This is a genomic window from Geodermatophilus marinus (assembly GCF_003428645.1).
GTDB lineage: Bacteria > Actinomycetota > Actinomycetes > Mycobacteriales > Geodermatophilaceae > Geodermatophilus.
The window spans coordinates 113,215-169,017 of sequence record NZ_QVQH01000005.1 but is presented as its reverse complement, the minus strand read 5'-3'; the positions used below and the strand labels follow the sequence as shown (position 1 = coordinate 169,017).

Below are 55,803 nucleotides of genomic sequence, written 5' to 3'. Positions count from 1 at the left end.
TCCCGCGGGGACGTCGGCGACCGGCGGCTGGCGCAGGAGCGCACCGGCGTCCCCGGGCGGGCACGCCGCACCCGGGGCAGCTCCGGCGGCTGCGGCGGCGGTGGCTGCGGTTCCGGTTCCGGCTGCGGGTGCGGGGGGCACTGACCATGACGACGACCGAACCGACCCTGGGGGCCGAGCCGATCGGCACCGCGCCGTTCACCCGCGAGCCGCTGGACGACGCGGCGCTGACCACCCTGGTCACCGCGCTGCGGCGGGTGCTCGCCGACGACCAGGTCCTGCTGGCCAAGACCGACCGCTGGAACCGCGCGCGGGTGCCCGCGCCGTTCCCGGTGCACCGCTGGTCCGAGCGGGTGCCCGACGCGGTCGTGCTGCCCACCTCCACCGAGCAGGTGGCCGAGGTCGTGAAGATCGCCAACGACCTGCGGATCCCCGTCGTCCCGCGGGACGGCGGCACCGGGCTCACCGACGGCGCCGTCCCGCACCGCCGGGGGATCGTCGTCGACGTCAAGAGGATGAACCAGGTCCACGAGCTGGACCTGGTCAACCGGACCGTCACCGTCGGCACCGGCATCAACATGCTCAAGCTCAACGAGCGGCTGGCGCGGCACGGGCTGTTCTACCCCGACGACCCGGCGTCCTACCCGTGCTCGCTGGTCGGCGGCCGGATCGGCACCAGCGGCTGGTCGCTCATCGGCTCCCGCTACGGGCACACCCGCGACCTGGTGCTCAGCTTCGACCACGTGCTGCCGACGGGCGAGGTCCTGCACGTCGGCGACGGCATCGGCGGCAAGATCAGCAAGAGCTCCAGCGGGTACCAGCTCAAGCACCTGTTCATGGGCCACCAGGGCACGCTGGGCATTGCCACGAAGGCGACGCTCAAGCTGTTCCCCAAGCCCGAGGCCGAGCTCTCGCCGTTCTGGGCGTTCGACAGCTACGACGACGCCTACGCCTGCGTGGGCGCGCTCGCGCGGGCCGGCGTGGCCACCTTCGCCGGCGCCGTCCTCTTCGACGAGCACAAGGTCGCCTACCTGCGGCGGGACGACGAGGCCTACATCCCGCAGCCCACCGACGTCCGCGCGCTGGTCTGCGCGGTCATGTACGGCTACGAGGACGAGGTCCGGGCCGGCGGGCGGCGGCTGTTCCGCATCGCCAGGGAGCACCGCGCCCGCTACCTCGGCGACGAGATCAGCGAGGGCGACTGGGCGGCCCGGCACGACCGGTACGCCACCCCGCTGCACGGCCGCACCAAGGACGGCCAGGTCATCCCGATGTCCTGGCACTGCGAGGACGCCGCGGTGAACTACTCCGCCGTCCCCGCCGTCAGCCGCGCCTGGCACGAGATCGTCGCCGACCTGCGCCGGAAGACCGACGTCTTCGACGACTGGGGGATGTTCGCCTACACCTCGGCCGCCACCGGCGTCGACTACCTCACCGAGATCGACGTGGGCATCTGGGAGCAGCGCCTGGACGACGTGGCCTGGGCGGCCTGGGTGCAGGCCAAGCGCGACATCGCCGCGGTCGCGATCGCCCACGGCGGCTCGATGAGCGCCTGCCACGGCTCCTGCCGCGAGGGCGAGGTCGACCTCCTGCCGCAGGAGCTCGGCAAGGGCTTCGACGTGATGCTCGAGGTCAAGCGCGCCCTGGACCCGAACAACGTCATGAACCCGGGCAAGTACCTGCTCGACCGGGCCTACGGGAGGGACACCACCGATGAGAACCGATGAGCAGCCCGGCGGCCCGGCCGCGACGGCGCCCTACCGGTTCGCCGAGCAGCACACGCCGCCGGCGCCGCTGCGGGTCAGCGAGGTGGCGCAGACGACCTTCGAGCACGTCTACGAGGTCGACCCGCGGCTGATGCAGACCCACGTGCTGCAGCAGGTGTTCCCCAACTGGGACACGCTGCGGATCATGCGCAGCCGGCACGACCACCTGGAGTGGATGCACCGGCACTTCGCCGGCCGGGTGGTCACCGGGTCGGCGCTGCTGGCGGAGGTCGAGGCGGAGCTCGAGGCGGGAGCCGCCGAGCCCGGGGCCACGGATCCGCAGGCTGACGGCCCTGCGGCTGGACCGATCGGTGGTCCCGCAGGATCATGACGACCGGATCAGTCGTGGAGTCGGACGAGAGGGATCTCCCGTGAGCGAGAAGCTCGAACTGCGCAACTTCGTCGGTGGCGAGCACGTGGACACCACCGACGGCCGCCGGATGGACCTGGTGGACCCCTCGACCGGTGAGGTCTTCGCATCCGCGCCGGTGTCCTCCCCCGAGGACGTCGACCGCGCGTACCGGGCGGCCGCGGGCGCTTTCGAGACCTGGCGGGACGCCACCCCCTCGGAGCGGTCGCTGGCGCTGTTCCGCCTCGCCGACGCCATCGAGGCGCACGGCGAGGAGCTGGTGGCACTGGAGAGCCGCAACACCGGCAAGCCGCTGGGGCTGACCGCGTCGGAGGAGATCCCGCCGATGGTCGACCAGATCCGGTTCTTCGCCGGTGCGGCCCGCCACCTGGAGGGCAGGGCCGCCGCGGAGTACATGGCCGGGCACACCTCGTTCATCCGCCGCGAGCCGGTCGGCGTCATCGGCCAGGTCACGCCGTGGAACTACCCGATGATGATGGCGGTCTGGAAGTTCGCCCCGGCGATCGCCGCCGGGAACGCCGTCGTCCTCAAGCCCAGCGACACCACCCCGGCGACCACGCTGCGGATGGCCGAGCTGGCCGCGGAGTTCCTGCCCCCGGGCGTGTTCAACGTGATCTGCGGCGACCGGGACACCGGCCGCGCGCTGGTCGAGCACCGCACCCCGCAGATGGTGTCGATCACCGGGTCGGTCCGGGCCGGGATGCAGGTGGCCGAGACCGCGGCCCGCGACGTCAAGCGGGTGCACCTCGAGCTCGGCGGCAAGGCGCCGGTCGTGGTGTTCGACGACGCCGACCTCGAGGCCGCGGCGGAGGCCATCGCGGTGGCCGGCTACTTCAACGCCGGCCAGGACTGCACCGCCGCCACCCGGGTGCTGGCCGGGCCGGGCATCCACGACGACTTCGTCGCCGCGCTCACCGAGCAGGCCCGCGGCACGCGGACCACCTTCGACGGGGGCGCCGGGGACGAGGACGCGCTGGTCCCGCCGGTGAACAACGCCGCCCAGCTGGCGCACGTCACCGGGTTCCTCGACCGGGCGCCGGACCACGCCGAGGTCACCACCGGCGGGCGCCGGCAGGGCGACCGCGGCTTCTTCGTCGAGCCGACCGTCGTCGCCGGCCTGCGCCAGGACGACGAGATGGTGCAGCGGGAGATCTTCGGCCCGGTGATCACCGTGCAGCGGTTCAGCGACGAGGAGCAGGCCCTGGCCTGGGCCAACGGCGTCGAGTACGGCCTGGCCTCCAGCGTCTGGACGAAGGACTTCGGCCGGGCCATGCGGATGAGCCGGGCGCTCGAGTTCGGCTGCGTGTGGATCAACACCCACATCCCGCTGGTCGCCGAGATGCCGCACGGCGGGTTCAAGCACTCCGGCTACGGCAAGGACCTCTCGATGTACGGGTTCGAGGACTACACCCGCGTCAAGCACGTCATGGCCAACATCGAGAGCTGAGCCGCCCCGGCCCTCTCCCGGCCTCCTCCCGGCCTCCTCCCGGCCCCCTCCCGGCCCCCTCCCGGCCCCCTCCCGGCCCCCTCCCGGGGTGATCATGGGCTTCTTGCCGGCCCGCCCGGCGTGCCGGCGCGTGTCGCCGGCAAGAAGCCCATGATCACGGGGGCGGGGGCGGGGGCGGGGGCGGGGGCGCGGAGGAGCGGGCCAGGGACGAGGCGCGCGGCGGCTACAGGTCGATGCCGGTGAGGACGAGCACCCGCTCCTCGGTGAGGTCCTCCATCGCGGCGCGCACACCCTCCCGGCCGGTGCCCGAGTCCTTGACCCCGCCGTAGGGCACCTGGTCGGCGCGGAAGCTGGGCACGTCGCCGATCACCACGCCGCCCACGTCGAGCACCTGCGCGGCCCGGAACGCCACCTGCAGGTCGCGGGTGAAGACGCCGGCCTGCAGCCCGAAGCGGCTGTCGTTGACCCGCGCGAAGGCCTCGTCGAGCGAGTCGACGGCCTCGAGGACGACGACCGGGCCGAACACCTCCTCGCAGGAGACCCGCGCGGTCGAGGGCACCCCGGTGAGCACGGTCGGTGCGTAGGTGGCGCCGTCCCGGGTGCCGCCGGTGAGCACGGTCGCGCCCGCGGCCACCGCCTCGTCCACCCAGCTCTCCACCCGGCGGGCGGCCTGCTCGTCGACCAGCGGGCCGACGTCGGTCGCCGGGTCGGCCGGGTCGCCGGTGCCGAGGACCCGCACCGCGGCGACGACCCGCTCGGTGAGCGCGCCGGCCACGTCGCGGTGGGCGTAGACCCGCTGCACCGAGATGCAGGACTGCCCGCCCTGGTACATCGCGAAGGTGGCGATGCGCGAGGCCGCCCAGCCGAGGGACTTCTCGTCGCCCTGGTCCGGACCGACGACGACGGCCGCGTTGCCGCCGAGCTCGAGGGTGACGTGCTTGCGCGGCGCCGACTCGCGGATCGACCAGCCCACCGGCACCGACCCGGTGAAGGAGACGACCGGCAGCCGCGGGTCGCCGACCAGCCCGGCGGCGACCTCGTTGGTCGTGGGCAGCACCGACCAGGCGCCGGCCGGCAGGTCGGTCCCGGCCAACAGCTCGCCGAGCAGCAGCGCCGACAGCGGGGTCGCCGGTGCCGGCTTGAGCACGATCGGCGCACCAGCCGCGATCGCGGGGGCGACCTTGTGGGCGACCAGGTTGAGCGGGAAGTTGAACGGCGCGATGCCGAGCACCGGGCCGCGGGGCGCGCGGCGGACCAGCGCCAGGCGCCCGGTGGCGGCCGGGTCGGTGTCCAGCCGCTGCAGGGTGCCCGACCAGCGGCGCGCCTCCTCGGCACCCCAGCGGAAGGTCGAGACCGCGCGGGTGACCTCCAGCCGGGCCCACTTCAGCGGCTTGCCCGACTCCGCGGTGATGAGCGCGGCCACCTCCTCGGCCCGCTCGGCCAGCTGCCGGGAGACCGCGTCCAGCGCGGCGGCCCGGGCGGCGGCGGGCAGCGCGGCGCAGGCGGGCCGGGCGGCGGCCGCCGCGGCGACCGCGGCCTCCACGTCCGCGGGCGTGGCCAGGGTGGTCCGGCCGGCGCGGGCGCCGTCCCACGGCGAGCGCACCTCCAGGGGCTCGGTGCCGGTGGCCGGCCGGCCGGCGACCCAGTACGGGGTGGTCATGCGTCCTCCTCGACGGACGGGCGGGGCTCTGCGCGCCGAAGTCTGCGGACGCCGGCCGCCGCGGGCGAGCGCCGGTCCGGACACCGGCGGGCGCACGACGCGCCGTCCCGGCACCCCGCGTCACCGCCGGCCGGGCGGGGTACAGCGCCCCGCATGAGCGGGAAGTCGGCCGAGGAGTACGAGCGGGACTACACCGAGCCGGAGCTGCGCGAGCGGCTCAAGGAGGAGATCAAGGCCGGGGACCGGGGCGGCCGGCCGGGGCAGTGGAGCGCCCGCAAGAGCCAGCTGCTCACCACCGGGTACGAGAAGGCCGGCGGCGGCTACCGGCATGCCGGCGAGCGCACGGAGTCGCAGCGGCACCTCGAGCAGTGGGGCGAGCAGGACTGGCACACCGCCGACGGCGGCGACCGGGCCCGCGCGGGCGACCGCACCCGGCGCTACCTGCCCGACGCGGCGTGGCAGCTGCTCGACGAGGACGAGCGGCGGGCCACCGAGCGCGCCAAGGAGTCCGGTGACGGCCAGCACGTGCCGAACACCGACGCGGCGAAGGAGGCCCGTGCGGCCGCCGAGCTGCTCGACCTCACCGCTCCCGAGGCCCGCGGGCGCATCGCCCGGATGGACGGCGACAGCCAGCTCGACCGTGCGGAGCGGGCCGAGCGCGAGCTCGGCACGGGCCGCAAGACGGTCCTCGAGGCGATCGACCGGCAGCGCCGCCGGGCCTGACCCCGGCACGCGGGGGCGTCGCGCGGACCGGCCCGGCGGAGCAGCATCGGGGGTGTTGTGCCCGCGACCACAGCGACGTACGGTTGTTGCGGAAAGCGGATGCATCGCTCGCATATAGAACACGCACCGGGAGTTCTCCATGGCCGCCAAGCCCTTCGCCTCCTCCGCCGACCTGGGCGTCAAGGAGCAGACCCTCGAGGTGCTCGCCGACGGCGTGTACGCGCTGACCGCCGAGGGCGACCCGAACCTCGGCGCGATCGAGGGCGAGGACTTCCTCGTCTGCTTCGAGGCCCTGGCCACCCCGGTCGCCGCCCGCCGCTGGCTGGCCAGGCTGCGCGAGCACACCGACAAGCCGGTGCGCTACCTGGTGCTGTCGCACTACCACGCCGTCCGCGTGCTGGGCGCCAGCGCCTTCGACGCCGAGGTGGTCGTCAGCTCCGAGCAGACCAAGCACCTGATCGCCGAGCGCGGGAAGGAGGACTGGGAGAGCGAGTACGGCCGGATGCCCCGGCTGTTCGAGGAGCCCGAGTCCATCCCCGGCCTTACCTGGCCGACGATGACCTTCCGCGACCGGCTCACCATCGAGCTCGGCGGGGACCGCGGCGAGCTGGTGCTCGAGCACCTCGGCCGCGGCCACACCGAGGGCGACATCGTCGCCTGGCTGCCGGAGCAGGAGATCGTGTTCGCCGGCGACCTGGTGGAGTCCCAGGCCGCGCTCTACACCGGCGACGCCTTCCACTTCGACTGGGCCGCCGGCACCCTCGACCGGGTCAAGGCCCTCGGGGCCGAGCAGCTGGTCGGCGGCCGCGGGAAGATCGCCCGCGGCCGCGGCGAGGTCGACGCCGCCATCGAGCAGACCCGCGACTTCCTGCTCACCATGCAGCGCACGGTGGGCGACGTGCACCGCGCCGGCGGCACGCTCAAGGAGGCGTTCGAGGCCACCCACGCCGCGCTGGCCCCGCAGTACGGCGCCTGGCCGATCTTCGAGCACTGCCTGCCCTTCGACGTCTCCCGGCTGTGGGACGAGTTCGCCGGCGTCGAGCGGCCCGTCATCTGGACCGCCGAGCGCGACCGTGCCGTCTGGGCCGAGCTGCAGGGCTGAGCCGTGGGCGACCTCCCCGTCCTCGTGCTGGGCTGCGGCCCCGTCGGGCAGACCGCCGCGCTGCTGCTGGCGCGCTGGGGGCTGCCGGTCGTCGTCCTCGACGCCCGCCCCGAGCGCGACCCGGTCGGCAGCAAGGCGATCTGCCAGCAGCGCGACGTCCTCGACGTGTGGGACGCCGTCGGCGTCGGCGCGGAGGTCGCCCGCCGCGGCGTCACGTGGACGACGGCGCGCACCTTCCACCGCGACCGCGAGCTGTTCTCCTTCGCCTTCGCCGACCGCGGCCGCTCCCCCTTCCCGCCGTTCGTCAACATCTCCCAGTGCGAGACCGAGGAGCTGCTCGACGAGCGGATCGCCGCCGAGCCCCGCATCGAGGTGCGCTGGGGCGCGGAGGCGGTCGGCATCGCGCAGGACGGCAGCGGGGTCACCGTGGCGTGCGCGGACGGCACGGAGGTCCGCGGCAGCCACCTCGTCGCCTGCGCCGGCGCCCGGGGGGACGCCGTCCGCCGGGTGCTGGGGCTGGACTTCGACGGGCAGACCTTCGGCGACCAGTTCCTCATCTGCGACATCCGCACCGACCTGCCCGGCTGGGAGACCGAGCGGCGCTTCTACTTCGACCCGGTGTGGAACCCGGGCCGCCAGGTGCTCATCCACCCCTGCCCCGACTCGACCTTCCGGATCGACTGGCAGGTGCCGCCGGAGTTCGACCTGGCCGCCGAAGAGGCCTCCGGGGCGCTGGACCGGCGGATCCGGCAGGTCATCGGCGACCGCGGCTACGAGATCGTGTGGAAGTCGGTCTACCGGTTCCACTCCCGCGTGGTCGACCGGATGCGGGTCGGGCGGGTGCTGGTCGCCGGCGATGCCGCCCACCTGGTCAGCCCCTTCGGGGCGCGCGGGCTGAACTCGGGGGTCCTGGACGCGGAGAACGCCGCCTGGAAGATCGCCTTCGTGCGCCACGGGTGGGCGCCGGAGGAACTGCTGGAGAGCTACCACGCCGAGCGGCACGCCGCGGCCCTGGAGAACCTCGACGTCACCGGGGCGACGATGCGCTTCCTGGTCCCCGGCACGCCCGAGGAGGCCGCGCACCGGCTCGACGTGCTCGAGCGGGCGGCGACGGACCCGGCCGCGCGGGCGCAGGTCGACTCCGGCCGGCTGGCCGAACCGTTCTGGTACGTCGACTCCCCCCTCACCACCCCCGACCCGCAGCGCCCGTTCCCCGGCCGCCCGGCCCGCGGCGAGGTCCCGGTGCCCGCCCCCGGGGTGCTGGTGCCCGACTGCCCGGTGACGGTGCCGGGCCGGCCGGACGTCGTCCGGCTGCGCCGGCTGGCCCGCGAGGGCGTCACCGTCCTGCTCGGGGACGGCGCCTCGGTGCCCGACTCGTCCGGCCTCCCGGCAGGGGCCCACCGCGAGCTCGCGAGTGGTGGGGGGCAGGGAGGCCCTCCCCCCGTGGCCGTGCACCGCATCGGCGACCTCGACCCGAGCGGGCTGCTCGCCGAGGCGCTGGGCGCCCGCCCCGGCGAGCTCTGGGTGCTGCGCCCCGACGCGCACGTCGCCGCCGTCCTCACCGACCCGGCCGCGGTGGCCGGCGCGGTGGCGCGGTCCCTGGCCTGCCCGATCCCCTCCCCCGTCCCGGCCTAGAGAAGAGGACCCCCGTGCCCCCCGCCGGAGAAGGACCCTCCTGCCTCCCCACCACTCGCACGCTCGTGGCGGGACCCTGCAGGAGGGCCGGCGGCGGGACCCCGCACGGGGGCCGAAGGAGGTAATGCCCGATGGCGTTCTACCGGCAGGTGGGCGAGGTCCCGCCGAAGCGGCACACCCAGTTCCGCCGTCCCGACGGCCGGCTCTACCACGAGGAGCTGGTCGGCGAGGAGGGCTTCTCGTCCGACTCGGCGCTGCTCTACCACGCGGGCGTGCCCTCGGCGATCGTCGACGCCCGCCCCTGGGAGCTGCCCGACCAGTCGCTGACCCCGAACGCACCCCTGGTGCCGCGGCACCTGAAGCTGCACGACCTGTTCCCGGGCGAGGAGCACAAGGCCGTCGACCCGGTCACCGGCCGGCGGCTGGTGTTGGGCAACGCCGACGTCCGCATCTCCTACGCGGTCTCGTCGCTGCCCAGCCCGTACTACCGCAACGCCACCGGCGACGAGTGCGTCTACGTCGAGCGCGGGTCGGCCACCGTGGAGACCGTCTTCGGCGCGCTGGAGGTCGGCCGCGGCGACTACGTCATCCTGCCGCGCACCACCACGCACCGCTGGATCCCCACCGGGACCGAGCCGCTGCGCACCTACGCGGTCGAGGCCAACAGCCACATCGCCCCGCCCAAGCGCTACCTGTCGAGGTACGGGCAGTTCCTCGAGCACTCCCCCTACTGCGAGCGGGACCTGCGCGCCCCCGCCGAGCCCCTCGTGCGGGAGGGCAGCGACGTCGAGGTCTACGTCAAGCACCGCGGGCGCGGCCCCGGCGGGCTGGCCGGCACCGTCCACGTGCTGCCCGGGCACCCCTTCGACGTGGTCGGCTGGGACGGGCACCTCTACCCCTACGCCTTCAACATCGCCGACTTCGAGCCGATCACCGGTCGCGTGCACCAGCCGCCGCCGGTGCACCAGGTCTTCGAGGGGCAGAACTTCGTCATCTGCAACTTCGTGCCCCGCAAGGTCGACTACCACCCGCTGGCCGTACCGGTGCCCTACTACCACTCCAACGTCGACTCCGATGAGGTCATGTTCTACGTCGACGGCGACTACGAGGCCCGCAAGGGCTCGGGCATCGGCAAGGGCTCGATCAGCCTGCACCCCGGCGGGCACTCCCACGGCCCGCAGCCGGGCGCGATCGAGAACGCCCTGGGCGTCGAGTACTTCGACGAGACCGCGGTCATGGTCGACACCTTCCGCCCGCTGGACCTCGGCGAGGCCGGCACCGCTGCCGACGACGGGAAGTACGCCTGGACCTGGTCCGGCCGGGGGCCGGGCGCATGAGCGATCCGGGAGCGACCTGGCTGGACCTCCCCGCCGGCACCGGCTACGGCCTCGACAACCTGCCCTACGGGGTCTTCTCCGACGCCTCGGGCCGCCGGCGCACCGGGGTCGCGGTCGGGGACGCCGTCCTCGACCTCGCGGCGGTCACCGGCGACCCGCTGCACGGCACCGGCTCGCTCAACGCCTTCCTGGCCCGCGGGCCGCGGGCCTGGGCCGACCTGCGCGAGCGGATCACCGGGTGGCTCACCGACGGGGCCCTCCGGGCCCGGGTGCAGCCGCACCTGCTCCCCCGCGACCGGGTGCGGATGCACCTGCCGGTCGAGGTCGCCGACTACGTCGACTTCTACTCCTCCCGGCACCACGCGGAGAACCTCGGCCGGATGTTCCGCCCCGACTCCGAGCCGCTGACGCCGAACTGGACGCACCTGCCGATCGGCTACCACGGCCGCGCCGGCACCGTGGCCGTCTCCGGCACCCCCGTCGTCCGCCCGGCCGGGCAGCGCAAGGCCCCGGCCGACGACGCCCCGACGTCCGGGCCCTCGCAGCGCCTGGACATCGAGGCCGAGGTCGGGTTCGTCGTCGGCGCCGGCTCCGAGCTGGGCACCCCGGTGCCGATCGGCGCCTTCGCCGACCACGTCTTCGGCGTCTGCCTGGTCAACGACTGGTCGGCGCGCGACCTGCAGGCCTGGGAGTACGTGCCGCTCGGGCCCTTCCTCGGCAAGTCCTTCCTCACCTCGGTCTCCCCCTGGGTGGTGCCGCTGGCCGCCCTGCAGGCCGCCCGGGTCGCCCCGCCGGCCCGCGACGTGCCGCTGCAGCCCTACCTCGACGACACCGGCGCCGAGCCGTGGGGCCTGGACCTCACCCTGGAGGTGCGGCTCAACGGGGAGGTCGTCTCCCGCCCGCCGTTCGGCGGCATGTACTGGACCCCGGCCCAGCAGCTGGCGCATCTGACCGCCAACGGCGCCTCCCTGCGCACCGGCGACCTCTACGCCTCGGGCACCGTCTCCGGCCCCGACCGCGACCAGCGCGGCTCGCTCATCGAGCTGTCCTGGGGCGGGAAGGAGCCGCTGTCGCTCGCCGAGGGCACCACCCGCACCTTCCTCGCCGACGGCGACGAGGTCACCATCACCGCCACCGCCCCGGGCGCCGGCGGCGGCCGGATCGCCCTCGGCGAGGTCACCGGGCGGGTCGAACCCGCCCGGTGAGCGGCGGCCGGGGGCGGGCCCGCGACCGGGAGCGCCTCCCGCGCCGGTCATCCGGCCGGGGTGATCCCCGGTGGGACCGGGGTGGGCCACCCTGCGTCCGGCACCACCGGCGAGGGGAGCGGGCACCGTGACCGACAGGCCGACCCGCCATCCGGCCGGATCACCCGGGGCCGACTTCGTCGGGCCGCTGGTGGAGCGGATCAGCGAGGCGTACGGCGTCCCCCGGCCGGAGGTCGAGGCCCGGGCCGCACTGGTGGTCGCGCGCTTCGCCGGGGCCCGGGTGCAGACCTTCGTCCCCGTCCTGGTGGAGAAGGAGCTGCGGGCGGCCTACCGGCAGCGTGCCCGGGAGGCGGCGGCACCCGCGGACGCCGGGACCGTCCCGCGCCCCCGCGCGGAACCCGCACGACTCGTCGCGAGCCGGTGAGCTGCGCCGGCGGAGGTGGCCGGCGGGCAGGTCAGGACACGATGCGACCAGGAGGACGCGATGCTCAGGAGAATGCACGACATGCCACCGGGCACCCTCGGCTTCACCGCCGGCGGGGAGGTCGACGACGACGACTTCGACGAGGTGGTCGCCCCGGTCCTGCGTCGCGAGGTGGCCGAGGGCCGCAAGATCCGGCTGCTGTACGTCCTGGGCCCCGAGGTCCGGGAGCACGAGGGTGACGCGACCGGTGCCGAGCTCGGCTTCGCCGCGCGGCACCCGACCGCGTGGGAGCGCGTCGCGGTGGTCAGCGACGAGGAGTGGCTCCGCCCGGCGATGCGGGTCCTCTCCGTGCTGCTGCCCGGCCGGATGCGCGCCTTCCCCGTCCGTGAGCTGGACCGGGCCAAGGCGTGGGTCGCCGCCGACGAGGAGACGGCGGGCGAGCAGGCGACGGCCGGCGCGGCGCCGGCGGGCTGACCGCACGGCAGCGGTGCCCACGTCCCGGGGACCCGGGGCGTGGGCACCGCTCGCGTCCTCGGGGACGCGGGGATCCCGAGCGGGAGCCTCAGGCGAAGACCTCGCGGAGCTTGTCCTCCTGCTCGCGGCTCAGGTTGCTCTCCATGAGCAGCATCTGCTGCCCCGCGAAGGCGTCCTGGACCCGGTCGACCACCGCGCCGGAGGTGAGCACGAACAGGGCGGAGGTGCCCGGCTTGATCTCCGCGCGGACCCGCTTGATGAAGTCGTCGTCGATGCCCACGTCGGTGAGGCTGCCGGCGAGAGCTCCCGACGCCGCGCCGACGGCCATGCCGAGCAGCGGGACGAAGAAGATGAGCCCGAAGAGCATCCCCCAGAAGGCCCCGCCCAGGGCGCCGGCGGCGGCCACGCTGTTGAGCTGGCGGGTCCTCGGCTTCTTCGCGCCCTCGGGGTAACTGACGACCGCGGCGTCGTGGACGGTGATCAGCCCCTGCTTCTGCAGGTCCTTGAGCGTCCCCTCGGCCAGGTCGGCGCCGTCGGGGGACGGGAACTTCCACACGGTCATGGTGGCCATCGGTTCTCCTCGGGTTGTCGGTGCTCGGGTTGTCGGTGCTCGGGTCGTCGGGTCAGGAGGACAGGATCCGGCGCTTCTGCTCGGCGAACTCCTCGTCGGTCAGGACGCCGGCCTCGTGCAGCTGCCCCAGTTCGCGCAGCTGGGCGAGTCTCGTGTCGGTGTCGGTCCCCGCCGCAGGGGGCGGGGGCGCCGGCTGCTGGTAGGCCGGCTGCTGGTAGGCCGGCTGCTGGTAGGCCGGCTGCTGGTAGGCCGGCTGCTGGTAGGCCGGTTGCGGGGCGGCCTGTTGCTGGGCGGCGTCCCGGCCGGCCCAGCGGCCGGCCTGGCGCCGGGACACCCGGTTGGAGACGGCGGTCGCGGTGCCCGCGACCACGGCGGTGCGTGCGACCCCCCGGAGCAGACCTGGCATGGGACCTCCTCGTCGATCGGTGGGTTGGGTCGATCGGTGGGTTGGGCGGTGGACGACCGGGCTCAGCCGGCCGGTTCGGTCTCCTCCAGCGCCGCGAGCAGCGACTGGACCGGGATCCGCCCGCTGGCGACCAGCTGCGCGCCGGCGCGCCGGCAGGCCGTGGCGAAGGGGGCGGCCCAGGTGTTCTCGTAGAGCAGCACGCCGGCCGCGCGGCCCGGCTCCATGGCCGCGGCCGCCTCGTGGAGGTCGTCGGGGCCGAGCAGGCCCGACCGGACCCCCTCGAGCAGGCCGGCGTCGAGCGCCGCCATGCCGGCCACGTCGACGACGCTGGCCGTGCTGACCGTCCCGTCCTCGTCCTTGCGGACGAAGGCGAGGTCCAGGACGCGGATGATCCCGCGGTCCGCGAGGTCGACCAGGAGCGGGAAGATCTCCCCGCGCAGCCCCTCGACGGGGAACTCCACGACCAGGTAGTCGACCGGTCCCATCTCGTCGAGGACGGCGGCGGCGTCGAGGTCAGCGGTCATCGGTGCTCTCCCTGCGGGTCCGTGGCCGTCCGCGAGCCCGGCGGCCTCCTGCTCGGCCCAGCGTCGGCGGGGCGTCCGGCTCCCGCGTCATCCCCGGCGGACGAGTGCGCCGCCGGGCTCCCGGGTGCCGCCCGCTCCCCCGGCCGTGGGCTCGGGACCTCCGCCGGCCCCGAGGCGGTCACGCCGGCGTCCCGGGGCAGCAGCAGCGCGGCCCCGAGCCCGAGCAGCCCGACCGCGGCCAGCACCACCATCGCCAGCGCGTACGACCGCCCGGGCGTGGCCGCGATCCCGGCCACGAGCACGGTGCCGGCCAGCGCCGTGCCGATGGACGAGCCGAGGTTGGACACGCTGCGCGACAGGCCGGAGATCTCGCCCTGCTTGTCCTCGGGGAAGCTCGACTGCACGACGTTGACCGAGGGGGTCAGCATCCCGCCGAGGCCGAAGCCGATGAGGAACAGCCCGGGGGCGAAGGCCCAGACGCTCGGCGTCCACGCCACCAGGCTCAGCAGCACCCCGACGCCGGCCAGGGTGACCGCGAAGCCGGCCACGATCAGCGTCCGCTGCGCCCGCCGCTTCGCGAACCGCTCGGCCGCCAGCGACGACAGCAGCAGGCCGACGGTGGCCGCGGTGAAGATGAGGCCGGTCTCGATCGCGTTGTACCCGCGGACGATCTGGAGGTAGGCGGCCACCACGAAGGACGTGCCCAGCAGCACCTGCCACTGCACGTTCTGGGTGACCATGCCGAGGTTGGCGGTGCGGTTGCGGAACAGCGACGTCGACAGCAGCGGCTCCCGGCCGGCCCGCTCGTCGGCCCGGATGGAGGCGAAGAACCCGACGAGGAACAGCGCCCCGGCGCCGAGCAGGGTGACCATGAGCCAGACGTTGTCGTCCGCGGCCATGATCCCCCCGACGAGCAGGACCAGGCCGACCGCGGAGAGCACCGATCCCCGGACGTCGAAGTGCCGGCTCGGGTCGGCGGGCAGCGGGTCCTCGATCCGCCGGCCCAGCCACACGATGCCGCCGATGACCAGCGCCTGGAAGACGAAGGAGGCCCGCCAGCTGATGGTCTGGGTGATCAGCCCGCCGATCAGCGGCCCGGTCGCGGCGCCCACCCCGCCGGCCGCGCTGATCGCCCCGAACGCCTTGGCGCGGGAGGCGACGTCGGTGAACAGCAGGGTCGTGAGGATGTAGACCGGCGGGATGAGCAGCGCGGTGCCGATCCCCTCCAGGATCGAGTTGCCGAGGATCAGCACGCCCAGGCCCGGAGCCGCCGCGCTGAGCAGCGCGCCGACCGCGTAGACGACGAGGCCGACGTTGAAGCAGCGCTTGCGGCCGTAGCGGTCGGTGAGCTTCCCGCCCGGGATCATCAGCGCGGCCATGACCAGCAGGAACAGCGTGATCGCCACCTGCACGCCCTGGACGGTGGTGTCCAGGTCGGCGCTGATGTCGTTGATCATCACGTTCATGTTCGAGCCGGCGAAGCTGCAGATGAACTGCGCGAGCGCCAGGGGCAGCAACGCCCCCCGGGCGGCGGTCGCCGTCCGGCTCGGTGTCCCGGGTCGGGTCATGGCGCGCTCTCCTCAGCGCCCGGCGGGCGCCGCGCGCGGCAGCAGGGCGGCGGCGACGAGCAGGAGGCCGCCGAAGACGAGCACCTGCGCGCCGAACAGCACGGAGAGCACGAGCACCGTGGCCTCCGGCCAGGCCAGCGCGAGGACGCCGACCACGGCGTTGAGGAGGCCCGCGGCCGCCAGCCACCCCCAGCCGGCGACCTCGTGGCGGGCGGCGACGGCGAGCGCGAACCGCGCGACGCCGTGCACGAGCAGCGAGATGCCGGTGATGACCGCGAGCGACCAGAGCGTGATACCGGGCCACACCGCGGCGATCACCCCGCCGACGACCAGGACCAGGCCGAGCAGGACGCCCCACCGGCTCCGCCCGCCGGCGAGGGCGGCCGAGACCTCGAGGAGGCCGCCGAGCACCAGGGCGAGACCCACGAGCAGCGCGAGGGTCCGGGCTGCGGCGGTCGGGTTGAACAGCAGGACGACGCCGACGACGACGGCCGCGGCACCGCACACCACCAGTGCGGTCCGGCCGGCCCGGGTGGTGCGCTCGGGTGGGGACCCGCCGGTGCGGTCGGAGACGGGCGCGGACATGGCGACCTCCGGTGCGCGGGGCAGCAGTGCGGACCCGACGGTCGCGCCACGACCCGGTGCCCGCCTCATCCGGGGCGGAGGATCCCCGGGCGCGCGGGCCGGGCCATCGTCGTCCCCATGACCCGATGGCCCCGGTCCGTCCCCGTCCTGCTGCTCGCCGGCGCCCTGCTCCCCGGCGCCCTGGTCGCCGGCTGCGGCTCCTCGGAGGGCGACGACACCGCCGCGACGGAGGGCTCGGCCACCGCGACGGAGGGGTCGAGCACCGCGGCGGGCGGCGAGGCGGGCGGCGAGGCGGCCGTGTGCGGCTCGGTCGACGAGCTGCAGAGCTCGGTGGCCGCCCTGCGGGACGTCGACCTGCGGGCCGACGGCCTCGACGCGGTGCAGGACCAGCTCGACCGGATCCAGGCCGACGTCCAGGCCGTCGTCGCGGACGGGCGCGACGAGCACGACGACCAGACCGACCGGGTCGAGACCGACGTCGACGCGCTGCGGACGGCCGTCGACGACGCGCGGTCCGACCCCTCGGCCGCGGCGCTGGGCGACGTCGGGACGGCCGTGCGCACCCTCGCGGACGACGTGCGCGCCCTCGCCGACAGCGTGGGGTCGACGTGCTGACCACCGGCGCGGGCGACCCCGCGACCCGACGTGCGCGCGGCAGGGCGGTCCGGCGCAGCGTGCCGCTGGAGGCCCACGCCGAGGTCCTGCGCAAGGGCCCCGACCCGCTGGCGCTGCTCGAGGAGCAGGGGCGGGCGCGGGTGCCCGAGCTGGTGCCGATCCGCTACGGCCGGATGGTGGCCTCGCCGTTCGCGTTCTTCCGCGGATCGGCCCGGGTGATGGCGGCCGACCTCGCCGCCGGGCCGGACACGGGCCTGACCGCCCAGATCTGCGGGGACGCCCACCTGGCCAACTTCGGGCTGTTCGCCTCGCCGGAACGGCGGCTGGTGTTCGATGCCAACGACTTCGACGAGACCCTGCCGGGGCCGTTCGAGTACGACGTCAAGCGCCTGGCGGCCAGCCTGGATCTCGCCGGCCGGGAGAACGGCTTCTCCCGCAAGCAGCGGGAGGCCGTCGTGGCCGCGGCGGCAACCCGGTACCGCACGGCGATGGCCCGCTTCGCCGGGATGCGCGACCTCGACGTCTGGTACAGCCACGTCGACACCGAGTTCCTCCGCGAGCAGGTGGCGCCCCGGCTGGACGCCAAGCGCCGCCGGCGGCTCGAGCGGGGGCTGGAGCGGGCCCGCAGCCGCGACCACCTGCGGGCCTTCGGCCGGCTGACCACCGTCGCCGGCGGGCGGCTGCGGATCCGCCCGCAGCCCCCGCTGGTGGTGCCGCTGGAGGACCTGCTGCCCCCGGAGCAGACCGGGGACCTCACCGGCGCCCTCCGCGAACTGGTCGACGGGTACGCCGAGACCCTGCAGTCCGACCGCCGGGTGCTCCTGGGCCGCTACACCCTCGTCGACCTGGCCCGCAAGGTGGTCGGTGTCGGCAGCGTCGGCACCCGGTGCTGGGTGCTGCTCCTCGTCGGCCGGGACGAGGACGACCCGCTGCTCCTCCAGGTCAAGGAGGCCGAGCCCTCCGTGCACGCCGAGTTCCTCCGGTCCAACCGGTACCGCAACGAGGGCCAGCGGGTGGTGGCCGGGCAGCGCCTCATGCAGCAGTCCAGCGACCTCTTCCTCGGCTGGCGACGCACCCAGGGGATCGACGGCGTGCACCGCGACTTCTACGTCCGCCAGCTGTGGGACTGGAAGGGGTCGGTGGAGATCGAGGGCATGCGGCCGCGGGCCATGCAGATCTACGCCGAGCTGTGCGCCTGGTGCCTGGCCCGGGCGCACGCCCGCTCCGGGGACCGGATCGCCATCGCCGGCTACCTCGGCTCCTCGCCGGCGTTCGACCGGGCCCTCGTGGCCTACGCCGACACCTACGCGGACACGGCCGAGCGCGACCACCGCGCGCTGGCCGACGCGGTGGCCGCCGAGCGGATCACGGCCACCACCGGCGTGTGAGGCCGCAGTGCGCGCCGCCGTCGAGGCCCACCTCGGTTCCCGCCGGGTCGCCCGGGTGGTGTACGGGGCCATCATCGGCCTCGCCCTCGTCGTCGCCGGCGAGACGCACCCGCCGGGCGCCGGGGCCATGGCCGCCTGGCTCGTCGCCTCCGGCGTGGCCGTGGGGCTGGCCGAGATCTACAGCGAGGTCGTGGGCGTGGAGACCAGCCAGCGGCACCGCGTCACCCGCGCCCAGGTGCGGCACATGACCGGCGACGCCGGGGCGGTGGCCTTCGGCGCCGGGTTCCCCGCGGTGTTCTTCGTCCTCGCCGCGCTCGGGCTGCTCGAGCTGGGCACCGCCTTCGACCTCGCCACGTGGACCGGCCTGGGCCTGATCGGCTTCTACGGCTACTGGGCCGCCCGGTTCGCCGGTGCCCCCGTGGGTCGGGCCCTGGTGCAGGCGACCCTCGTCGCGCTCGTGGGCGCCCTGGTCATCGGCGTCAAGGCACTGGTGCACTGACCGTGCCGGCCCGCGCGGGACGACCCCGGCCGGACGGGCAGCGGGCTAGCCTCCGGCGCGTGGACGGCGAGCCGGCCCCGGGTACCGGGGAAGCGCCGCGCCCGGCCCGCGCCGCGCCGCAGCTCCACCGGCGTGCCCTCGTCCGGGCCGCGGTCCGCACGGCGGGCACCGCCACCGCGGTCACGGCCGGCTACTTCCTGCTGCCGCTGGACAGCGGGTTCGGGGCGGGCACCGTCCTCGCGCTGCTCGCCGGGCTGGGACTGGTCGGGCCCCTGGTGGTGTGGCAGGTCCGCGCGATCCTGCGCGCGCCCTTCCCGACGCTGCGCGGGCTGGAGGCGCTGGCGCTCACCGTGCCCCTGTTCCTCGTCCTCTTCGCCGCGGTCTACGTCGTCCTGTCCGACTCCCTGCCCGACGCCTTCAGCGAGCCGTTGACCCGCGCCGACGCGCTCTACTTCGTCGTCACCGTGTTCGCCACGGTCGGGTTCGGGGACATCACGCCGGTCAGCCAGGTCGCCCGGGTGCTCGTGACCGTGCAGATGGTCGCGAACCTCGTCGTCCTCGGTCTCGTGGTGAAGGTGCTGGTCGACGCCGTGCAGCGCAGCCTCGGGACGCGGCGGCGCGACCCGGCCGGCTGAGGGGCGCGACGCCGGCCGGCGGCCCCTCACCCCCGGGGGGTGAGGCAGCCCGGACCCGGCCGCGGGCACGGTGGCGGGGCCGGCCGGCGCCCTGCCGGGCCGCCCGAGGATCCCGGAGGACGCCATGCCCCACGCCGCCGTGCCCGAGACCGCGATCGCCGACCACGGGATCATCGGGGACCTGCAGACCGCCGCGCTGGTCACCACCGACGGGTCGGTGGACTGGTTGTGCCTGCCCCGGTTCGACTCGCCGAGCGTGTTCGGTGCCCTGCTCGACGACGCCCGCGGCGGGCGGTTCCGCATCCGCCCGGCCGGCGAGGGCTGGACCACCAAGCAGGTGTACCTGCCCGACACCGCCGTCCTCGTCACCCGGTTCTTCACCGCCGAGGGCCTGGGCCAGGTCGTGGACTTCATGCCCCCGGCCGACGGCGCGGCGACCGCCCGCCACCGCCTCGTGCGGCTGGTGCAGTGCGTCCGCGGCCGGATGAGCTTCGAGGTGGAGGTCGCGCCCCGGTTCGACTACGGGCGGCGGCGGCACGAGACCGAGATCGGCTCCGGCGGGGCCGTCTTCCGCACCGACGACCTGGCGCTCACCCTGCACGTGGTCCGCGAGCCGGACGACGAGCGGGTGACCCGGCTGCGTGTCGAGGACGGCGACCTGCACGCCACCCTGGACCTGGTCGCCGGCCAGGTCCGCGGCGTGGTGCTCGAGTCGGCCGCCGACGGCCCGCCCCGCGAGCTGCGCCGCGCGGAGATCCAGGAGCTGCTCGACCGCACGGAGGACTACTGGCGGAGGTGGCTGGCCGGGTCGACCTACCGCGGCCGGTGGCGGGAGACCGTCGAGCGCTCGGCCATCACCCTGAAGCTGATGACCTACGCCCCCACCGGCGGGCTGGTCGCGGCCCCGACCGCCGCGCTGCCCGAGCAGGTCGGCGGCGAGCGGAACTGGGACTACCGCTACACCTGGGTCCGGGACGCCTCGTTCTCGGTGCACGCCCTGCTCAAGCTCGGGATGCACGCCGAGGCGGCGCAGTTCGGCCGGTGGCTCGGCGACCGGGTGCGCGAGCACGCCGGCGGCGAGGGTGGCCCGCTCAACATCATGTACCGGATCGACGGGTCCTCGGACCTGCGCGAGGAGGCGCTCGAGCACTGGTCGGGCTACCGGGGGTCGGCGCCGGTCCGGATCGGCAACGGCGCGGCCGAGCAGCTGCAGCTCGACATCTACGGCGAGGCGGCGGACAGCCTCTACGCGCTCAGCCGGGGCGTGGCGGAGCTCCCGTACCGCGGCTGGACGGCGATCTGCGAGGTGCTGGACTGGGTGGCCGACCACTGGGACCAGCCCGAGGAGGGCATCTGGGAGACCCGCGGCGGCCGGCAGCCGTTCACCTACGGCCGGGTGATGTGCTGGGTCGCCCTCGACCGCGGCATCCGGCTGGCCACCGAGTACGGCCGCCCGGCGCCGCTGGCCCGCTGGACCGATCAGCGCGACGCGATCTACCGGCAGGTCATCGAGCGCGGGTTCTCCCCCCGCCGGCAGGCCTTCGTCCAGCACTACGCGACCGACGTGCTCGACTCGTCGCTGCTGCGGATGCCGACCGTCGGCTTCGTCTCGCCCCGTGACCCGATGTGGCTGACCACGCTGAAGGCGATGGACGAGGAGCTGGTCACCGACAGCCTGGTCTACCGCTACGACCCGGCGGCCTCCCCCGACGGGCTGCAGGGGGACGAGGGCACCTTCTCGCTGTGCAGCTTCGCCTGGGTGGACGCGCTCACCCGGGCCGGCCGCGTCGACGAGGCCCGTCGGGCGTTCGAGAAGATGCTGACCTACGCCAACCACGTCGGGTTGTACTCCGAGGAGATCGCGCTGACCGGCGAGCAGATCGGCAACTTCCCGCAGGCGTTCACCCACCTCTCGCTGATCGACGCCGCGATCACCCTGGACGCCGCGCTGCCCGGCTCCCCCTGGACGCCCCCGGTCACGGCCGACAGCGCGCCCGCGCTCCCGTTCCCCCGGCCGGGCACGGTGGCACCCGCGGTCAGCGTTCCGCCCGCGCCAGCCGCCCGACCGTGAGCGCCTGACGGCGCAGCAGCGCCCGGTCGATCTGGGGCCGCGCGGGGGGCACACCGGGCCGCTCGCGCGGCACCCGGACCCGCAGGGCGCCGGGCCGGATCGTGCACCGGACGGGGGTGGGCAGCAGCAGCGCCTCGCCGTCCACCCCCACCGGGATCTCCGGGACGTCGGCGTCCACGACGACCTCGGTCGCGATCAGGCTGCGCAGCCCCGTGCTGTGCCTGCCCCGCAGCAGGCCGGCCGCCTGCGCCGCGCTCCACACGGTGACCGCGACGACGCCGAGCCGGCCGGTGTCCAGCCGGGGCCTGCGGCCGAGCCCCGCGTGGTCGCCGGCGCCGTAGGGGTTGTTGCTGACGAGGAGGGCCGTGGGGGCCTCGAGGGTGAGCTCGCCGTCGACGTGCACGCGCAGCCGGGGTCCGCGCCGGGCGGCGAGCAGGTCCGGGAGGAGCTGAAGGGTGGTGCCGACCTTGTCGTCGCGGTAGGCGGGGCTCTGCACCACCTCCGCGTAGGCCCCGAACGAGGCGTTGTTGACGAAGGTCCGGCCGCCGATGTCGCCGAGGTCGAGCGTGAGCTCGACGCCGTCGTCGAGCGCGTGCAGGCCGCGATCCGGCCGCTCGCGGTCGAGGCCGAGGTCCATCGCGAGGTGGTTGCGGGTTCCCGCGGAGATCACGAGGAACGGCAGGCCGTGCTCGGCGGCGACGCCGGCGACCAGCGCCTGGGTCCCGTCGCCGCCGGCGACGCCGAGCAGGTCGGCCCCCTCGGCCACCGCCCGCCGGGCGAGCGCCGCGACGTCCACCTCGCCCGGGCCGTCCAGCAGCGCCACCCGCGCCCCGAGGTCCGCGGCCCGCTCGTCGAGCCGGAACCGGCCCACCTTCCCGCCGCCGGACCGCGGGTTCATGATCAGGAAGGGGTTCGCCGGGGGCGGCGTGTCCCGCTCGGGCACCCGGTCCGGTGGGCGGGCCCGGCCGAGGGCGGCGCGGGCGGCCGCGGACCCCGCGGCCGCCAGGACGGCGACGGCGACGACCTGCCACAGGACCCCGAGCGCGGCGCCGACGAGGACGGCGACCACCGGTGCGGCGACCGCGACCGCCCCGGCGACCCAGCGCCGCACGCCCCGGGTGCTCAGCAGCACCCAGAGGGCGGCGAGCAGCACGGCGCCGGCCAGCACCGCGACGCCCAGCGCCAGGGGGTCGGTCAGCCCGGTGACGACCAGGACGGCTGCGGCCCCCAGCGCGCAGAGGAACGACAGCCGGGCCAGCCAGCGTTCGGCGCGGCCCACCCGAGGCTCGTGACCGGCGGGGAAGACCGCGGGGTCCAGCTGCTCCGTCATCCCACTCCACCTCTCCCGGCCCGGGGCGCGCCGCCCCCGCAGGTTCGGCGGTGGCGGCGCCGCCCGTCATCCCCCCGCCCGGATGACGGCCCCGATGACGGCACGGCGCGTGCGGAGGGGCCCGCACGACGCGTCGTACGGGCCCCTCCGGCCTGCGACGTGCTCGGTCAGTAGGTCGACTGCAACTCGCGGCCGTGCACGACGATCGCGTAGATGACCAGCACGTCGAGGGTGATGACGATCAGTGCCCAGATCGGGTAGGCCGGGGAGAAGGCGATGCTCACCAGGATGCTGAGCCCGGCGATGACCACGCCGGCGATCCGTGCGGCGAGGTTGCCGGCCAGGAGGCCGAGCCCCACGAGCCCCCCGATGACGCCGAACCCGAGGTGGACCCAGCCCCAGGTCGTGTAGTCGACGTTGACCACGAGGCCCTCGGCGGTGACTAGGTAGTACTCGTCGTCGAGCAGGGCGACGAGCCCCTGGACGACGTGGATCAGGCCCATCACGACGAGCACCACCCCGCCGAAGACCACCCAGCCGGTCCAGGCGCTGGTGGGGGGCTGGTCGTAGGGCGGCGGCTCCCGGCGCTGCGACGTGCCGGTCACGTCGACCCACCGGACCGTGCTCCCGATGCGGGCCGGCGGGCGTGCCCGGTCGACCAGCTGAGCTCGATCTCGATCTCCACCTCGTCGCCGTCGACCTCGATCTCCGCCTCGGCGCGCACCTCGTCGGGGACCCGGAGCTCGACGGTCGTCCCGCCGCCGTCCCCCGGTCCGGAGGGCAGCGTCACCTTCCCCGTCCCCTCGAGGGCCTTGGCCAGCTCGGCGAACCAGCGGGCGGCCTCCTGGCGGGACAGCGTGACCTCCCGCTCCACCTTGACGTCGGACATGCCCGACCTCCTCCGCGTCCTGTTACGCGTCCTGGCCCGTACCGGCGGTCAGACGAGCACCTTGCGCTTCATCTGCTCGAACTCGCTCTCGGTGAGGGCCCCGCTGTCCAGCAGCTGCTTGGCACGGGCCAGCTGGTCCACGCCGTTGGCCCCGGCTGCCGAGCCCCCCGACGAGCCCGCGGCGACCGACCGGATGTAGTCGTCCATGGCCGCCTGGTGCCGGCGGGCCTGCTCCTCGGCGCGCTCGCCCATCCCCCGGCCCTGGGTCACCAGGTAGGCGAAGACGCCGATGAACGGGAGGAACAGGGTGAGCAGGACCCACCCGGTCTTGGCCCCGGCGCCGATGTCCCGGCGGCGGAACACGTCCGTGTAGACGACGATCAGCAACCAGATCCACAGGATCCAGGAGAAGAACACGATCATCGACCAGATGACTTCCAGCAGCGGGTAGTCCATTGCAGGCCTCCTCGGGCGGTGTCGGCACCGAGCGTGCGGCCGGACCGCTGGTCCCTTCCTCGTCCGGCAGGGGTGAATCCGCCGTCGCAGCGGTGGCCCGGGCCACCCGGCGGGGGCCCGCTCACCCCCGCGGGATGAGGACCGGCACCCCGCGGGCGCCCATGCTCGGACGACCCCTCGTCCCGGACCGGAGGACCGCCATGACGCTGGTCGCTGGGGCCCACCACCCGCTCCGGGACGAGCCGGGGGTGGCCGGCGCCCCCCAGGGGCCGGGGCGGGCCGCGGTCCCCGGGCAGGGGGGCGGGTCCCGACTGCGGCCCGCCCCGGCCTGACCCGCCCGGTCCCATGGCCTCCGACACCGGTACCCCGGGTGCTCCGGGTACGCCCGTCACCGCCGCCCTCCCGGTGCCGCGGCCCGCCTCCGTCCCGGTGGGCAGCGCCCGCGGGCCGGTCCGCACCGTGCCGGGCACCGGCCACCGGGGGCCGGCGCCGACGGCCGACGACGTCCTCGGCGTCCTCGACGTCGTGCTCGGCGCGGCGGTGCTCGGCCTGGCCGCCGCGCGGACGGCCGCCCGGGTGTCCCGCGCCGCGGCGCACCGGCTACCCGCCCCGGCCCCGGGCCGGCGGGCCCTGCGGCGGGCACGAGCGGCGCTCCGGGCACGGGGGCTGACCGAGCGGCACCTGCTCACCCGCCGGCTGGGTGCGCTCACCGACGCGGCCGTCCCGGCGGTGGCCCGGGCCGCCCTGGCCCGCGTGGACGTCCCGGACCTGCTCGCCCGCTTCGTCGACCTCGACCGCGTGGTCGCCCTCGTCGACCTGCAGGGCGCCGTCGACCGGGTCGACCTCGACGCCGTCGTCGACCGGGTCGACCTGGACCGGGTGGCCGACCGGGTCGACCTGGACCGGGTGGCCGACCGGCTGGACGTGGACCGCGTCGCCGCGCGCCTCGACCTCGACGCCGTCGTCGACCGGGTCGACCTGGACCGGGTGGCCGACCGGCTGGACGTGGACCGCGTCGCCGCGCGCCTCGACCTCGACGCCGTCGTCGACCGGGTCGACCTGGACCGGGTGGCCGACCGGCTGGACGTGGACCGCGTCGCCGCGCGCCTCGACCTCGACGCCGTCGTCGACCGGGTCGACCTGGACCGGGTGGCCGACCGGCTGGACGTGGACCGGGTGGCCGACCGCCTCGACCTCGACGCGGTCATCGAACGGGTCGACGTGGTGGCGCTCGCCCGGTACGTGGTCGACGCGATCGACCTGCCCGACCTCATCCGCAGCTCGACGGGGACGCTCACGACGGAGGTCGTCTCCGGCGTCCGCAGCCGGGGCGCCGACGCCGACCAGGCGGTGGACCGGGTGGTCGACCGCCTGCTGCGCCGTTCCGGGCGGCGCGCCCGCGGCGACGGCACGGGGAGCCCCCGGTGACCCGCGCCGACGGCCGGCCCCCGCCCTGGCGCACCCTGCCGCCCCCGCCCGTGCCGCGGCGGCCGGCCGTCCAGGGCCGCCGGGCCGGCCTGGTCACCCGGGCCCTGGCCAACGTGCTGGACGTCGGGGTGGTGCTCGCCGTGCTGGCCGCCGGGTACGCCGCGGTCACCGTGTCGGCCTTCCTGCTGGCCCCGCGCGCGTTCCGCTTCCCGGCCCCGCCGCTGTCCCTGCTCCTGACGTGCGGGGCCGTCGTCACGGCCGCCTACTTCACCGTCGCCTGGACCGGTGGCCGCACCTGGGGCGCCCGCGTCCTCGGGGTGCGCCCGGTGTCCGCCTCCGGCAGGCCCCTGGGCTGGGCCCTGGCCACGCTGCGCGCGGCGCTGTGCGTGGCGTTCCCCGTCGGCCTGCTGTGGGTCGCCGTCAGCCCGTCCCGCCGGTCCGTGCAGGACGTCGTCCTGGGCACGGCGGTGGTCTACGACTGGTCGCCGCCCGGCGCGCGCTGACCACCGGCGGGCGGCTCCTCCCGGTGCGGCCGCCCCGCCCCACCCCCCGCGGACGGCAGCCCACCCCGCGGGGCGGGGGGCAGGTCCTCCACGGCCAGGACCAGGAACGGGCCGACGAGGAGGTCGCGGCTCTCCGCCGGCGCGGCCAGCTCCACCCGCTTCCCGGTGGTCAGGACCAGGGGCAGGACCAGCGGTCGGTCGCCGAGCCGGCGGACGTCGCGAGCCGGCACCGGCCGGGGACCCGCCGCCGGGGTGCGGACCCGGTACGACGCGGTCCGGAGCTGCAGCACGCCGGAGCGCACCAGGAGGACGTCGCGCCGCCAGGTGGCCCGCGCGGTGCGCCCCCAGGCCCGCCGGCCGCCCCGCGCCCGCCGGCCCCGCCGCGGCGTCGCGGCCAGGCGGCAGCGGAACCACCGCGGGTCCCGGGTCGTGCCGAGCCGGACCCGCAGGGCGACCGTCCCAAGCACGGTGACCACCACGGCCGCGCCCGCGAGGAGCTCAACCGCCCAGGGCACCGCGCAGCCCCCCTCCGCGCTCCCCCGGCCACCCGGTGGCGCTCACGTCCCGTCCACCGGCTGCTCGTCGACCTCCACGGGTCCGCTGCGCACCTCGATCAGGTCCAGGCCCAGGGACTGCAACCGCTGCAGGAGGCCGTGCAGCCCGGACTGGTCCGTCGGGTCGGTGCGCAGGACGGTGACCGGTGGCTCCTCGGAGACCCCGGCGGCACCGATCTCGACGAGCAGGGCGGGGGGTACCGGTCCGCGGACGCGCAACTCGTAGACGGAAGGGCCCATGGCCGCGGCTCCTCTGGTGCGGAAGGTCGAGCAGCCGGACCGGGTCCGGCCGTGCCGCCCTCCCGGGTGCCGGCGGTCCCCGGACGGGCGCTCGCCACCGAGCCTCCACCCGGCGCTGCGGGCCGGCCTCGTCCGCACCGGATGAGGTGGCCACCCGCCCGCGGGGCGGGGCGGACCGGCAGGTGGGCACCGGGATCACCCGCGGCGGGGGATGGCGGCGACCCCCGGCACCGATGTCCTGGGCCCCCGACCCCGAGGAGGCGTCCCATGGCGGTGCACGAGTACGAACCGGGGACGGCCTTCCCCGGCACCATCGGCCGCACGACCGACGTCTCCGAGCCCGCCTGGCCGCGGCCGGTCCGCGCCGTCCCGGGCGCCCCCAACGTGCTGGTCGTCGTGCTGGACGACACCGGCTACGGGCAGCTGGGCTGCTACGGCAGCCCGATCGCGACGCCGCACCTCGACGCCCTGGCCGCCGGCGGCCTGCTGTACAGCAACATGCACACGACGGCGCTGTGCTCCCCGTCGCGCTCGTGCATCGTCACCGGCCGGAACCACCACGCGAACGCGATGGCGGCGATCAACGAGATCGCCACCGGCTACCCCGGCTACAACGGCAACATCCCGTTCGAGAACGGCTTCCTCTCGGAGATGCTGCTGCAGCACGGCTACAGCACCTACCTGGTCGGCAAGTACCACCTCATGCCGTCGGAGCAGGAGTCGGCCGCCGGGCCGTTCGACCGCTGGCCCCTGGGACGCGGCTTCGAGCGCTTCTACGGCTTCCTCGGTGGCGACACCAGCCAGTGGCACCCCGACCTGGTGTACGACAACCACCAGGTCGAGGCGCCCCGGAGCCCGGAGGAGGGGTACCACCTCACCGAGGACCTGGCCGACATGGCGATCCGCTTCATCGGCGACGCCAAGCAGGTGGCCCCGCACAAGCCCTTCTACCTGCACTTCTGCCCCGGGGCGACGCACGCGCCGCACCACGTGCCCAAGGAGTGGGCCGACCGCTACGCCGGCGCCTTCGACGACGGCTGGGACGCCTACCGCGAGCGGACCTTCGCCCGGCAGAAGGAACTGGGCATCGTGCCGCCGGGGGCCGAGCTCTCCCGGCGGGACCCGGACGTGCCGGACTGGGACGCCCTCACCCCGGAGACCCGGCGGCTGTACGCCCGCATGATGGAGGTGTTCGCCGGTTTCCTCTCGCACACCGACCACCACATCGGCCGTCTGCTGGACTTCCTCCGGGAGATCGACGAGCTCGACAACACCCTCGTCGTGGTCGTCTCGGACAACGGGGCCAGCGCCGAGGGCGGCCCGACCGGCACGCCCAACGAGATGCAGTTCTTCAACAACGCCCCCGAGCCGCTGGCCGACGTCCTCACCCACCTCGACGAGCTCGGCGGCCCGACCACGTTCAACCACTACGCCTGGGGCTGGACGTGGGCCGGGAACACCCCGTTCCGGCGCTGGAAGCGGGAGACCTACCGCGGCGGGGTCAGCGACCCGTTCCTGGTCCACTGGCCCCGCGGCATCGCGGCCCGGGGCGAGGTGCGGCAGCAGTTCGCGCACATCATCGACCTCGTCCCCACCGTGCTGGAGGTGCTCGGCGTCGAGCCGCCGCGGTCCATCCGCGGGGTGACCCAGTCACCCCTGCACGGCACCAGCCTCGCCTACACGTTCGACGCCCCGGACGCCCCGACCCGGCACCGCACCCAGTACTACGAGATGCTCGGCCACCGGGCCATCGACTCCGACGGCTGGCGGGCGGTCTGCCCCTGGCCGGGCCCCTCGTTCAGCGAGGCCGGCAAGCCGTTCGGCGTCCCCGTCTCGGCGGCGGACCTGGCCGACCTGGACGCCCACCACTGGGAGCTCTACCACGTCGCCGAGGACCCCACCGAGAACCACGACCTGGCCGACCTGCACCGCGACAAGCTCATCGAGCTGATCGCCCAGTGGTACGTCGAGGCGGGCAGGTACGGCGTCCTGCCCATCGACGGCAGCGGCGCCCAGCGGCTCATGGTCGAGCGCCCGCAGGTCGCCGAGCCGCGGGACGCCTACGTCCTGCGCCCCGGCACGTCCTCCGTGCCCTTCTTCGCCGGCCCGCGCGTGCTCAACCGCCCGCACAGCATCACCGCCGACGTCGAGATCGCCGAGGGGGACGAGGGCGTGCTCCTGGCCCAGGGCACCGCCGTCGGCGGCTGGTCCTTCTACGTCCTGGACGGCCGGTTGCACTACGCGCACAACTACGTCTCCCGGGCCCTCTTCCGGGTGGCGGCACCCGGGCAGGTGCCGGCCGGCCGCCACCTGCTGCGCTTCGAGTTCGAGCCGACGGGGGCTCCGGACCTGCTTCAGGGGCGGGGTGCGCCCGGGCGGGGCCAGCTCTACGTCGACGGCGAGCTGGTGGCCGACGAGGAGCTGCCCGTCACCGTGCCCATCGTCATCAACCCGGGCAACCTCACCTGCGGGGCGGACCCCGGCTCCCCGGTCTGCCCGGACTACCGGGCCCCGTTCCGCTTCACCGGGGTCCTGCACACCGTCACCGTGGACCTCTCCGGCGACCTGATCACCGACGGCGAGAGCGAGATGCGGCTGGCCATGGCCCGCCAGTGAGGAGGGGCCCGCCAGTGAGGAGGGCCCGCCGGTGACGACCGGCCCACCCGCGACGACGGCGGCTCACGCGGGCCGGTCGAGCAGCCACCCGAGTTCGACGTCCAGCCACAGGGCCCGCTCCTCGACCCCGGCCAGGGCCTCGGCGAGGCGCCGCGAGAACTCCTCCACGGTGAGCCGGCGCCACCCCGGGTCCGGACCGAGGGCAGCGACCAGCGCGCCGACCCGGGGGTCGCGGCGCAGGAGCGGGTCACCGGGCGGGCCGACGGCTCCCGCTCCGCGGGCCACGTCGGCCGCCGCCACGGCCAGGGCAGCGACGACGGGGCCGGTGAGCCCTCGCCACGGGTAGGGCGCGAGCGCCGCCCGCACCGACTCGACGACGGCCGGCTGCGGCGGGAGGGCCGGCCGGCCCGGGCCGGGCAGGTCGGGGCTGTTCTCGGCCACGGCGTCCTCCTGCTCCACCGCGACGGCCGCCCGTGGCTCGGCACCTGCCCCGGGTCGTTCCCCGCGGCCCGGCGGCCAAACGCACCGGCTGCTCACCCCGCGGGGGCGCCCCCGGCCGCGGGGTCGGGGGCGGGCGACCGGGTGACCGGGTGGTCGGCGCGGACGTCGACGGTCCGGCCGTCCACCCGTCACACCAGCTTCGGGAAGCCGATGAGGAAGCCGACGCCGACCAGGCCGAGCACGACGGCCGCGCCGAGCAGCGCCTGCTGCGACCGCAGCGCCTGCACCTTGGTGGACATCGCCGTGAAGAAGAGGACGGTGGCGAACAGCACGGTCAGGATCGTGTAGTTGTCGCCGCGCTGGTTGTTGGCCAGGGCGGCCCCGAAGCGTCCGGCGGCCCGCGCGTCCGCCGCCTGGGCCTCGACCCGCTCGGGCAGGACGTAGGACGGCATGTCGAACGGCGAGCCCGCGGGGACGACGCCGGGCGGGGTGGTGGCCAGCCAGTCCGCGTGCGCGGTCGCCAGCGGCTCGGGGAACCGCGCGACGAGGAAGTCGGCGAGCTGCGCGTCCTGGGCCCCCACGGCGGCGGCCCACTGGGTGAACAGCGCGATGTGGTTGGAGGTCCGCACGTTCGCGGCGCCGTCCAGGCGGGCGGCCTCGATCCGCGACGACGACGCCTCGCTGAAGGCGATCGACATGGCCCCGCCCCACTTGCTGGACTGGAAGGCCGACCAGGCGGTGAGGATGGTGGTGGTCGCCAGGACGACGACCGCGACCAGCTCCATCGTCGACCGGCGGGCGGTGCCGCGGTCCGCGGCCGGCGCCGCCCCGGCGGCGCCCCCCGTGCCGCGATCGGCGTCCGGCCGGGGGGGCGGGGCCGCCGGGGTCGCCGTGCTCATCGGGCCCGGGGCACCGCCGGGGCCCGGCCCCTGACCGCCGTCGTCCCTCGCCTGCGTCATCGCCCACCTCCGCCGCGGCGCGCTCGCCGTCCCCAGGATGAGGGTGGTCCGGGCACCCGCCCTCCCTCGGAGCGGGTGACCGGGCGCGACGAGGACCGCGGGTGGAGTCCCCGCAGGGGCAGGTCGGCCGCACCCCGTCCCGGCCGCCCCTCCGCCGGCGCGGGGTGCGGCCGGGCGCCGTATCGGGCGGCCAGCGGCCCGGCCGTGGCGCCGTGGGCCAGCACGCTGAGCACCACGGTCAGCGCGATGACCACCGTCGCCGCCTCCGCGCCGGCGCCGAGCTCCTCGAGGGCGATGAGCGCGAAGACCACGGAGGCCAGGCCGCGCGGGCCGAACCAGCCGACGAAGAGCACCGTCGCGCGGTCGAGACCCGACCCGAGCAGCGCCAGCGCGACCGGGACCAGCCGCAGGACCGTCAGGCTGGCCAGCGCGTACACCACCGCGGCGGGCGACGCGGCGTCCACGACCACCGGGACGGCGACCGCCCCGAACACGAGCCAGACGAGCAGCGAGACCAGGCCCGACGCCTGCTCGGTGAACTCCAGCTCGGCGGGGCCGCGCCGGCCGGCGGTCGCACCGAAGGCCAGCCCGCCGCAGAAGGCCGCGACGAACCCGTTGCCGTCGACGACCAGCGCACCGGCGTACGCGGCGAGGGCCAGGGCGAGGACGGCGATGCCCGCGAAGCCCTCCTCGGCCCAGCCGTGCCGCCGGGCCTGCCGCAGGAGGGCGCCGCCGGCGGCGCCCAGCCCGGCACCGGTGGCCGCGCCGACCGCGAGCTCCAGCAGCGCCTCGGGCAGCCCCGGCGCCCCGGCCAGCCCCTCCGCCGAGGCGGCCCCGGCGAGGGCGAACATGACGACCGGGGTCGCGATGCCGTCGTTGAGCCCGCTCTCCACGGTGATCATCCGGCGGACCCGGGCGGGGACGGCCGGGTCGGAGACCACCGGCAGGCCCAGCGCGGCGTCGGTCGGCGCGAGCGCCGCGGCGACCAGCAGCGCCAGCCACACGTCGACCCCGGGCAGGATCCAGGCGGCCGTCGCCCAACCCGCGCCGACGGTCAGGGGCAGCCCGACCAGGAGCAGCCGCAGGTAGCGACCGGAGTCCTCGCGCAGGTCCTGGGGGCGGACCCGCGCCGCGTCGGAGAACAGCACCCAGACGAGCGTGACCTCGGCCAGCGACCGGAGGACGCCGGGATCGGTGGCGCCGTCGGCCACCCCCGCGGCGGCCAGGAGCGCCCCGAGGCCCAGGAAGACGATCGGCGCCGTCAGGTCGGCCCGTTCCAGCCGCGCCGAGAGCACCCCCCACGCGAAGACCGCCGCCGCGACGACGGCCACCACCGCGTCGTCCACGGCGCCCTCCTCCCCGGCCGCACCCGGTCGGCCGCCCGTGTCCCCGCGTTGGCCCTCACCCGCTGCCGGCCCCGGCGTCGGGGCCCGGCGCCGTCCGCGGCCGCCGCGCCCACGACGGCGGGGACCGGTCCCACTCGGCGGCGACGACGGTGGTGGCGACGACGATGACCGCGATGCACAGCAGCCACCCGACGAGCGCCAGGGTCACCCCGAACATGCCGTACCGGCGGCTGTAGCTCTCGATCAGCCGGGGCATGTAGACCGCCGAGGCGATGGCGTACCCACCGCAGCAGGCCGCGGCGAGCGCGCCGGCGGGCAGCAGCCGGCCCCAGGCCAGCCGCCGGCCCAGCAGCAGCCAGGGGACCGTCGTCCACAGCACGAGGCCGGTCGCCACGGAGAGCGCCCAGCCCAGCACCTCGTGCAGCGGTAGCTCGGCGACCAGGGACCGGGCCAGGGCGAGCAGGCTGACCGCGGCCAGCAGCACGGCCAGCCCCAGCGCGGCGTCCCGGGAGGCCGCGATCCCGCGGACCGGCTCCAGCCGCCAGGCGTGCAGGTACATCCGCTGCAGCCGGCGGCTGAGCGTGACGCCCGAGAAGACCAGCAGGAGGGCGCTCAGCACGCCGATGGAGCCGTCGGGAGGGCGGGCGAAGAGGTGGGCGACGACCTGCGCGGTCGTCCCCGTGAGCCGGAAGCGGTCGACGAGGAAGGTCGAGAACGCCGCGCGGCCGTCGGCCGGTGCGAGCACGCCGATCAGCAGCAGCAGCGGGACCAGCGCCGTCAGCGTCTGCGCGGCGATGGCCATGGCCCGGTCGGCCCCCTGGAGGGCCACGAAGGAGGCCAGGCAGCGGCCGGGGAAGGTCGCCCCCAGCCGACGTTCCACGCCGCGGGCCCGCGAGGTGGTCAGCACCTGCGCCCCCGGGGCCCGTGCCACCCCATGCGTGCTCCCTGTCCTCGCCGCGGGACCCTGCCAGCCTCTCCCCCGCCCCGCCGGTGGGGCCTCATCCGGGCGGGGTGAGCCGGGACCCGCGGCCGCGCGGGCCGGCGGCGGTCAGGCGAGGTACATCCGCCGCGCCGCGGCGACGGCGTCGCGCCGGGTGGTCACCCCGAGCTTGCGGTAGAGCGACCGCAGGTGGGTCTTCACCGTGTTCACGCTGACCACGTGCTGGGCGGCGATCTCCTCCACGGTCAGCATCGAGGGCAGGTCGTGCAGCAGCTCGACCTCCCGTGCGGTGAGCGGGCTGCGCAACCCCCGGCCGTCGCGGGCACCCTCCCCCGCCGACGGTGCCGTTCCCTGCACCCGGTCCTGCCACCGCCGGGCGGCCGCCCACGCCCCGAGCAGCTCGGCCAGGAACGGCTCGGCGGGTCCCGCGCGCCCGATCGTGGCCAGCAGCAGCTCCCGCAGCCGGGGGCCGAGGTCGTAGAACGGTCGCATGACCCGGCGCGGGCCGGCGATCGCGAGCGCGCGCAGCACCGCCCGGTGCGCCGCCTCCGACATGCCCGCGTGCGCGGTCGCCACCGCCTCGACCAACCAGGCGGTCACCTCGACGGTGGTCACGGTCGTCGCCCGCGCCCCGGAGAGCGCCGGCGCCACCGCCGCCCGCGCCTGCTCGTACCGGCTGCGCTCCAGGAGCGGGAGCGCCCGGAGCACGTCGGCGTCGCCGGTGCCGCCCAGCAGGCGGGCCACCCGCGCGACCACCTCACCGGCCCGGGCCCGCTCGCCGAGGGCCAGGCTCATGTGCACCTCGGCCAGCGCGGCGAAGGCGGTCAGGTGCGGGGACGGGTGCGCCCCGGGCAGGTGGTCCCACAGCTGCCGGAGCCGGCGCAGCGCCGCGCGCCGCTCAGGCGGGCGGTCGAAGGCGATGATCGCCTCCCCGGAGCGCGCCGCCCCGTCGATCTCGGGCTCGACCGCGTGCTGGAGCAGGGCCACGGCCACCGGTGCCTCGCGGGACGCCGTCTCGAGGTCGAGCTCCTGGTAGGCCGCCCACGCCAGGATGACGTGCGAGTAGGCCAGCCGGGCCGAGGACCCCCACCCGCGCTCGCCGGCGAACGCGATCGCCTCCTGCGCCCACCGGCGGGCGGCCGGCAGGTCCCCGGCACCGGTGCAGATCCCGGAGAGCAGGTTCAGGCAGTCCAGGGTGACGTGGTCCCGCCCGTACCGCCGGCCCAGCTCGAGCGCGGCCAGGGCATCGGCCATCGCGCCGGGCTCGTCACCGGCCGGCACCCGCAGGGTGGCGCGGTTGAGCAGGAAGAGCAGGTCCGCGTCGATGTCGCCGCCGTCGGTGGCCGACGGGCCGGCCCGCACGCGCGCGTCGCCCAGGACGTCGAGGTCGGCGCGCAGCCGCGCGCGGTAGAGCAGCGCGCTGTCCCGCAGCCGGCGGGTCCGGTCCCCCGTTCCCGCTGGCAGCGTCCGGAACCGGGCCAGCGTCCGGTCGGCGGACGCCACGTCGCCCGACTGCAGCGCGGCGATGGCGCCGAGCAGCGCCACGTCCGGGTCGTCCAGCACGGCGGGCGGTGCCGTCGCCAGCACCCGTGCGATGAGCTGGGCCTGACCCGACAGCAGGAGGGTGAGGCCGTGGCCGGCGAGCAGGTCCCGCGCGGTGACGTCGTCGGCGGCGGCCACCGCGTGCTCGAGCGCCGGGCCGGGCCGCCCGGCGTCGGCGAACCACCGCGCGGCCCGGGCGTGCCGCTCCCGGGCCGCCCCGAGGTCCCGGCTGCGCAGCTCGCCGAGCAGGAACGTGCGCAGCAGGGCGTGGTACCGGTACCAGGTCCCCAGCCGGCCGAGCCGGTTCACCAGCGCGTTCGCCCGCTCGAGGCCGTCGAGCAGCGCACCGGCGTCGGCCCGCCCCGACAGCGCCGCGGCCAGCTCGACGGTGAGCTCCTCGGCCACGCAGGTGTCGAGCAGGAACCGCTGCACGTGCTCGGGCTGGCGGGAGAGGATCTCCGACACGAGGTAGTCGGCGATCGCGCGGTCGTCCCCGGCGAAGCGCGCCACGAACCCGGCCGGGTCCGGCTCGACGGCCAGGGCCAGCCCGGCCAGGCGCACGGCGGCCGGCCAGCCCTCCGTGCGGCGCCACAGCGTGTCCAGGTCCGCCCCGCCCAGCTCGACCTGCTGGTCCCGGAGCAGCCGGCCGATCTCCTCGCGGGTGAAGGCGAGGTCCGCGGCGCCGATCTCCCGCAGGCGCCCGGCGAGGCGGACCCGGTGCAGCAGGGGCCCGGGCCGGTGCCGGCTGCCGAGCACCAGGCGCAGCTGCTCGGGGAGGTTGCGCACCAGCTCGGCGAGGTCGTCGCGGACCGTCTCCCCGGTGAGCACGTGGACGTCGTCGAGGACCAGCGTGACCGGCTCCCCCACCGCGTCCACGGCCTCGGCGAACTCGGCCAGGAACGCCGGGTCCAGCGTCCGGGGCGGGCTCAGGCCCCCGAGCGCCCGGGCCGCGGCCGGGTCCGCCGTGGAGCGGACGAGGCCCACCGAGAGCGTCGCGAGGACCGCCGCCCACAGCTGCACCGGGTCGGCGTCGAACCGGTCGCACGTCACCCAGCCGACCGGTCGCTGCCGGGCGCGCAGTGCCTGCGCGTGCGCGGCGAGCAGGGTGGTCTTGCCGTAGCCCGCCGGGGCGGACACCTCGACCACCTCGCCGGCCTCCCCGGTGGGGACGGCGGCCGGGTCGTCGGTGGACCAGCCGAGCGCCGCCAGCAGCCTCGGCCGGTCGAGCACGGCCAGGGCGATCCGCGGCACCTGGATCTTGGGCAGGGGCACGGACGGCGGGCGTGCTTCCCCCACGGCCATGCGGCATCCTGGCGCGCGACAGGAGCGGCCCTCAACAGGATTGCCCGCCATCCGGGTGACCGGGCTGTTCCGGTACCGGCTCGTCACGCGGGTGCGGCGGCGTGCCCCGGTCCGCGCCCGGGGTTCTCGTAGGCTCGGGCGGGCAGCGGGTCTCGGGGAGGGACGGCGTGATGGCGGCAGACGCGGGGGCGGTGGGCGCCCCGCAGTCGCAGACGCTCGACCGCGGCATCCGGGTGCTCGAGCACCTGGCCGCCGTCGGCCGGCCGCAGCCGGTCGCCGAGATCGCCGCGGCGCTGTCGCTGCACCGCTCGATCGCCTACCGGCTGCTGCGGACGCTGGAGGACCACGACCTGGTGGAGCGCGACGACGCCGGGCACTACTGGCTCGGCCTGGGCGTCGCGGTCCTGGCCCGCGGGGTGCGGTCGGGGCTGCAGGCGGCGGCCCTGCCGCGGCTGCACGCGCTGGTGGCCGAGCTGGGCATGACGGCCTTCCTGGTGGTCCGCGCGGGCGGGGACGCCGTCACCGTGACCACCGTGGAGCCGCAGGACACCACCGCGCACGTGGTGTACCGGCCCGGCACCCGCCACCCGGTGGGCCGCGGCGCCCCCGGCCTGGCCCTGCTCATGCCCGAGCCCCCCGCGCCCGGGGACCGGCCGGAGCTCGCCGAGGCCCGGCGCACCGGGTGGGCGACCTCCCACGGCGAGGTGATCCCCGGCATGCGGTCGGTGGCCGCCCCCGTGCTCGGCCCGGACGGCGGCGCCCGGGGTGCCCTCGCCGTGGTCTACGTCGACGCGACGGTGGACACCGACCGCACCGGCCGGGCGGTGGCCGAGGCCGCCGCCCGGGTCACCGCCGGGCTGCGCTGAGCGCCCGGCCGACGCGCGAGGAGGGACGACCGTGCGGCTGGACGTGCTCTACGTCGACGGGGACATCACCACCGGCGACCCCGCCCGGCCCCGGGCCCGGCGGCTGGGCGTGCTCGGGGGCCGGGTGGCCGGGCTCGACGACGACCTCGACGGCTGCACGGCCGCGACGGTGGTCGACCTGCGCGGCGCCCCGGTGGTGCCCGGCTTCCACGACGCGCACCACCACCTGAGCATGCGCGGCCAGCGGCTGCGCCAGGTCGACCTGCGCGTCGGCGACCTCGACGAGCTGTACCGGCGGGTGGCCGAGCGGGCCTCCGGGCTGGCCGGGGACGCCTGGGTGCTGGGGCACGGCTACGACCAGAACCGGCTGGGCGGGCACCCCACCCGGGTGGCGCTGGACCGGGCGGCCGGCGGGCGGCCGGTCTGGCTGCAGCACAGCTCCGGCCACATGGGCGTGCTCAGCACGGAGGGCTTCCGCCGCGCCGGGTTCGCCGACCTGGACGCGGTGCCGGACGTGCCGGGCGGGCACGTCGCGCGCGACGCCGACGGCCGCCCCGAGGGGCTGCTGGCCGAGCGGGCCCAGCAGCTGGCCTTCGCCGTGCTGCGTCCCGAGCCGTTCGAGGACTGGGTGCGCGGGATCGGGCTGGCCGTCGACGTCGCGCTCTCCGAGGGCATTACGAGCATCACCGAGCCGGGCATCGCGGCCGGGCTGGTCGCCAACAGCACCGCGGACCTGGCCGCCTTCCTGACCGCCCGCGAGCGCGGCCTGCTGCGGGTGCGGGCGACCCTCATGCCCGGCGCCGACGCCCTGCACGAGGCCGGGGAGGTGGAGCCGGGCCGGCCCTGGTTCGGCCTGGACCTGGGCGTGCGCACCGGGCTGGGCGACGAGTGGGTCCGCATCGGGGCGACGAAGGTCTTCTCCGACGGCTCGCTGATCGGGCGGACGGCGGCCATGTGCTGCCCGTACGCCGACCGGCCCGACAGCTCCGGTTTCCTGCTCGAGGACGCCGGGGAGCTGCACCGGCGGATCGTGGCCGCGCACGCCCACGGCTGGCAGGTGGCCACCCACGCCATCGGCGACGCCGCGCTCGACGTGGTGCTCGACGCCTACGAGGACGCCCAGCGCCGCTTCCCCCGGCCCGACCCCCGGCACCGGGTGGAGCACGCCGGCGTGGCGAGCGACGCCCAGGTCGCCCGGCTGGCCGCGCTCGGCGTCGTCCCGGTGCCCCAGGGCCGCTTCCTCGGCGAGATCGGCGACGGGATGCTCGCCGCGCTCGGGCCGGAGCGAGCCCGGCTGTGCTACCGGCAGAAGAGCTTCCTCGACGCCGGCATCGAGCTCCCCGGCAGCTCGGACTGCCCCGTGGTCGAGGGCGCGCCGCTGCTGGGCATCCACGACCTGGTCAACCGCCGCACCGCCGCCGGGGTCCCGTTCACCCCGGAGGAGTCGCTCACCGTCGCGCAGGCGCTGCGGGCCTACACGTACGGCTCGGCGTACGCCGACCACGCCGAGCACGAGAAGGGCCGCCTCGCCCGGGGGCTGCTCGCCGACCTCGTGGTGCTGGGCGAGGACCTCCTCGCCGTCGACCCCGCCGCGATCGACCGGGTCCCGGTCGTCGCCACGGTGGTGGGCGGGGTCCCCGAGCACGGCGCGGACGACCTCGCCGTCTCCTGAGCGACCCGCCCCGGGCCGCGCACCGCGTGGCGCCGTGCCAGGCTGGTGCGGTGACCGCCTCCGAGCGCACCACCGTCCAGCGGACCGAGCCCGTCGACACCTACAAGGGGCACTCCGTGCACGCCGCACCCGGCGTGCACGAGTACACGGTCGAGCTGGTGCGGGCCGCGCTCCCCCGGGGCGGCCGGGTGCTGGAGGTCGGCGCCGGCTGCGGCGCGCTCGCCCTGCGGCTGCAGGAGGCCGGGTTCGACGTCGTCCCCACCGACCTCGAGCCGCCGCACGACTGGATCCACCGGCTCGACCTCGACGCCCCGGAGTGGACCGAGGACACCCGCGGGCCGTTCGACATGGTGGTCTGCGTGGAGACCCTCGAGCACGTCGAGAACCCGCGCGGGGTGCTGCGCTCGATCCGGTCGCTGCTGCGGCCCGGCGACCGGCTGCTGGTGAGCACGCCCAACATCACCCACCCGCACTCACGGCTGAAGATGTTCCTGCGGGGTGCCCCGTACATCTTCGGGCCCAAGCACTACTACCAGCCCGGGCACATCTCGATCCTCCCCGACTGGATGCTCACCGAGCACGTCCGGCTGGCCGGGTTCACCGACATCGAGGTCCGCAGCGGCGGCAGCACCGACTACAGCGGCCTGCGCCAGGTCGCCCACCGGGTCGAGATCGCCGCGCTCGCCCTCATCGGCCTCCGGCACCGGGCCGACAGCGGCGAGGGCGTGTGCACCTTCGTCACCGCCACCGCCGCCTGAGCGCCGGCCGGCGCCGACCGCGACGGCGTTGGCCAGCACGACCACGGTGATCCCCACCCACTCGTGCAGGGCGAGGTGCTGGCCGAGCACCACGAGGCCGACCAAGGCGGCCAGCACCGGGTGCACGCTCATGAAGACGCCGAAGAACCGCGGCGGGACCGACCGCAGCGCCACCAGGTCGGCCGCGTAGGGCACCGCGGAGGCGAGCACCCCGGCCGCCACGGCGCAGGCCAGCGCAGCACCGGCCAGCCGGCCGGACGCGGCGAGGACGACGGCCACCGGCAGGTAGGCCACGGCGCACAGCGCACTGGCCAGCGCCGGGGCCTGCAGGCCGGGCAGCCGCGCGCCGGCGACCCGGTTGAGCACGATGTAGGCCGCCCAGCAGCCGGCGGCCAGCAGCCCGCAGAGCACGCCCGTGACGTCGCCGGCCGGGCCGGGCAGCACGAGCACGTAGACCCCCGCGGCCGCGGCGGCCGCGATCGCCGCGTCGCGGGCCGAGCGCGAGGCGGCCAGCGCCACGGCCAGCGGCCCCAGGAACTCCAGCGTGACCGCCAGGCCCAGGCCGATCCGGTCGATCGCGGTGTACAGCGCCAGGTTCATGCACCCGTAGGCCACCGCGAGCAGCAGGACCGGCCACCACTGGGCCCGGGTCATCCGCCGCACCGGCGGGCGGGCCACCGGCAGCAGGACGGTGGCGGCGACCCACTGGCGCACCGCCACCACCCCGGCGGGCCCCACCGCGTCGAAGGCCAGCGCCCCCGTCGCCGCACCGACCTGGTTGGCCAGCGCGCTGCCCGACATCGTCGTCACCCCGCGCACGCGGCTGCCCGCCCGACCGCTGTCCTCCACGGGAGCGAGTCTCGGCACCGCGGGCGCACGAGGGGAAATGCCGATGTCGCAGGCATCGATACGGTGGACGCATGGATGTCGAGATCCGGCAGCTGCGCGCCCTGCTCGCCGTGCTCGACACCGGCACCTTCACCGGTGCCGCGACCGCGCTGCACACCTCCCAGGCGTCGGTGTCCCGGACGGTCGCGGCACTGGAGCGGGCCCTGGGCGCGCCGGTGCTGCACCGCACCACGCGGGAGGTGGCACCGACACCGGTGGGCCGGCGCGTCGCCGCGCACGCCCGGCGGGTGCTGGAGGAGGTGGCCGCGGTCCGCCGGGCGGCCGCCGAGGCCCGCGGCGACCTGCGCATCGGGTACGCCTGGGCGGCACTGGGCCGGCACACCACCACGGCGCAGCGGCGCTGGGCGGCCGAGCACCCCGGCTCTGCGCTCACGCTGGTGCAGTCGAACACGCCGAGCGCCGGGCTCCTGGAGGGAGCCGCCGACGCCGGCGTGGTGCGCCGCCCGGTCGACGACCCGCGGCTGCGGACCGCGCTGCTGGGCACCGAGGGGCGGGTCGCGGCCATGCCCGCCGACGACCCGCTGGCCCGCCGGCGGAGCGTGCGGCTCGCGGACGTCGCCGGCCGCACCGTCGCCGTCGACGTCCTCACCGGCACCACCACCGAGGGTCTCTGGCCGCCACCGGAGGCGCCGGCGCGGCGCCCGGTGCGCGGGGTGGACGAGTGGCTCACCGCCATCGCCGCCGGTCAGGCCGTCGGGGTGAGCGCGGAGGGGACCGCGGCCCAGCACCCCCGCCCCGGCGTGGTGTACCGACCGGTCCGCGACGCCCCTCGGGTCCGGGTGCTGCTGGCGTGGTGGGCCGACAGCCCACCGCCGGCCCTGGAGCCGTTCGTCGCCCTGGTCTGGGAGCTCTACGGTCGCTGACCGCCCGGCCCACAGCTCGCGCACAGGGAGGCGGAGCACACTGCCGGCCCGACCACCGCGCACCGCCGGGAGGACGCCGCCATGCCACCGCCGACCGACCGGGACGGGCTCGCCCGGCCCGCCCTCCGGGCCTCCGACGCCGACCGCACCGCGACGGTGCAGGTGCTCCAGGACGCCGTCGCCCGGGGCCTGCTCACCGCCGACGAGGGCAGCGAGCGGATGGCGGCGGCCTTCGCCGCCGTCCACCTGGCCGACCTCTCGCCGCTCACGGCGGACCTGCCGCCGGCCCCCCAGCCGCCGGCCCCGCCCGGCTGGCCGGCGGTGGCGGCCCTCGCCGCCGCGCAGCTGCGGGCCTCGCTGGGTGGCGCCCGGTGGCGGCTGACCGGAGCGCGGATCGCCGTCGTCCTGCTGGCCGTGCTGGTCGCGGTGCTGCTGCTCGCCGCGGTCGGGTCGCTGGCCGCCGAGGTGCTGGTCGACGGGGGCGGGCCGTTCGACGAGGGCGGCCCCGTCGGCGGGGAGGGGCCGGGGCGCTGGGGTCCCGGCCGCGGCTGAGCCGCCGGCCCCGGCACCCGTCGCCTCCTCCTCGGGAGCCCGGCCGCCGCCGCCGGGGCGCCCGGGCCGCGGTTCCTGCTGACGGTCGTTGACGGATGACAGTAACGATGTATCGTTACTGTCATCCGATACACCACTGGAGGACCACGATGAGGCACCACCTCCCCGGGCGCGACGTGCCCGGGCACGACGGCCGGCACCCCGGCCTGCGCCACCACCACCCCCGCCGCGGCCCCTTCGGGATGCCCGGCGACCTGCCGCCGGGGCCCCCGCACCGGCGCGGTGGCCGGGGACGGGCGCCGCGCGGCGACGTCCGCTCCGCCGTCCTGCTCCTGCTCGCCGAGCAGCCGATGCACGGCTACCAGCTGATGCAGGCCATCGCCGAGCGCAGCGCGGGCCGCTGGACACCCAGCCCCGGCGCGATCTACCCGACCATCAGCCAGCTCGAGGACGAGGGGCTGGTGACGGTCACCGCGGACGCCGGCCGCAAGCTGGTCACGCTGACCGACGCCGGCCGGGCGCACGTCGAGGAGCGCCAGGGCTCCGGGGCCGACCCCTTCGCCGGCCGGGCCGCGGCCGGGCCCGGGGCGGAGCTGCCCGCGCTGCTCGACCAGCTGCACGGCGCCGTCCGCCAGGTCGCCCGCACCGGCTCGGAGGCGCAGGTGGCCGAGGCCGCGCGCGTGCTGGCCGAGGCGCGGCGGTCGCTGTACCTGCTGCTGGCCGACGGGCCGGAGCCCGCCGCCGGGCAGCCGGACGGGTGACCGGGACCGCGGCGGTCAGCCCCGGTCGGCCAGGACCAGGTCGGCCACGTGCTCGCCGATGGCCAGCGCCGACGTGGCCGCCGGGGACGGCGCGTTGCGCACGGTGACGACGGACCCGACCCGGTGGATGCGGAAGTCGTCGACCAGCGCGCCGTCCCGGTCGACGGCCTGGGCCCGGACGCCGGCGGGTGCCCGGACGACGTCGTCGTCCCGCAGCGCCGGGACGAACTCCCGCGCGGAGGCGAGGTAGCGCCGCTTCGACAGCGAGGCGCGGATCTCCGCGAGCTCGGTCCGCCAGTACCTCCGGGCCAGCGGGCGCACGCCCGGCCAGGAGGCGGTGGCCCAGACGTCGCGCAGGTCCACCCGCCCCCAGGTGTAGCCCTCGCGGGCCGCGGCGGGCACGGCGTTGGGCCCGATGTCGACGCTGCCGCTCACCCGGCGGGTGAAGTGCACCCCGAGGAACGGGAAGCGGGGGTCGGGCACCGGGTAGATCATCCCGCGGACCAGGCCGCTGCGTCCGGGGACCAGGCGGTAGTACTCGCCGCGGAACGGGATGATCGCCGGCTCCGGCCCGTCGCCGGCCAGCCGGGAGACCCGGTCGGTGTGCAGCCCGGCGCACACCACCAGCCGGTCGACCGCGAACGCCTCCTCGGCCGAGCAGACCGCGACCCCGCCGTCGAGGTTGCGGCGCACGCCGGTGACCTCGAAGCCCAGCCGCACCTCGTGGCCCTTGTCGCGCAGCTCGCCGGCCATCGCCCGGGCGATCGCGGCGAAGTCGACCACGGCGGTGCGCGGCGAGTGCAGCGCGGCCGCCCCGACGGCCTCGGGTTCGACCTCGCGCAGCGCCACGCCGGGCAGCCAGCGCAGGTCGGGGACCCCGTTGGCGGTGGCGCGGCGCTCGATCTCGCGCAGGGCGGGCACCTCGCCCTCGTCGCGGGCGACGACCAGCTTGCCGCACTCGTCGTAGGCCAGCCCGTGGTCGGCGCAGAACTCCCGCAGCAGGCCCCGGCCGCGGGTGCACAGCCCCGCCTTGAGCGACCGCGGGGCATAGTAGAGCCCGGCGTGGACGACGCCGGAGTTGTGCCCGGTCTGGTGGACGGCGACGTCGGCCTCCTTGTCCACCACCGTGATCCGCGCGTCCGGCCGCAGCTGCGCCAGCCGCCGGGCGACCGCCAGCCCGACGATGCCGGCGCCGACGACCCCGATCCGCGACGGTGCGCTCACCCGCCGCCCCGTCAGTCCGGCTGGGCGACCAGACCGGCCGCCTCGATGCCGGCCACGGCGGCGGCCTCGTCGTTGTCGGAGGTGTCCCCGGAGACGCCGACGGCGCCCAGCAGCGCCCCGCCGGCGTCCCGGACGAGGACGCCGCCGGGGACCGGCACCAGCGCGCCGCCGAGCGCCGCGCCGGCGGCGGCGACGAAGTAGGCCTGCTGCTCGGCCCGGGCCATGAGGGCCCGCGACCCCATGCCGAGCGCCAGGGCTCCGGACGCCTTGCCGGACGCGATCGCGAAGCGCCCGTTGGACGAGCCGTCCTCGCGCTCGGCGGCGACCACGTGCCCCCCGGCGTCGAGGACGACGACGGTGAGGGGCTTGAGGCCGCGGTCGCGGCCGGCGGCCCGCGCCGCCGCGACGACCGCGCGGGCGGTGTCCAGGTCGATGGCCACGGGGCTCCTTCCTCGGTGCCGGCTCAGGAGGCCGGGCTGGGTGCCTGGTCGGTGAGGACGGCCTCGCGGGTCCGCGGCTCCCCGCCCCCCGCAGGGCGGGGGCCGGCCTTGGCCTCCTTGCGCCACTGGGTGAGCGCCCGCTCGGTGTAGCCGTTGGGCTCGCGCCGGCCGGAGAACACCAGGTCCAGCGCGGCCTGGAAGGACGGGCTGCCGTCGAGGTCGGCGCTCATCGGCTGGTAGCCGGGTTCCCCGGCGTTCTGCTCGTCGACCAGGGCCGCCATCCGGGCGAAGGTCTCGCGCACCTGGGCCTCGTCGACCAGCCCGTGGTGCAGCCAGTTGGCGATCTGCTGGCTGGAGATGCGCAGGGTGGCGCGGTCCTCCATCAGGCCCACCCCGGCGAGGTCGGGCACGGTCGAGCAGCCGATCCCCAGCCCGACCCAGCGGACGACGTAGCCGAGGATGGACTGGGCGTTGGTCTCCAGCTCGTGCCGCTTCTCCTCCGCGGACAGCCCGGCGCCGCCGTCGGGCAGCACCGGGGGCACGAGCAGGCCGCGCCGGTCGGCCGGCGGCCGCTGCGCCAGCTCCCGCTGCACGGCGAGGACGTCGGTCTCCAGGTAGTGCAGCGCGTGCAGCGTCGCCGCGGTCGGCGAGGGCACCCAGGCGGTGTTCGCCCCGGCCCGGGGGTGGGCGCCCTTGGTGTCGAGCATCTCCCGCATCGCCGCCGGCTTGGCCCACATGCCCTTGCCGATCTGCGCCTGCCCGGCGAAGCCGGCCCGCAGCGCCACGTCGACGTTGCGGGCCTCGTACGTGGTCAGCCAGGTCTGCGCCTTCTGGTCGTCCTTGCGGACGACGGGGCCGGCCTCGAAGTCGGTGTGGATCTCGTCGCCGGTGCGGTCGAGGAAGCCGGTGTTGACGAAGATGACGCGGTCGGCGGCGCGGGCGATGCAGGCCTCGAGGTTCACCGAGGTGCGCTTCTCCTCGTCCATGATGCCGATCTTGAGGGTGGTGGGCGCCATGCCGAGCGCCTCCTCGACGGCGGCGAGCAGCTCGACCGACACCGCGACCTCGTCGGGCCCGTGCATCTTCGGCTTGACCACGTAGACGCTGCCGGTGCGGGTGTTGGGGTACCGGCCGTTGCCGCGGAACTCCTGCAGGGCGGCGACCGCGGAGACCAGCGCGTCGAGGACCTCCTCGAGCACCGGCTCGCCGCCGGCGGTGCGGACGGCGTCCAGCCGCATGTGGTGGCCGACGTTGCGCACCAGCAGCAGCGACCGCCCGGGCAGGGTCAGCTCGCCGCCGTCGGCGCCGACGTAGCGGCGGTCGCCGTGGACGGCGCGCGTCACGGTGCGCCCCTCCTTGCCGAAGGTCGCCGTCAGCTCCCCGGTGCGCAGCCCCAGCCAGGTGCGGTAGGCACCGACCTTGTCCGGGCCGTCGACCGTGGCGACGGAGTCCTCGAGGTCGACGATCGTGGTGACCGCGGACTCCAGCAGCACGTCGGACACCCCGGCGTGGTGCTGCGCGCCGACCGTCGTCGACGGGTCGACGGTCAGCTCCAGGTGCAGGCCGTTCCGGCGCAGCAGGACGGCGGCCGGTCGGTCCCCGCCGGTGTCGTCGGCCGGCCGGTGGCCGGCCAGCTGCGCCGGGTCGGCCAGGCCGGTCGTCCCCGCCGGGGTGTCGGCGGCCAGCTCGCCGGGCGCGGGCACGCGGTAGGCGGTGACGTCGGCGTGGCTGCCGCCGGCCAGCGGGCAGAAGCGGTCCAGCAGGCGGTCGGCCTCGGCGATGACCTGCGCGCCGCGGCGCTCGTCGTAGCCGCGCGCGAGCTCGTGCTCCAGCGGCAGGGCGTCGGTGCCGTAGAGGGCGTCGTACAGCGACCCCCAGCGGGCGTTGGCGGCGTTGAGCGCGTAGCGGGGCACGGTGGCCGGCACGACCAGCTGCGGGCCGGGCACCTCGGCGATCTCCCGGTCGACGCCGGTGACGTGCACCTGCGGCTCCTCGGGCGGGAGCAGGTAGCCGATGCCGGTGAGGAAGGCCTCGAGCTCCTCGACGTCCCCGGCCCCGTGCTCGCGGTGCCAGGCGTCGATCCGCCCCTGCAGCTCGTCGCGGTGGCGCAGCAGGCCCTCGACCCGCCCGGCGAAGCGCTCGTGCAGCGTGGCGACCGTCGACCAGAAACCCCCCGGCTCCAGGTCGAGGCCGGCGAGCAGCTCGTCGGCCACGAAGTCGCGCAGCGCGGGGTCGACCTGCAGCCCGCCCGTCCCGGTCGTGTCGGTCATGGTGCCCACCCTGGCCCCTCTCCTCGTGCCCTGCAGGACGGCCCGCCGGCGGTGGTCAGAAGCGGCCGGGCTCGGCGGTGCGGGCCTCGTGCCGCCGGCGCAGCCACGGGGGGCGCCGCCGGCCACCGGGCGCGCGGGCCGCGGCGATCGGGTCCACGCCGCGGATCGAGGCGTCGAGCAGCTCGACGGGGTGGAACATCGGCAGGTCCCCGGGCCAGTACCGGCGGATCTGCAGCAGGCAGCCGGGGTTGGCGGTGGCCAGCGCGTCGGGGGCGACCGACAGCACCTTCTCCACCTTGCGCCGGCCCAGCTCCCCGGCGGGCCCGGGTTGGACGAGGTTGTAGATCCCCGCGGAGCCGCAGCAGATCTCCGCCTCGGGGATGTCGGTGACCTGCAGGCCGGGGATGGTGCGCAGGACCGCGCGCGGCTGGGCGCGGACCCCCTGCGCGTGCCCGAGGTGGCAGGCGTCGTGGTAGGCGAGCCGGCCCTCGACCGGGTGCCGGGGCGCGACGGGTTCGAGCTCGGCGAGCAGCTCGGAGACGTCGCGCACCTTGGCCGAGAAGTCGGCGGCCCGCTCGGCGTAGGCCGGGTCGTCGCGCAGCAGCCGGCCGTACTCCTTGAGCGTGGAGCCGCACCCGGCGACGTTGGCGACGATCGCGTCGACGTCGGTGGCGGCGAAGACGTCGATCAGCCGCCGGGCCCGCGCCAGCGCCTCCGGCTCCCGCCCGGCGTGCTCGCTGAGCGCCCCGCAGCAGCGCTGCGCCCGCGGCGCGACCACCTCGCAGCCCTCGGCGGCGAGGACGCGCACGGTGGCGGCGTTGACGTCGGCGAAGAAGACCCGCTGCACGCAGCCGGTGAGGAAGCCGACCCGCCGCCGGCGGGTGCCGACGGCCGGCGTGACCTCCGGGGTGCGGGCGGCCAGCCGGCGCAGCCGGGCCGGGGGCATCAGCTCCTCCACGGCCTGCAGCCGGTCGGGCAGCAGCGACCAGAGCCGCCCGCGGTGCAGCAGCCGGCGGGCACCCGAGCGCTGGTAGGCCGCGCCGAGGACGGCCGCGACCCGCAGCCGGCCGGGGTGCGGGAACAGCGCGAAGACGGCGGCCCGGAACAGCCGGTCGTGCCGTTCGCGGCGGTGGTGGCGTTCCAGCTGGGGGCGGACGGCCTCGATCAGCTTGTCGTACTGCACCCCGGACGGGCAGGCGGTCACGCAGGCCATGCACCCGAGGCAGGCGTCGAAGTGCTGCACGTAGGTGTCGTCGAGCGCGACCGCCCCCTCCCGGCCCAGCTTCATCAGGTATATGCGGCCGCGCGGGGAGTCCATCTCCTCGCCCCAGAGGGCGTAGGTCGGGCAGGTGGGCAGGCAGAACCCGCAGTGCACGCAGTCGGAGATGAGCTCGGCGGAGGGCGGGTGGTGCAGGTCGAACAGCCCGGCCCCGTCGCCGCCGGCCGGGGGCGGGGCGACGGTGAGGCGCAGGTCCTCGTCGCGGCTGGTCTCGTGACCGGTCTCGCCTGCGGTCATGACCGGGGGCCGTCCTCTCGGGGTGCGGGGTCGAGCCAGGAGCCGAGCCGGCCCGGGGCGCAGCGGGCCTGCGGGTCCAGGCGCCGGCGCAGGGCCCGCAGCAGCCCGACCGACGACGGGGGCGGGCCCAGCGGGTCCAGCTCGGCGTCGACCGCGGGGGGCCGCTCCCGCAGCAGGACGGTGCCGCCGAGCGCGAGCACCCGCGCCCGCCACGCGGTGACGGCCGCGGCCACGGCGGCCGGCGGGCCGGTGAACCGCGCGGTGTGCAGGCCGAGCGCGGGGCGGCTGGCCAGCCCGGTGCGGACGCCGGCGTCGTCCCCCGACGCGGCGAGGGCCCGGGCGACCTCGGAGGTGCGGCCGGGCCGCGTGCCGGCCGCGGCCAGCGTGGCCTCCCCGTCGGGCCGGTGCGGCTCGGCCAGCCGCCGCCACACGGCCTGCTCGCCGTCCCCCGTGCGCCACGCGGCGGGCGCGCCGTCGGCGAGCAGCGCGAGGGCGGCCTCCCGCCGGCCCTCGACGCCGGCGGCGGTGCCCTCGAAGCGGGCGGCGAGCAGCCCCCCGTCGAGGTCGGCCCAGTCGACCGCGGCCGGCTCCAGCGGGGAGGCGCGCAGCCGCCGGGCCAGCTCCGCGGCCCGGTCGACCGGGACGCGCACCGTGGCGGTCGCGCTCGCCCCCGGGCGGGGGTGCAGCCGCAGCACGACCTCGGCGACCAGCCCCAGGGTGCCCAGCGACCCGTACAGCAGCTTGGGCAGGTCGTAGCCGGCGACGTTCTTGATGACCCTGCCGCCGCCGCGGGCCACGGTGCCGTCGGGGAGCACGAGGGTGACGCCGATGACGAGGTCCCGCAGGGCGCCGTAGCGCAGCCGGCGCGGCCCGGAGTCCCCGGTGGCGAGCAGTCCGCCGACGGTGGCGCCGGCCTCCTCGGTGCCGGGGTCGAGGGCCAGCCACTGCCCCTCCTCCGCCAGCAGGGCCTGCAGGTCGGCAAGCGGCATCCCTGCGCCGACGGCGACGGTCATGTCCGCCGGGTGGTAGGCCAGCACGCCGGACAACCGGGCGGTGTCCACGACCAGCGCGGGCTCGGCGGGGCGGCCGGCCCAGGCCCGCTTGGTGCCGGCGCCGCGGAACAGCAGCGGGCCCGACGACCCGCGCAGCAGGTCGGCGGCCTCGGCGACCGTGCCGGGCTGCTCGACGCGGGTCCGGGTGCCGCCCGCGACCGTCATGCCGGCCTCACAGCCGCTCGATGACGCCGGCCGCCTCCAGCGGGTGCGGGCGGTGGGGGCCGGGGCGCTCGCCGCAGAGCCGCGGGGTCGGCAGCACCTTGCCGGGGTTGCAGATGCCCTGCGGGTCGAAGGCGGCGCGGACCCGGGCCATGACGGTGAGGTCGTCGGGGCCGAACATCTTCGGCATGGAGCAGGCCTTGTCGCTGCCGACGCCGTGCTCGCCGGTGATCGACCCGCCCTGCTCGACGCACAGCTCGACGATCGCCGTCGCCAGGTGCTCGGCGCGCTCGGCCTCCCCCGGCACGGCGCCGTCGTAGAGCACCAGGGGGTGCAGGTTGCCGTCCCCGGCGTGGAAGACGTTGGCCACCCGCAGGCCGGCCTGCTCCGACATCTGCCGGATGCGGGTCAGCGTGCTGCCGAGCCGGGTCCGGGGGATGACGCCGTCCTGGACGAAGTAGTCGGGGCTGATCCGGCCCATGGCGGCGAAGGCCGCCTTGCGCCCCTTCCAGACCCGGGCGCGCTCCTCGGGGTCCGCGGCGATCCGGACGTGCGTGGTCCGGTTCCGCCGGCAGATCTCCTGGACCCGCTCGAACTCGTCCTCGACCTCGGCGGCCACCCCGTCGAGCTCGACGACCAGGGCGGCGGGGCAGCCCGGGGTGTAGCCGGCCTGCACCGCCCGCTCGCAGGCGTCGATCGCGAGCTCGTCGAGCATCTCCACGGCCGCCGGGACGATGCCGGCGGCGACGATGTCGCTGACCGCGTTGCCGGCGTCCTCCGCGTCGGCGAAGTCGGCGACGAGGGTGCGCACCGCCTCGGGGCGGCGCAGCAGCCGGACGGTGATCTCGGTGACCACGCCGAGCGTGCCCTCCGACCCCAGCACCACCGCCCGCAGGTCGGGGCCGACGGGGTCGGGCGCGTCCCCGCCGAGCTGCACGACGTCGCCGTCGGCGGTGACGAAGGTCAGGGCGAGCACGTGGTTGGTGGTGAACCCGTACTTCAGGCAGTGCGCGCCACCGGAGTTCTCGGCCACGTTGCCGCCGATGGTGCACACGACCTGGCTGGAGGGGTCGGGGGCGAAGTAGAGGTCGTGCGGCGCGACGGCGGCCGAGATGCCGGCGTTGGTGACCCCCGGCTGCACGACCGCGCGCTGGTCGTCGACGTCCACGGAGAGGACCGCGCGCATCCGGGCCAGGCCGATCACGATGCCGTCGGCGACCGGCAGGGCGCCGCCGGAGAGCCCCGTGCCGGCGCCGCGGGCGACGAACGGGACGCCGTCGCGGGCGCAGAGCCGGACGACGGCGGCGACCTCCTCGGTCGTCGCGGGCAGCACCACGAGCGCCGGGGTGACGCGGTACCCGGTCAGCCCGTCGCACTCGTAGGTGCGCAGCTGGGCGGGCTCGGTGATCAGGCCGCCGGGGCCCACGGCCCGGGCGACGTCCGCGCGGAAGGCCGCCGTGACTCGGCCGGCCGGCGGCTCCGGGAGGAGGTCGAGGTACTCGCCGGCGTACGTCGTCACGCCTCGCCCCTCCCCTGCACCGGGTGTGCTCCCCGACACAGTAGGGCGCGGGTGCACGGGGCGCAGCCCGCTGTGCGGGCCGGGACGCGCAGCCCGCTGTGCGGGCCGGGACGCGCAGCCCGCTGCGCGGGCCGGGGCCGGGCGGACCCGGCCCGCGCGGCGGGGTCGGCCTCAGGGTTCGACGGTGACCTTGATCGCCTCGCCCCTGGCGACGACGTCGAAGGCCTCCAGGGCCCGGTCGAGCGGCAGCCGCGCGGTGATGAGGTCCTTCACCGGCACCTGGCCGCTGGCGATGTACTCCAGCGCGCGCTTGTTGTGCGACGGCGCCGACCCGTTGGCCCCCATGATCATCAGCTCCCGGTAGTGCACCAGGTTGGAGTCGCACTGGATGAAGGGGTTGGTCTTGGGCAGCCCGCCGAAGAAGGAGATCCGCCCGCGGCGCGCCGCCATCCGGATCGCCTGCTCCTGCGCCACGTTCGCCGCCGTCGCGGTGATGACGACGTCGGCCCCGCGCCCGCCGGTGAGCTCCTTGACCCGCTCGACGACGTCGACCTCGCTGCCGTTGATGACCTCGTCGGGCCCGACCGCCTTGGCCGACATCGCCAGCCGCTCGGCGTTGACGTCGATGAGGAAGACCCGCTCGGCGCCGTTGGCCCGCGCCAGCCGGATGTGGATGCAGCCGATCGGCCCGGCCCCGAAGACGACGACCGTGTCGCCCTCCCCGACGTGCACCAGCTCCTGGGCGTTGATCGCGCAGGCGAACGGCTCGGCGACCGAGGCCTCGTCGTAGCCGATGTTCTCGGGGATCCGGTTGAGGCCGTCGACCTTGAGCACCTCGCGGGGCACGACCAGGTACTCGGCGAAGCCGCCCTCGTACTGGTAGCCGACGGAGGTCTGGTTCTCGCAGACCGCCATCCAGCCGCGGCGGCACTCGTAGCACTCGCCGCAGGGCACGGCGGCGATCACCTGCGCGCGGTCGCCGACCGACCAGCCGCTGACGTCCTCGCCGACCTGCACCACCTCGCCGGCGATCTCGTGGCCCATGGTCCGCGGTGGGTCGATGTTCTGGTGCCCGTTGTTGCGGATCTTGACGTCGGTGCCGCAGGTCGAGCAGTTGCGGACCCGCAGCTTGACCTCGTCCGGCCCGCAGACGGGCTCGGCCACGTCCTCGATCCGGACGTCCCCCGGTGCGTAGAAGCGCACGGCCTTCATCTGTGGTGTTCCTCCTCCGCCGGGTCGCGGGCTCGCCGTGCGGCGCGCGCCCCGGGACGTCGTGGGTGGGGTCAGTCCTCGTTGACCGAGTGGAGCAGCTGGTGGACCTCCTCGGCCGAGCCCGCGGCCAGGAGCCGGTCGACCTCGTCGGTGTCGGAGAAGACGACCGCCATCTTCCCCAGGATCTCCAGGTGACCGCCCTCGACGCCGGCGACGCCGACGGCGAAGCGGACCTCGTTGCCGTCCCAGTCGATGGGCTGGTCGTAGCGGACCACCGACAGGGCCGAGCGGTGGATGGACTCCTTGGCCTCGTTGGTGCCGTGCGGGATGGCCAGGTAGTTGCCCATGTAGGTCGACACCGACCGCTCCCGCTCGAACATGGCGTCCACGTAGGCGGGGTCGACCGCGCCGGCGTCGACCAGGATCTGCCCGGCCTCCCGGATCGCGTCGTCCTTGGTCCGGGCGCTGCCGGGGACCTTGACCTGGGCGGGCGTCAGGATCTCGCTCATCGTCTCGTGCACCTCACTGCTCGGGGTAACGGCCGGCCGGTGAGCTCGACGCTCCCGGCCGGCCGTTCCCGGGGCAACTCGGATCAGGCCGCGGCGGCCCTCAGCGGGACGGCCTCGAGCGGGACGGCCCTCAGCTGGACGACGAGGCGCCCTGCGTGTTCGTGGTCCGCAGCTGGTCCACGATCGCGTCGTACTGCGGGCTGTTCATGAAGTTGTCGACCGAGACGTGCTGGGCCGAGGGCGACATGCCCCGCGCGCGGGGCGTGAGGTCCTTGTGCGTGACGATGAGGTCGACGTCGTCCTGCAGGTTGGCGATGGCGATGTTGGTGACCTCGACGTCCGAGAACCCGGCCTTCTTGATCTTGTTGCGGAGGACCGAGGCGCCCATGGCGCTGGAGCCCATGCCCGCGTCGCAGGCGAACACGATGCGGTGGACCGGCCCCCGCTGCTCGCCGGCGGCGGCCGCCGCGGCGTCCCCGTGGGCCCAGCCGGCCGCCTCGTACTGGTCCTCGACGGCCTCCTCGGAGGCGGTGAGGGTGCCGGCGACGGAGCTCTTCTTGCCCTTCATGGCCTCCATCGAGGCGGTCGCCTCGGAGAGGTCCCCGCCCCTGTTGCGGCTGAGCCGCAGCAGCAGCGAGCAGATGACGAAGGACGTCAGGCAGGACAGGACCACCGACAGGATCACGCCCGCGAAACTGCCGCCCGGGGTCTGGGCGAGGACGGCGATGATCGAGCCGGGGGCGGCCGGGGCGCGCAGGCCGGCGTCGAAGACCACCAGGGTGCCGATGCCCACCATGCCGCCGGCGATGGTGCCCAGCAGCAGGATCGGCTTCATCAGCACGTACGGGAAGTAGATCTCGTGGATGCCGCCGAAGAAGTGGATGATCGCCGCGGCCGGGGCGGTGCTGCGCGCCATGCCGGTGCCGAAGAACATGTAGGCCAGCAGCACGCCCATGCCCGGGCCGGGGTTGGCCTCGAGCAGGAACAGGATCGACTGGCCGGTCTCGGCGGACTGCTGCACGCCGAGCGGGGTCAGCACGCCGTGGTTGATGGCGTTGTTGAGGAACAGCACCTTGGCCGGCTCGATGATGATGCTGGCCAGCGGCAGCACGCCGTTCTCGACCAGCCAGTCGACGCCGTTGCCGAGCGCGGTGGAGATCCCCTCGACGGCCGGGCCGAAGGTGAAGAAGCCGACGACGGCGAGCGCGGCGGAGACGATACCGGCGGAGAAGTTGTTCACCAGCATCTCGAAGCCGGGCTTGATCTTGCCGTCCCACAGCCCGTCGACCTGCTTCATCACCCAGGCGGCCAGCGGGGCCATGATCAGCGCGCCCAGGAACATCGGCTGGGAGGTGCTGACGATGACGCCCATCGTGGCCACCACGGCGACCACGGAGCCGCGGACGCCGTAGACCATCCGGCCACCCTGCGAGGCGATCAGCAGCGGAAGCATGTAGATGATCATCGGGCCGACCAGGCCGGTGTTCGGGTCCCCGGCGTCGTTCGTCCCGAAGCCACCGAGCCCACCGATGGGGGTCCACCCGGTCTCGATGAAGAAGGCCGTGATGAAGCCCCAGGCGATGAAGGCGGCGATGTTCGGCATGATCATCCCGGACAGGAACGTGCCGAACTTCTGGACTGCGACCCGGGCGCCGGAGGCCCCCGCGGGTGCTGCTGTCGACGTGCTCACTGGCTTCCCTCTCGATGGCAGACGGGTACCACCCCGTGACGGCCGTCCCCCGTGGAGGTGGGCGGCGTTCCCAGCTCGGTTGGCGGTGACCAGGGTCACGCACGACGAGCGGCGTGTCAACACCTTCCCAACGAAACCCACATCAACACAGATGGAGGCAACACAGTCGGGCGCGCACGGGCGACCGGGGCGCGCGGGGCCGCACACTCGGGGGGTGACGGGCGAGGACCGGGTACCCGGCGATCCGCGGGACGACGCCGGGGACGAGGCGGGCGGCGACCCGGCCTGCTGGCTGGCGCGGGTCTGCCCGGACTGCGGCCGGGTCGCGGACCGCGATCCCCCCACCCGCTGCGCCGGCTGCGGCCGGCCCCTGCTGCCGGCCTGACCGCGCTGCCGCCGCCCCGGGCACGCCTGCGCCCGCCGCCCCGGGACGGACCCCGGGGCGGCGGGCGCGGGTGGAGCGGCGGGGTCAGCCCCCGCGGACCCCGGCCGGGGCCTCGTGGACGAAGTGCCCGGCGTCGTGCGTCCGGAAGTTGTCCTCGAGCTCCTCGAGGGTCCGGCCGCGGGTCTCCGGCGCGAACTTGGTGACGAAGACGATCGAGCCGGTGTTGACGAGCGCGAACAGGCCGAACGTCAGCGTCGCGCCCAGCGCGGCGACCAGCGGCGGGAAGGCGAAGGAGATGGCGGCGTTGACCGTCCAGAGGACGAACACCGCGATGCCCATGGCGAACCCGCGGATGGTCATGGGGAAGATCTCCGACAGCAGCAGCCACACCAGCGTCCCGATGAACGTCTGCACGAAGAAGACGACGAGCAGCATGGCGGCGAGGATCAGGTAGCTGCGGAGGTCGGACTCGGCCAGCAGGAAGCACAGCGCGAGGATCGCGTGCCCGGCCGCCACCCCGACGAAGCCGGTGATGATGAGCGGCCGCCGGTTGACGAACCCGAGCAGGATGATCCCGATGATCGTGCCGATGATCGCGATGACGCCGACGGTGATGGTGAGGACCAGGCTGGCGCTGGCGCCGAGGCCGGTGTCCTCCAGGATCGTCGGCGCGTAGTAGTTGACGGTGTTGATGCCGGTGGCCTGCTGGACCGTGGCCAGCCCGCAGCCGATCCAGAGGACCCGGCGCATCCACGGGTAGGCCCGCAGGTCCTGCAGCGCCCGGCCCTTGTCCTCGGCGAGGTCGCGCCGGGCGTGCTCGGCGACGACGTCGTACTCCTCGGCGGCCTCGGCCGCGGGCCGGCTGAGCTCCAGGACCCGCCGGGTGTCGTCGAGCCGGTCGCGGACGGCGTACCAGCGCGGCGAGTCCGGCAGGACGAACAGGCCGACGAAGAGGGCGATCGCCGGGATGGTGGCGACGCCGAGCATCCAGCGCCAGACGTTCGGGTCGTCGATGACCGCGTCGAGGACGGCGTTGGTCGTGAAGGCGAGGAACTGCCCGGTCACGATCATCAGCTCGTTGATCGTCACCATGCGGCCGCGCTTGGACACCGGCGCCATCTCGGCGAGGTACAGCGGGACGACCGCCGCCGCGGCGCCGACGCCGAAGCCGAGCAGGACGCGGCCGGCCACCATGATCGGGACGTTCGGGGCGACCGCCGTGATCAGGGCCCCGAAGAGGAAGAGGACGGCGCAGACGAACAGGGCACCGCGCCGGCCCAGCGCGTCGGCCAGCCGGCCGCCGAGGAGTGCGCCGAAGGCGGCGCCGGGGAAGAGCAGCGAGCTGACCACGACCGCCTCGCTGAGCGGTGTCAGGTCCAGGTCCTCGCCCATGTAGAGCAGGGCGCCGGAGATGACCCCGGTGTCGTAGCCGAACAGCAGGCCGCCGAGCGTGGAGATGACGGTGAGCTTGACGAGGAACCGGTTGTGGCCCGGGGGGCCTCCGGTCCCGGCGGGGGTCCCGCCGGGGGGGTGGTGGATCGCCGACATGGCGCCTCTTCTCGGGAGGGGGGCCGGTGCGGCCCCGGGTGCGGGGAGGGGACGGGGGTGGAGGGAGCGGGGCGGGTGATCGCGCGGGTCAGGGCGCCCGACGGCGGATCGGCACCCGCCGCACCGCGGCCGCTGTGGGCGAGCACACCCCCGCCCGGGGGAGCCGTCGGCGGTTCGGGCACCACCGGCGCCGGGGACCGGGGACGATGGGGACGTGACCGCGGGACCCCGGAGCCGGCCGGCACCCGGGGGACCCGGTCCCGCCGGAATCGTGGCGCTGCTCCGCCGGCGCGGCCGCTCGGCGGCCTCCCGTGCGCTGCGGCTGACGGCCGCGACGGTCGCGG

General features: G+C 75.9%; 54 protein-coding genes and 1 pseudogene (2 of these 55 cut by a window edge). 27 read left to right on the top strand and 28 right to left on the bottom strand.

Annotated elements, in window-relative coordinates:
* The 4 genes in view from D0Z06_RS07970 to D0Z06_RS07955 are tightly spaced (at most 40 nt apart) and all read left to right on the top strand, a layout consistent with a single transcriptional unit that may run on beyond the window.
* Positions 1-144: the 3' end of a (Fe-S)-binding protein gene (locus D0Z06_RS07970; RefSeq protein ID WP_199522201.1), read on the top strand. Its footprint begins 1,386 nt before the window's first position; only the last 144 of its 1,530 coding nucleotides appear in the window; its start codon lies off the left edge, out of view; it ends in the stop codon at positions 142-144.
* Positions 145-146: 2 nt separating this feature from the next.
* Positions 147-1,727, top strand: a complete 1,581-nt coding sequence (locus D0Z06_RS07965) for an FAD-binding oxidoreductase (protein WP_117376942.1) — start codon at positions 147-149, stop codon at positions 1,725-1,727.
* Positions 1,714-2,097 (top strand): hypothetical protein, encoded by a 384-nt coding sequence (locus tag D0Z06_RS07960; protein WP_199522200.1) that lies wholly within the window; start codon positions 1,714-1,716, stop codon positions 2,095-2,097. The genes D0Z06_RS07965 and D0Z06_RS07960 overlap by 14 nt, the downstream gene beginning before the upstream one ends.
* A gap of 40 nt (positions 2,098-2,137) precedes the next feature.
* Positions 2,138-3,583 (top strand): gamma-aminobutyraldehyde dehydrogenase, encoded by a 1,446-nt coding sequence (locus tag D0Z06_RS07955; protein ID WP_117376834.1) that lies wholly within the window; start codon positions 2,138-2,140, stop codon positions 3,581-3,583.
* Positions 3,584-3,806: 223 nt separating this feature from the next.
* Here the strand turns inward: D0Z06_RS07955 and D0Z06_RS07950 are convergent, their stop codons facing one another.
* Positions 3,807-5,243 (bottom strand): aldehyde dehydrogenase family protein, encoded by a 1,437-nt coding sequence (locus tag D0Z06_RS07950; RefSeq protein ID WP_117376833.1) that lies wholly within the window; start codon positions 5,241-5,243, stop codon positions 3,807-3,809.
* Between the two features lie 153 nt (positions 5,244-5,396).
* Here D0Z06_RS07950 and D0Z06_RS07945 point away from each other — a divergent pair, with 153 nt between their 5' ends.
* From D0Z06_RS07945 to D0Z06_RS07915, 7 genes are all read left to right on the top strand, one after another.
* Positions 5,397-5,966: a hypothetical protein gene (locus tag D0Z06_RS07945; RefSeq protein ID WP_117376832.1), complete on the top strand. Its 570-nt coding sequence runs from the start codon at positions 5,397-5,399 to the stop codon at positions 5,964-5,966.
* Positions 5,967-6,105: 139 nt separating this feature from the next.
* Positions 6,106-7,068 carry an MBL fold metallo-hydrolase gene (locus D0Z06_RS07940; RefSeq protein ID WP_117376831.1) on the top strand — a complete coding sequence of 321 codons (963 nt, stop codon included), beginning with the start codon at positions 6,106-6,108 and terminating at the stop codon, positions 7,066-7,068.
* 3 nt (positions 7,069-7,071) lie between these two features.
* Positions 7,072-8,703, top strand: a complete 1,632-nt coding sequence (locus D0Z06_RS07935) for an FAD-dependent monooxygenase (protein WP_199522199.1) — start codon at positions 7,072-7,074, stop codon at positions 8,701-8,703.
* Positions 8,704-8,834: 131 nt separating this feature from the next.
* Entirely contained in the window at positions 8,835-10,040 is a 1,206-nt protein-coding gene (locus D0Z06_RS07930) for a homogentisate 1,2-dioxygenase (RefSeq protein WP_117376830.1), read from the top strand.
* Positions 10,037-11,245 carry a fumarylacetoacetase gene (fahA, locus tag D0Z06_RS07925; protein ID WP_117376829.1) on the top strand — a complete coding sequence of 403 codons (1,209 nt, stop codon included), beginning with the start codon at positions 10,037-10,039 and terminating at the stop codon, positions 11,243-11,245. Before D0Z06_RS07930 ends, fahA begins: the two co-directional genes overlap by 4 nt.
* Positions 11,246-11,372: 127 nt before the next feature.
* Positions 11,373-11,669, top strand: coding sequence for a three-helix bundle dimerization domain-containing protein (locus D0Z06_RS25300; protein WP_158579911.1), 297 nt, complete (start codon positions 11,373-11,375; stop codon positions 11,667-11,669).
* Positions 11,670-11,750: 81 nt separating this feature from the next.
* The gene (locus tag D0Z06_RS07915) at positions 11,751-12,143 is read left to right on the top strand and encodes a SpoIIAA family protein (protein ID WP_158579910.1); all 393 of its coding nucleotides are present in this window, start codon (positions 11,751-11,753) and stop codon (positions 12,141-12,143) included.
* An 88-nt stretch (positions 12,144-12,231) separates the two neighbouring features.
* Here the strand turns inward: D0Z06_RS07915 and D0Z06_RS07910 are convergent, their stop codons facing one another.
* From D0Z06_RS07910 to D0Z06_RS07890, 5 genes are all read right to left on the bottom strand, one after another.
* A complete protein-coding gene (locus tag D0Z06_RS07910) occupies positions 12,232-12,714 on the bottom strand; it encodes a DUF1269 domain-containing protein (RefSeq protein WP_117376827.1) in 483 nt (160 codons plus the stop codon).
* A 52-nt stretch (positions 12,715-12,766) separates the two neighbouring features.
* Positions 12,767-13,120, bottom strand: a complete 354-nt coding sequence (locus D0Z06_RS26210; RefSeq protein WP_117376826.1) for an SHOCT domain-containing protein — start codon at positions 13,118-13,120, stop codon at positions 12,767-12,769.
* A gap of 62 nt (positions 13,121-13,182) precedes the next feature.
* Positions 13,183-13,644, bottom strand: coding sequence for a DUF6325 family protein (locus D0Z06_RS26205; RefSeq protein WP_233517529.1), 462 nt, complete (start codon positions 13,642-13,644; stop codon positions 13,183-13,185).
* Positions 13,641-15,212 (bottom strand): MFS transporter, encoded by a 1,572-nt coding sequence (locus D0Z06_RS07895; protein WP_117376825.1) that lies wholly within the window; start codon positions 15,210-15,212, stop codon positions 13,641-13,643. Before D0Z06_RS07895 ends, D0Z06_RS26205 begins: the two co-directional genes overlap by 4 nt.
* A gap of 12 nt (positions 15,213-15,224) precedes the next feature.
* Positions 15,225-15,797, bottom strand: coding sequence for an HdeD family acid-resistance protein (locus D0Z06_RS07890; protein WP_158579909.1), 573 nt, complete (start codon positions 15,795-15,797; stop codon positions 15,225-15,227).
* Between the two features lie 117 nt (positions 15,798-15,914).
* On the opposite strand from D0Z06_RS07890, the gene D0Z06_RS25695 reads away from it, so the two are divergent.
* The 5 genes from D0Z06_RS25695 (at position 15,915) to D0Z06_RS07870 (ending at position 21,005) form a co-directional block, all read left to right on the top strand.
* Complete coding sequence (locus D0Z06_RS25695; RefSeq protein ID WP_199522198.1) at positions 15,915-16,412, top strand: hypothetical protein; 498 nt, start codon at positions 15,915-15,917, stop codon at positions 16,410-16,412.
* Complete coding sequence (locus D0Z06_RS25690) at positions 16,406-17,800, top strand: DUF2252 domain-containing protein (RefSeq protein WP_233517528.1); 1,395 nt, start codon at positions 16,406-16,408, stop codon at positions 17,798-17,800. The genes D0Z06_RS25695 and D0Z06_RS25690 overlap by 7 nt, the downstream gene beginning before the upstream one ends.
* Positions 17,801-17,807: 7 nt before the next feature.
* Entirely contained in the window at positions 17,808-18,299 is a 492-nt protein-coding gene (locus tag D0Z06_RS07880) for a hypothetical protein (RefSeq protein WP_117376822.1), read from the top strand.
* Positions 18,300-18,358: 59 nt separating this feature from the next.
* Positions 18,359-18,934 carry a potassium channel family protein gene (locus tag D0Z06_RS07875; RefSeq protein WP_117376821.1) on the top strand — a complete coding sequence of 192 codons (576 nt, stop codon included), beginning with the start codon at positions 18,359-18,361 and terminating at the stop codon, positions 18,932-18,934.
* A 124-nt stretch (positions 18,935-19,058) separates the two neighbouring features.
* Positions 19,059-21,005 (top strand): glycoside hydrolase family 15 protein, encoded by a 1,947-nt coding sequence (locus D0Z06_RS07870; protein ID WP_199522197.1) that lies wholly within the window; start codon positions 19,059-19,061, stop codon positions 21,003-21,005.
* Here D0Z06_RS07870 and D0Z06_RS07865 read toward each other — a convergent pair.
* From D0Z06_RS07865 to D0Z06_RS07850, 4 genes are all read right to left on the bottom strand, one after another.
* Positions 20,971-22,335 (bottom strand): diacylglycerol/lipid kinase family protein, encoded by a 1,365-nt coding sequence (locus tag D0Z06_RS07865; protein WP_117376820.1) that lies wholly within the window; start codon positions 22,333-22,335, stop codon positions 20,971-20,973. The genes D0Z06_RS07870 and D0Z06_RS07865 overlap by 35 nt on opposite strands.
* Before the next feature lie 167 nt (positions 22,336-22,502).
* Entirely contained in the window at positions 22,503-22,940 is a 438-nt protein-coding gene (locus D0Z06_RS07860; protein ID WP_117376819.1) for a DUF7144 family membrane protein, read from the bottom strand.
* The gene (locus tag D0Z06_RS07855) at positions 22,937-23,224 is read right to left on the bottom strand and encodes an amphi-Trp domain-containing protein (RefSeq protein WP_117376818.1); all 288 of its coding nucleotides are present in this window, start codon (positions 23,222-23,224) and stop codon (positions 22,937-22,939) included. The genes D0Z06_RS07860 and D0Z06_RS07855 overlap by 4 nt, the downstream gene beginning before the upstream one ends.
* 48 nt (positions 23,225-23,272) lie before the next feature.
* Complete coding sequence (locus D0Z06_RS07850) at positions 23,273-23,680, bottom strand: SHOCT domain-containing protein (RefSeq protein ID WP_117376817.1); 408 nt, start codon at positions 23,678-23,680, stop codon at positions 23,273-23,275.
* 429 nt (positions 23,681-24,109) lie between these two features.
* Between D0Z06_RS07850 and D0Z06_RS26895 the strand changes: the two genes are divergently transcribed.
* Both D0Z06_RS26895 and D0Z06_RS07840 read left to right on the top strand, forming a co-directional pair.
* The gene (locus D0Z06_RS26895) at positions 24,110-25,108 is read left to right on the top strand and encodes a hypothetical protein (RefSeq protein ID WP_147331998.1); all 999 of its coding nucleotides are present in this window, start codon (positions 24,110-24,112) and stop codon (positions 25,106-25,108) included.
* Entirely contained in the window at positions 25,105-25,611 is a 507-nt protein-coding gene (locus D0Z06_RS07840) for an RDD family protein (protein ID WP_199522196.1), read from the top strand. Before D0Z06_RS26895 ends, D0Z06_RS07840 begins: the two co-directional genes overlap by 4 nt.
* Here the strand turns inward: D0Z06_RS07840 and D0Z06_RS07835 are convergent.
* Both D0Z06_RS07835 and D0Z06_RS07830 read right to left on the bottom strand, forming a co-directional pair.
* Complete coding sequence (locus D0Z06_RS07835) at positions 25,581-26,126, bottom strand: hypothetical protein (protein WP_117376815.1); 546 nt, start codon at positions 26,124-26,126, stop codon at positions 25,581-25,583. The two genes, D0Z06_RS07840 and D0Z06_RS07835, sit on opposite strands and share 31 nt — an antisense overlap.
* 42 nt (positions 26,127-26,168) lie before the next feature.
* On the bottom strand, positions 26,169-26,405 hold the full coding sequence (locus D0Z06_RS07830; protein ID WP_117376814.1) for a hypothetical protein: 237 nt from the start codon (positions 26,403-26,405) through the stop codon (positions 26,169-26,171).
* Between the two features lie 267 nt (positions 26,406-26,672).
* On the opposite strand from D0Z06_RS07830, the gene D0Z06_RS07825 reads away from it, so the two are divergent.
* The gene (locus tag D0Z06_RS07825; protein WP_117376813.1) at positions 26,673-29,021 is read left to right on the top strand and encodes an arylsulfatase; all 2,349 of its coding nucleotides are present in this window, start codon (positions 26,673-26,675) and stop codon (positions 29,019-29,021) included.
* Positions 29,022-29,084: 63 nt separating this feature from the next.
* On the opposite strand, the gene D0Z06_RS07820 is transcribed toward D0Z06_RS07825, so the two are convergent.
* The 5 genes from D0Z06_RS07820 to D0Z06_RS07800 all read right to left on the bottom strand — a co-directional run bounded on the left by D0Z06_RS07820 (position 29,085) and on the right by D0Z06_RS07800 (position 35,551).
* Positions 29,085-29,462, bottom strand: a complete 378-nt coding sequence (locus tag D0Z06_RS07820; protein ID WP_147331997.1) for a hypothetical protein — start codon at positions 29,460-29,462, stop codon at positions 29,085-29,087.
* A 188-nt stretch (positions 29,463-29,650) separates the two neighbouring features.
* Entirely contained in the window at positions 29,651-30,421 is a 771-nt protein-coding gene (locus tag D0Z06_RS07815; RefSeq protein ID WP_117376811.1) for a hypothetical protein, read from the bottom strand.
* Positions 30,418-31,767, bottom strand: a complete 1,350-nt coding sequence (locus D0Z06_RS07810) for a cation:proton antiporter domain-containing protein (protein WP_117376810.1) — start codon at positions 31,765-31,767, stop codon at positions 30,418-30,420. Before D0Z06_RS07810 ends, D0Z06_RS07815 begins: the two co-directional genes overlap by 4 nt.
* Positions 31,768-31,822: 55 nt before the next feature.
* Positions 31,823-32,698, bottom strand: coding sequence for a YhjD/YihY/BrkB family envelope integrity protein (locus tag D0Z06_RS07805; RefSeq protein ID WP_117376809.1), 876 nt, complete (start codon positions 32,696-32,698; stop codon positions 31,823-31,825).
* Positions 32,699-32,815: 117 nt separating this feature from the next.
* On the bottom strand, positions 32,816-35,551 hold the full coding sequence (locus D0Z06_RS07800; RefSeq protein ID WP_117376808.1) for a LuxR C-terminal-related transcriptional regulator: 2,736 nt from the start codon (positions 35,549-35,551) through the stop codon (positions 32,816-32,818).
* A 170-nt stretch (positions 35,552-35,721) separates the two neighbouring features.
* On the opposite strand from D0Z06_RS07800, the gene D0Z06_RS07795 reads away from it, so the two are divergent.
* From D0Z06_RS07795 to D0Z06_RS07785, 3 genes are read left to right on the top strand one after another with little or no spacing between them, the layout of a single operon-like run.
* Entirely contained in the window at positions 35,722-36,417 is a 696-nt protein-coding gene (locus D0Z06_RS07795) for an IclR family transcriptional regulator (RefSeq protein ID WP_117376937.1), read from the top strand.
* Positions 36,418-36,448: 31 nt separating this feature from the next.
* Entirely contained in the window at positions 36,449-38,089 is a 1,641-nt protein-coding gene (locus D0Z06_RS07790; protein ID WP_117376807.1) for an amidohydrolase, read from the top strand.
* A 50-nt stretch (positions 38,090-38,139) separates the two neighbouring features.
* Positions 38,140-38,847 (top strand): class I SAM-dependent methyltransferase, encoded by a 708-nt coding sequence (locus tag D0Z06_RS07785; protein WP_117376806.1) that lies wholly within the window; start codon positions 38,140-38,142, stop codon positions 38,845-38,847.
* Between the two features lie 36 nt (positions 38,848-38,883).
* Here D0Z06_RS07785 and D0Z06_RS26195 read toward each other — a convergent pair.
* Positions 38,884-39,447 (bottom strand): annotated as a pseudogene (locus tag D0Z06_RS26195) (EamA family transporter); the annotation flags it as partial.
* A gap of 320 nt (positions 39,448-39,767) precedes the next feature.
* On the opposite strand from D0Z06_RS26195, the gene D0Z06_RS07775 reads away from it, so the two are divergent.
* From D0Z06_RS07775 to D0Z06_RS07765, 3 genes are all read left to right on the top strand, one after another.
* Positions 39,768-40,619 (top strand): LysR family transcriptional regulator, encoded by an 852-nt coding sequence (locus D0Z06_RS07775; RefSeq protein WP_117376805.1) that lies wholly within the window; start codon positions 39,768-39,770, stop codon positions 40,617-40,619.
* Positions 40,620-40,700: 81 nt separating this feature from the next.
* Positions 40,701-41,171 carry a DUF1707 SHOCT-like domain-containing protein gene (locus D0Z06_RS25685; RefSeq protein WP_199522195.1) on the top strand — a complete coding sequence of 157 codons (471 nt, stop codon included), beginning with the start codon at positions 40,701-40,703 and terminating at the stop codon, positions 41,169-41,171.
* A 149-nt stretch (positions 41,172-41,320) separates the two neighbouring features.
* Positions 41,321-41,932, top strand: a complete 612-nt coding sequence (locus tag D0Z06_RS07765; protein ID WP_117376804.1) for a PadR family transcriptional regulator — start codon at positions 41,321-41,323, stop codon at positions 41,930-41,932.
* Between the two features lie 15 nt (positions 41,933-41,947).
* Here D0Z06_RS07765 and lhgO read toward each other — a convergent pair whose 3' ends face one another.
* From lhgO to D0Z06_RS07720, 9 genes are all read right to left on the bottom strand, one after another.
* Entirely contained in the window at positions 41,948-43,156 is a 1,209-nt protein-coding gene (gene lhgO, locus D0Z06_RS07760) for an L-2-hydroxyglutarate oxidase (protein WP_117376803.1), read from the bottom strand.
* Positions 43,157-43,167: 11 nt separating this feature from the next.
* Complete coding sequence (locus tag D0Z06_RS07755; protein ID WP_117376802.1) at positions 43,168-43,596, bottom strand: GlcG/HbpS family heme-binding protein; 429 nt, start codon at positions 43,594-43,596, stop codon at positions 43,168-43,170.
* Positions 43,597-43,619: 23 nt separating this feature from the next.
* Entirely contained in the window at positions 43,620-45,866 is a 2,247-nt protein-coding gene (locus D0Z06_RS07750) for a malate synthase G (RefSeq protein WP_117376936.1), read from the bottom strand.
* A 55-nt stretch (positions 45,867-45,921) separates the two neighbouring features.
* Positions 45,922-47,382, bottom strand: coding sequence for a (Fe-S)-binding protein (locus tag D0Z06_RS07745; protein WP_117376801.1), 1,461 nt, complete (start codon positions 47,380-47,382; stop codon positions 45,922-45,924).
* Entirely contained in the window at positions 47,379-48,599 is a 1,221-nt protein-coding gene (locus D0Z06_RS07740; RefSeq protein WP_117376800.1) for an FAD-binding oxidoreductase, read from the bottom strand. Before D0Z06_RS07740 ends, D0Z06_RS07745 begins: the two co-directional genes overlap by 4 nt.
* A 7-nt stretch (positions 48,600-48,606) precedes the next feature.
* A complete protein-coding gene (locus tag D0Z06_RS07735) occupies positions 48,607-50,115 on the bottom strand; it encodes an FAD-linked oxidase C-terminal domain-containing protein (RefSeq protein WP_117376799.1) in 1,509 nt (502 codons plus the stop codon).
* 171 nt (positions 50,116-50,286) lie between these two features.
* Complete coding sequence (locus D0Z06_RS07730; protein WP_117376798.1) at positions 50,287-51,327, bottom strand: zinc-dependent dehydrogenase; 1,041 nt, start codon at positions 51,325-51,327, stop codon at positions 50,287-50,289.
* Positions 51,328-51,398: 71 nt separating this feature from the next.
* On the bottom strand, positions 51,399-51,836 hold the full coding sequence (locus D0Z06_RS07725) for a PTS sugar transporter subunit IIA (RefSeq protein ID WP_117376797.1): 438 nt from the start codon (positions 51,834-51,836) through the stop codon (positions 51,399-51,401).
* 130 nt (positions 51,837-51,966) lie between these two features.
* Positions 51,967-53,526 (bottom strand): PTS mannitol transporter subunit IICB, encoded by a 1,560-nt coding sequence (locus tag D0Z06_RS07720; RefSeq protein ID WP_117376796.1) that lies wholly within the window; start codon positions 53,524-53,526, stop codon positions 51,967-51,969.
* A gap of 214 nt (positions 53,527-53,740) precedes the next feature.
* On the opposite strand from D0Z06_RS07720, the gene D0Z06_RS25680 reads away from it, so the two are divergent.
* Positions 53,741-53,911 (top strand): hypothetical protein, encoded by a 171-nt coding sequence (locus tag D0Z06_RS25680; protein ID WP_199522193.1) that lies wholly within the window; start codon positions 53,741-53,743, stop codon positions 53,909-53,911.
* A gap of 84 nt (positions 53,912-53,995) precedes the next feature.
* On the opposite strand, the gene D0Z06_RS07715 is transcribed toward D0Z06_RS25680, so the two are convergent.
* A complete protein-coding gene (locus D0Z06_RS07715) occupies positions 53,996-55,459 on the bottom strand; it encodes a sugar porter family MFS transporter (RefSeq protein WP_233517527.1) in 1,464 nt (487 codons plus the stop codon).
* 271 nt (positions 55,460-55,730) lie between these two features.
* Here D0Z06_RS07715 and D0Z06_RS07710 point away from each other — a divergent pair, with 271 nt between their 5' ends.
* Positions 55,731-55,803, top strand: the beginning of a protein-coding gene (locus D0Z06_RS07710; protein ID WP_158579908.1) for an FUSC family protein. Its footprint extends 1,088 nt past the window's final position; the window shows 73 of its 1,161 coding nt (coding positions 1-73); the start codon lies at positions 55,731-55,733; its stop codon lies beyond the right edge, outside the window.

Bases quoted from the DNA above. Each gene is read 5' to 3' on its own strand.
- D0Z06_RS07850 (WP_117376817.1), bottom strand. From the start codon at position 23,680: ATGGACTACCCGCTGCTGGAAGTCATCTGGTCGATGATCGTGTTCTTC.
- D0Z06_RS07765 (WP_117376804.1), top strand. From the start codon at position 41,321: ATGAGGCACCACCTCCCCGGGCGCGACGTGCCCGGGCACGACGGCCGG.
- D0Z06_RS07815 (WP_117376811.1), bottom strand. From the start codon at position 30,421: ATGACGCAGGCGAGGGACGACGGCGGTCAGGGGCCGGGCCCCGGCGGT.
- D0Z06_RS07795 (WP_117376937.1), top strand. From the start codon at position 35,722: ATGGCGGCAGACGCGGGGGCGGTGGGCGCCCCGCAGTCGCAGACGCTC.
- D0Z06_RS25685 (WP_199522195.1), top strand. From the start codon at position 40,701: ATGCCACCGCCGACCGACCGGGACGGGCTCGCCCGGCCCGCCCTCCGG.
- D0Z06_RS07945 (WP_117376832.1), top strand. From the start codon at position 5,397: ATGAGCGGGAAGTCGGCCGAGGAGTACGAGCGGGACTACACCGAGCCG.
- D0Z06_RS07775 (WP_117376805.1), top strand. From the start codon at position 39,768: ATGGATGTCGAGATCCGGCAGCTGCGCGCCCTGCTCGCCGTGCTCGAC.
- D0Z06_RS07960 (WP_199522200.1), top strand. From the start codon at position 1,714: ATGAGAACCGATGAGCAGCCCGGCGGCCCGGCCGCGACGGCGCCCTAC.
- D0Z06_RS07930 (WP_117376830.1), top strand. From the start codon at position 8,835: ATGGCGTTCTACCGGCAGGTGGGCGAGGTCCCGCCGAAGCGGCACACC.
- D0Z06_RS07745 (WP_117376801.1), bottom strand. From the start codon at position 47,382: ATGACCGCAGGCGAGACCGGTCACGAGACCAGCCGCGACGAGGACCTG.
- D0Z06_RS07895 (WP_117376825.1), bottom strand. From the start codon at position 15,212: ATGACCCGACCCGGGACACCGAGCCGGACGGCGACCGCCGCCCGGGGG.
- D0Z06_RS07940 (WP_117376831.1), top strand. From the start codon at position 6,106: ATGGCCGCCAAGCCCTTCGCCTCCTCCGCCGACCTGGGCGTCAAGGAG.
- D0Z06_RS07825 (WP_117376813.1), top strand. From the start codon at position 26,673: ATGGCGGTGCACGAGTACGAACCGGGGACGGCCTTCCCCGGCACCATC.
- D0Z06_RS26210 (WP_117376826.1), bottom strand. From the start codon at position 13,120: ATGCCAGGTCTGCTCCGGGGGGTCGCACGCACCGCCGTGGTCGCGGGC.
- D0Z06_RS25695 (WP_199522198.1), top strand. From the start codon at position 15,915: ATGACCCGATGGCCCCGGTCCGTCCCCGTCCTGCTGCTCGCCGGCGCC.
- D0Z06_RS07740 (WP_117376800.1), bottom strand. From the start codon at position 48,599: ATGACGGTCGCGGGCGGCACCCGGACCCGCGTCGAGCAGCCCGGCACG.
- D0Z06_RS07730 (WP_117376798.1), bottom strand. From the start codon at position 51,327: ATGAAGGCCGTGCGCTTCTACGCACCGGGGGACGTCCGGATCGAGGAC.
- D0Z06_RS07870 (WP_199522197.1), top strand. From the start codon at position 19,059: ATGCCCCACGCCGCCGTGCCCGAGACCGCGATCGCCGACCACGGGATC.
- D0Z06_RS07865 (WP_117376820.1), bottom strand. From the start codon at position 22,335: ATGACGGAGCAGCTGGACCCCGCGGTCTTCCCCGCCGGTCACGAGCCT.
- D0Z06_RS07950 (WP_117376833.1), bottom strand. From the start codon at position 5,243: ATGACCACCCCGTACTGGGTCGCCGGCCGGCCGGCCACCGGCACCGAG.
- D0Z06_RS07910 (WP_117376827.1), bottom strand. From the start codon at position 12,714: ATGGCCACCATGACCGTGTGGAAGTTCCCGTCCCCCGACGGCGCCGAC.
- D0Z06_RS07890 (WP_158579909.1), bottom strand. From the start codon at position 15,797: ATGTCCGCGCCCGTCTCCGACCGCACCGGCGGGTCCCCACCCGAGCGC.
- D0Z06_RS07915 (WP_158579910.1), top strand. From the start codon at position 11,751: ATGCCACCGGGCACCCTCGGCTTCACCGCCGGCGGGGAGGTCGACGAC.
- D0Z06_RS07855 (WP_117376818.1), bottom strand. From the start codon at position 23,224: ATGTCCGACGTCAAGGTGGAGCGGGAGGTCACGCTGTCCCGCCAGGAG.
- D0Z06_RS07715 (WP_233517527.1), bottom strand. From the start codon at position 55,459: ATGTCGGCGATCCACCACCCCCCCGGCGGGACCCCCGCCGGGACCGGA.
- D0Z06_RS07750 (WP_117376936.1), bottom strand. From the start codon at position 45,866: ATGACCGACACGACCGGGACGGGCGGGCTGCAGGTCGACCCCGCGCTG.
- D0Z06_RS07830 (WP_117376814.1), bottom strand. From the start codon at position 26,405: ATGGGCCCTTCCGTCTACGAGTTGCGCGTCCGCGGACCGGTACCCCCC.
- D0Z06_RS07800 (WP_117376808.1), bottom strand. From the start codon at position 35,551: ATGGCCGTGGGGGAAGCACGCCCGCCGTCCGTGCCCCTGCCCAAGATC.
- D0Z06_RS07965 (WP_117376942.1), top strand. From the start codon at position 147: ATGACGACGACCGAACCGACCCTGGGGGCCGAGCCGATCGGCACCGCG.
- D0Z06_RS26205 (WP_233517529.1), bottom strand. From the start codon at position 13,644: ATGACCGCTGACCTCGACGCCGCCGCCGTCCTCGACGAGATGGGACCG.
- fahA (WP_117376829.1), top strand. From the start codon at position 10,037: ATGAGCGATCCGGGAGCGACCTGGCTGGACCTCCCCGCCGGCACCGGC.
- D0Z06_RS07725 (WP_117376797.1), bottom strand. From the start codon at position 51,836: ATGAGCGAGATCCTGACGCCCGCCCAGGTCAAGGTCCCCGGCAGCGCC.